This window comes from Staphylococcus sp. AtHG25 (genome assembly GCF_003217445.1).
GTDB classification, from domain to species: domain Bacteria; phylum Bacillota; class Bacilli; order Staphylococcales; family Staphylococcaceae; genus Staphylococcus; species Staphylococcus haemolyticus.
The window spans coordinates 57,672-115,342 of sequence record NZ_QJSN01000003.1; the positions used below are offsets into that span (position 1 = coordinate 57,672).

The 57,671-nt window shown below is 32.1% G+C and carries 62 protein-coding genes (1 of these 62 only partly in view); 24 read left to right on the top strand and 38 right to left on the bottom strand.

The features are described from left to right. On the bottom strand, window positions 1-327 hold the 5' end (the start) of the coding sequence (locus tag BDW31_RS03235) for a DNA topoisomerase III (protein WP_053025004.1). The gene continues 1,809 nt to the left of window position 1, outside the view; the window shows 327 of its 2,136 coding nt (coding positions 1-327); its start codon is at window positions 325-327; its stop codon lies off the left edge, out of view. A 148-nt stretch (window positions 328-475) separates the two neighbouring features. Between BDW31_RS03235 and BDW31_RS03240 the strand changes: the two genes are divergently transcribed. From BDW31_RS03240 to BDW31_RS03250, 3 genes are all read left to right on the top strand, one after another. Beyond that, on the top strand, window positions 476-1,348 hold the full coding sequence (locus BDW31_RS03240; protein ID WP_053025003.1) for a GNAT family N-acetyltransferase: 873 nt from the start codon (window positions 476-478) through the stop codon (window positions 1,346-1,348). Between the two features lie 173 nt (window positions 1,349-1,521). Continuing rightward, entirely contained in the window at window positions 1,522-2,385 is an 864-nt protein-coding gene (locus BDW31_RS03245) for a GRP family sugar transporter (protein ID WP_037549764.1), read from the top strand. A gap of 26 nt (window positions 2,386-2,411) precedes the next feature. Further along, on the top strand, window positions 2,412-3,203 hold the full coding sequence (locus BDW31_RS03250; protein WP_053025001.1) for a glucose 1-dehydrogenase: 792 nt from the start codon (window positions 2,412-2,414) through the stop codon (window positions 3,201-3,203). 68 nt (window positions 3,204-3,271) lie between these two features. Here BDW31_RS03250 and BDW31_RS03255 read toward each other — a convergent pair whose 3' ends face one another. Then, entirely contained in the window at window positions 3,272-4,180 is a 909-nt protein-coding gene (locus BDW31_RS03255) for an AEC family transporter (RefSeq protein ID WP_110709151.1), read from the bottom strand. A gap of 139 nt (window positions 4,181-4,319) precedes the next feature. On the opposite strand from BDW31_RS03255, the gene BDW31_RS03260 reads away from it, so the two are divergent. Together BDW31_RS03260 and mspA are read left to right on the top strand one after the other, a co-directional pair. Continuing rightward, window positions 4,320-4,487 (top strand): SE1832 family protein, encoded by a 168-nt coding sequence (locus BDW31_RS03260; RefSeq protein ID WP_110709153.1) that lies wholly within the window; start codon window positions 4,320-4,322, stop codon window positions 4,485-4,487. A gap of 145 nt (window positions 4,488-4,632) precedes the next feature. Then, window positions 4,633-4,950 (top strand): membrane stabilizing protein MspA, encoded by a 318-nt coding sequence (gene mspA, locus BDW31_RS03265; protein ID WP_053024999.1) that lies wholly within the window; start codon window positions 4,633-4,635, stop codon window positions 4,948-4,950. 78 nt (window positions 4,951-5,028) lie between these two features. Here the strand turns inward: mspA and BDW31_RS03270 are convergent, their stop codons facing one another. Both BDW31_RS03270 and BDW31_RS03275 read right to left on the bottom strand, forming a co-directional pair. Next, a complete protein-coding gene (locus BDW31_RS03270) occupies window positions 5,029-8,211 on the bottom strand; it encodes an efflux RND transporter permease subunit (protein WP_110709155.1) in 3,183 nt (1,060 codons plus the stop codon). A 138-nt stretch (window positions 8,212-8,349) separates the two neighbouring features. Continuing rightward, on the bottom strand, window positions 8,350-9,609 hold the full coding sequence (locus BDW31_RS03275; RefSeq protein WP_053024997.1) for a lipid II:glycine glycyltransferase FemX: 1,260 nt from the start codon (window positions 9,607-9,609) through the stop codon (window positions 8,350-8,352). A 163-nt stretch (window positions 9,610-9,772) separates the two neighbouring features. Between BDW31_RS03275 and BDW31_RS12865 the strand changes: the two genes are divergently transcribed. Then, complete coding sequence (locus BDW31_RS12865) at window positions 9,773-10,024, top strand: hypothetical protein (protein WP_080365854.1); 252 nt, start codon at window positions 9,773-9,775, stop codon at window positions 10,022-10,024. On the opposite strand, the gene BDW31_RS03285 is transcribed toward BDW31_RS12865, so the two are convergent. Further along, on the bottom strand, window positions 10,021-10,782 hold the full coding sequence (locus BDW31_RS03285) for a VOC family protein (RefSeq protein ID WP_110709157.1): 762 nt from the start codon (window positions 10,780-10,782) through the stop codon (window positions 10,021-10,023). The genes BDW31_RS12865 and BDW31_RS03285 overlap by 4 nt on opposite strands. Window positions 10,783-10,958: 176 nt before the next feature. Between BDW31_RS03285 and BDW31_RS03290 the strand changes: the two genes are divergently transcribed. Together BDW31_RS03290 and BDW31_RS03295 are read left to right on the top strand one after the other, a co-directional pair. Continuing rightward, window positions 10,959-11,396 (top strand): MarR family winged helix-turn-helix transcriptional regulator, encoded by a 438-nt coding sequence (locus tag BDW31_RS03290; RefSeq protein ID WP_053024995.1) that lies wholly within the window; start codon window positions 10,959-10,961, stop codon window positions 11,394-11,396. Continuing rightward, window positions 11,393-12,598 carry an MFS transporter gene (locus tag BDW31_RS03295; RefSeq protein WP_053024994.1) on the top strand — a complete coding sequence of 402 codons (1,206 nt, stop codon included), beginning with the start codon at window positions 11,393-11,395 and terminating at the stop codon, window positions 12,596-12,598. The genes BDW31_RS03290 and BDW31_RS03295 overlap by 4 nt, the downstream gene beginning before the upstream one ends. Window positions 12,599-12,653: 55 nt before the next feature. Here BDW31_RS03295 and BDW31_RS03300 read toward each other — a convergent pair whose 3' ends face one another. The 7 genes from BDW31_RS03300 to BDW31_RS03330 all read right to left on the bottom strand — a co-directional run bounded on the left by BDW31_RS03300 (window position 12,654) and on the right by BDW31_RS03330 (window position 17,374). After that, on the bottom strand, window positions 12,654-13,007 hold the full coding sequence (locus BDW31_RS03300; protein ID WP_011275108.1) for a SarA family transcriptional regulator: 354 nt from the start codon (window positions 13,005-13,007) through the stop codon (window positions 12,654-12,656). 301 nt (window positions 13,008-13,308) lie between these two features. Further along, complete coding sequence (gene moaA / locus BDW31_RS03305) at window positions 13,309-14,331, bottom strand: GTP 3',8-cyclase MoaA (protein ID WP_053024993.1); 1,023 nt, start codon at window positions 14,329-14,331, stop codon at window positions 13,309-13,311. A gap of 13 nt (window positions 14,332-14,344) precedes the next feature. Then, complete coding sequence (gene mobA / locus BDW31_RS03310) at window positions 14,345-14,950, bottom strand: molybdenum cofactor guanylyltransferase MobA (RefSeq protein ID WP_053024992.1); 606 nt, start codon at window positions 14,948-14,950, stop codon at window positions 14,345-14,347. Between the two features lie 6 nt (window positions 14,951-14,956). Beyond that, window positions 14,957-15,190 (bottom strand): molybdopterin converting factor subunit 1, encoded by a 234-nt coding sequence (gene moaD, locus BDW31_RS03315; RefSeq protein WP_053024991.1) that lies wholly within the window; start codon window positions 15,188-15,190, stop codon window positions 14,957-14,959. Window position 15,191: 1 nt separating this feature from the next. After that, window positions 15,192-15,641, bottom strand: coding sequence for a molybdenum cofactor biosynthesis protein MoaE (locus tag BDW31_RS03320; RefSeq protein WP_053024990.1), 450 nt, complete (start codon window positions 15,639-15,641; stop codon window positions 15,192-15,194). A 6-nt stretch (window positions 15,642-15,647) separates the two neighbouring features. Further along, window positions 15,648-16,118, bottom strand: a complete 471-nt coding sequence (gene mobB / locus BDW31_RS03325; RefSeq protein WP_053024989.1) for a molybdopterin-guanine dinucleotide biosynthesis protein B — start codon at window positions 16,116-16,118, stop codon at window positions 15,648-15,650. Next, window positions 16,115-17,374 carry a molybdopterin molybdotransferase MoeA gene (locus tag BDW31_RS03330; RefSeq protein ID WP_053024988.1) on the bottom strand — a complete coding sequence of 420 codons (1,260 nt, stop codon included), beginning with the start codon at window positions 17,372-17,374 and terminating at the stop codon, window positions 16,115-16,117. Before BDW31_RS03330 ends, mobB begins: the two co-directional genes overlap by 4 nt. A gap of 62 nt (window positions 17,375-17,436) precedes the next feature. Here BDW31_RS03330 and moaC point away from each other — a divergent pair, with 62 nt between their 5' ends. Then, window positions 17,437-17,919 (top strand): cyclic pyranopterin monophosphate synthase MoaC, encoded by a 483-nt coding sequence (moaC, locus tag BDW31_RS03335; protein ID WP_011275101.1) that lies wholly within the window; start codon window positions 17,437-17,439, stop codon window positions 17,917-17,919. Window positions 17,920-18,026: 107 nt separating this feature from the next. Here the strand turns inward: moaC and BDW31_RS03340 are convergent, their stop codons facing one another. From BDW31_RS03340 to modA, 5 genes are all read right to left on the bottom strand, one after another. Beyond that, window positions 18,027-18,533 (bottom strand): MogA/MoaB family molybdenum cofactor biosynthesis protein, encoded by a 507-nt coding sequence (locus BDW31_RS03340; RefSeq protein WP_053024987.1) that lies wholly within the window; start codon window positions 18,531-18,533, stop codon window positions 18,027-18,029. Window positions 18,534-18,544: 11 nt separating this feature from the next. Further along, on the bottom strand, window positions 18,545-19,549 hold the full coding sequence (locus BDW31_RS03345) for a ThiF family adenylyltransferase (RefSeq protein WP_110709159.1): 1,005 nt from the start codon (window positions 19,547-19,549) through the stop codon (window positions 18,545-18,547). 211 nt (window positions 19,550-19,760) lie between these two features. After that, window positions 19,761-20,366 (bottom strand): ATP-binding cassette domain-containing protein, encoded by a 606-nt coding sequence (locus tag BDW31_RS03350; RefSeq protein WP_053024985.1) that lies wholly within the window; start codon window positions 20,364-20,366, stop codon window positions 19,761-19,763. Further along, a complete protein-coding gene (gene modB, locus BDW31_RS03355) occupies window positions 20,367-21,038 on the bottom strand; it encodes a molybdate ABC transporter permease subunit (protein WP_037549822.1) in 672 nt (223 codons plus the stop codon). 12 nt (window positions 21,039-21,050) lie between these two features. Next, the gene (gene modA, locus BDW31_RS03360) at window positions 21,051-21,845 is read right to left on the bottom strand and encodes a molybdate ABC transporter substrate-binding protein (protein ID WP_053024984.1); all 795 of its coding nucleotides are present in this window, start codon (window positions 21,843-21,845) and stop codon (window positions 21,051-21,053) included. 201 nt (window positions 21,846-22,046) lie between these two features. On the opposite strand from modA, the gene fdhD reads away from it, so the two are divergent. Next, entirely contained in the window at window positions 22,047-22,841 is a 795-nt protein-coding gene (gene fdhD / locus BDW31_RS03365) for a formate dehydrogenase accessory sulfurtransferase FdhD (RefSeq protein WP_053024983.1), read from the top strand. A gap of 35 nt (window positions 22,842-22,876) precedes the next feature. Here fdhD and BDW31_RS03370 read toward each other — a convergent pair whose 3' ends face one another. The 9 genes from BDW31_RS03370 to BDW31_RS03410 all read right to left on the bottom strand — a co-directional run bounded on the left by BDW31_RS03370 (window position 22,877) and on the right by BDW31_RS03410 (window position 31,177). Beyond that, the gene (locus BDW31_RS03370) at window positions 22,877-23,641 is read right to left on the bottom strand and encodes a GNAT family N-acetyltransferase (protein WP_053024982.1); all 765 of its coding nucleotides are present in this window, start codon (window positions 23,639-23,641) and stop codon (window positions 22,877-22,879) included. Between the two features lie 34 nt (window positions 23,642-23,675). Further along, window positions 23,676-24,224, bottom strand: a complete 549-nt coding sequence (locus BDW31_RS03375) for a biotin transporter BioY (RefSeq protein WP_053024981.1) — start codon at window positions 24,222-24,224, stop codon at window positions 23,676-23,678. A gap of 68 nt (window positions 24,225-24,292) precedes the next feature. Continuing rightward, entirely contained in the window at window positions 24,293-25,240 is a 948-nt protein-coding gene (locus BDW31_RS03380; protein ID WP_053024980.1) for a nucleoside hydrolase, read from the bottom strand. Between the two features lie 107 nt (window positions 25,241-25,347). Beyond that, the gene (locus tag BDW31_RS03385) at window positions 25,348-26,265 is read right to left on the bottom strand and encodes an ABC transporter substrate-binding protein (RefSeq protein WP_053024979.1); all 918 of its coding nucleotides are present in this window, start codon (window positions 26,263-26,265) and stop codon (window positions 25,348-25,350) included. A gap of 696 nt (window positions 26,266-26,961) precedes the next feature. Further along, the gene (locus BDW31_RS03390) at window positions 26,962-28,104 is read right to left on the bottom strand and encodes an acyl-CoA dehydrogenase family protein (RefSeq protein ID WP_180529103.1); all 1,143 of its coding nucleotides are present in this window, start codon (window positions 28,102-28,104) and stop codon (window positions 26,962-26,964) included. Between the two features lie 160 nt (window positions 28,105-28,264). After that, on the bottom strand, window positions 28,265-28,609 hold the full coding sequence (locus BDW31_RS03395; RefSeq protein WP_037549844.1) for a transcriptional regulator, SarA/Rot family: 345 nt from the start codon (window positions 28,607-28,609) through the stop codon (window positions 28,265-28,267). A 487-nt stretch (window positions 28,610-29,096) separates the two neighbouring features. Beyond that, window positions 29,097-29,420: a PH domain-containing protein gene (locus BDW31_RS03400; RefSeq protein WP_037549846.1), complete on the bottom strand. Its 324-nt coding sequence runs from the start codon at window positions 29,418-29,420 to the stop codon at window positions 29,097-29,099. A 20-nt stretch (window positions 29,421-29,440) separates the two neighbouring features. Beyond that, window positions 29,441-30,187 (bottom strand): transcriptional regulator, SarA/Rot family, encoded by a 747-nt coding sequence (locus BDW31_RS03405; RefSeq protein WP_258365721.1) that lies wholly within the window; start codon window positions 30,185-30,187, stop codon window positions 29,441-29,443. Window positions 30,188-30,445: 258 nt separating this feature from the next. Beyond that, window positions 30,446-31,177, bottom strand: coding sequence for a helix-turn-helix transcriptional regulator (locus BDW31_RS03410; RefSeq protein WP_240570767.1), 732 nt, complete (start codon window positions 31,175-31,177; stop codon window positions 30,446-30,448). Between the two features lie 802 nt (window positions 31,178-31,979). Between BDW31_RS03410 and BDW31_RS03415 the strand changes: the two genes are divergently transcribed. After that, on the top strand, window positions 31,980-32,729 hold the full coding sequence (locus BDW31_RS03415) for a CHAP domain-containing protein (protein WP_053025486.1): 750 nt from the start codon (window positions 31,980-31,982) through the stop codon (window positions 32,727-32,729). Between the two features lie 368 nt (window positions 32,730-33,097). Here BDW31_RS03415 and nhaC read toward each other — a convergent pair whose 3' ends face one another. Further along, window positions 33,098-34,504, bottom strand: a complete 1,407-nt coding sequence (gene nhaC, locus BDW31_RS03420; protein ID WP_053025488.1) for a Na+/H+ antiporter NhaC — start codon at window positions 34,502-34,504, stop codon at window positions 33,098-33,100. Between the two features lie 112 nt (window positions 34,505-34,616). After that, the gene (locus BDW31_RS03425) at window positions 34,617-35,687 is read right to left on the bottom strand and encodes an NAD/NADP-dependent octopine/nopaline dehydrogenase family protein (protein WP_053025490.1); all 1,071 of its coding nucleotides are present in this window, start codon (window positions 35,685-35,687) and stop codon (window positions 34,617-34,619) included. Between the two features lie 410 nt (window positions 35,688-36,097). Here BDW31_RS03425 and BDW31_RS03430 point away from each other — a divergent pair, with 410 nt between their 5' ends. The 5 genes from BDW31_RS03430 to BDW31_RS03450 all read left to right on the top strand — a co-directional run bounded on the left by BDW31_RS03430 (window position 36,098) and on the right by BDW31_RS03450 (window position 39,628). After that, window positions 36,098-36,526, top strand: coding sequence for a DUF4870 domain-containing protein (locus tag BDW31_RS03430; protein ID WP_070860835.1), 429 nt, complete (start codon window positions 36,098-36,100; stop codon window positions 36,524-36,526). 318 nt (window positions 36,527-36,844) lie between these two features. Further along, window positions 36,845-37,492, top strand: coding sequence for a CHAP domain-containing protein (locus tag BDW31_RS03435; protein WP_070442455.1), 648 nt, complete (start codon window positions 36,845-36,847; stop codon window positions 37,490-37,492). Between the two features lie 455 nt (window positions 37,493-37,947). Further along, the gene (locus tag BDW31_RS03440) at window positions 37,948-38,277 is read left to right on the top strand and encodes a DMT family transporter (protein ID WP_110709162.1); all 330 of its coding nucleotides are present in this window, start codon (window positions 37,948-37,950) and stop codon (window positions 38,275-38,277) included. A gap of 1 nt (window position 38,278) precedes the next feature. Continuing rightward, window positions 38,279-38,590 (top strand): DMT family transporter, encoded by a 312-nt coding sequence (locus BDW31_RS03445; protein ID WP_037549867.1) that lies wholly within the window; start codon window positions 38,279-38,281, stop codon window positions 38,588-38,590. 81 nt (window positions 38,591-38,671) lie between these two features. Further along, complete coding sequence (locus BDW31_RS03450) at window positions 38,672-39,628, top strand: 2-hydroxyacid dehydrogenase family protein (protein WP_110709164.1); 957 nt, start codon at window positions 38,672-38,674, stop codon at window positions 39,626-39,628. A 94-nt stretch (window positions 39,629-39,722) separates the two neighbouring features. Here the strand turns inward: BDW31_RS03450 and BDW31_RS03455 are convergent, their stop codons facing one another. From BDW31_RS03455 to BDW31_RS03485, 7 genes are all read right to left on the bottom strand, one after another. Then, a complete protein-coding gene (locus BDW31_RS03455; protein ID WP_110709166.1) occupies window positions 39,723-40,847 on the bottom strand; it encodes an FAD-dependent monooxygenase in 1,125 nt (374 codons plus the stop codon). A gap of 75 nt (window positions 40,848-40,922) precedes the next feature. Then, window positions 40,923-41,723, bottom strand: a complete 801-nt coding sequence (locus BDW31_RS03460; RefSeq protein ID WP_110709168.1) for an N-acetylglucosaminidase — start codon at window positions 41,721-41,723, stop codon at window positions 40,923-40,925. A 25-nt stretch (window positions 41,724-41,748) separates the two neighbouring features. Further along, window positions 41,749-41,967, bottom strand: a complete 219-nt coding sequence (locus tag BDW31_RS03465; protein WP_037549895.1) for a hypothetical protein — start codon at window positions 41,965-41,967, stop codon at window positions 41,749-41,751. 280 nt (window positions 41,968-42,247) lie between these two features. Then, entirely contained in the window at window positions 42,248-42,721 is a 474-nt protein-coding gene (locus BDW31_RS03470; RefSeq protein WP_037535920.1) for a helical membrane plugin domain-containing protein, read from the bottom strand. Continuing rightward, on the bottom strand, window positions 42,721-45,675 hold the full coding sequence (gene fdhF, locus BDW31_RS03475; RefSeq protein WP_110709169.1) for a formate dehydrogenase subunit alpha: 2,955 nt from the start codon (window positions 45,673-45,675) through the stop codon (window positions 42,721-42,723). The genes BDW31_RS03470 and fdhF overlap by 1 nt, the downstream gene beginning before the upstream one ends. Window positions 45,676-46,004: 329 nt before the next feature. Next, on the bottom strand, window positions 46,005-46,952 hold the full coding sequence (locus BDW31_RS03480) for an LCP family glycopolymer transferase (RefSeq protein WP_053025502.1): 948 nt from the start codon (window positions 46,950-46,952) through the stop codon (window positions 46,005-46,007). A gap of 110 nt (window positions 46,953-47,062) precedes the next feature. Then, window positions 47,063-47,854 carry an inositol monophosphatase family protein gene (locus tag BDW31_RS03485; RefSeq protein ID WP_370591711.1) on the bottom strand — a complete coding sequence of 264 codons (792 nt, stop codon included), beginning with the start codon at window positions 47,852-47,854 and terminating at the stop codon, window positions 47,063-47,065. Window positions 47,855-48,241: 387 nt separating this feature from the next. Between BDW31_RS03485 and BDW31_RS03490 the strand changes: the two genes are divergently transcribed. From BDW31_RS03490 to BDW31_RS03515, 6 genes are all read left to right on the top strand, one after another. Continuing rightward, window positions 48,242-48,940: a helix-turn-helix transcriptional regulator gene (locus BDW31_RS03490; RefSeq protein WP_174165711.1), complete on the top strand. Its 699-nt coding sequence runs from the start codon at window positions 48,242-48,244 to the stop codon at window positions 48,938-48,940. 69 nt (window positions 48,941-49,009) lie between these two features. After that, on the top strand, window positions 49,010-49,360 hold the full coding sequence (locus tag BDW31_RS03495; protein ID WP_037558633.1) for a hypothetical protein: 351 nt from the start codon (window positions 49,010-49,012) through the stop codon (window positions 49,358-49,360). A 212-nt stretch (window positions 49,361-49,572) separates the two neighbouring features. Continuing rightward, window positions 49,573-50,625: a MupG family TIM beta-alpha barrel fold protein gene (locus tag BDW31_RS03500; protein WP_110709171.1), complete on the top strand. Its 1,053-nt coding sequence runs from the start codon at window positions 49,573-49,575 to the stop codon at window positions 50,623-50,625. Continuing rightward, entirely contained in the window at window positions 50,625-51,512 is an 888-nt protein-coding gene (murQ, locus tag BDW31_RS03505; protein WP_110709173.1) for an N-acetylmuramic acid 6-phosphate etherase, read from the top strand. The genes BDW31_RS03500 and murQ overlap by 1 nt, the downstream gene beginning before the upstream one ends. A 12-nt stretch (window positions 51,513-51,524) precedes the next feature. Beyond that, window positions 51,525-52,958 (top strand): PTS transporter subunit EIIC, encoded by a 1,434-nt coding sequence (locus BDW31_RS03510; protein WP_070442475.1) that lies wholly within the window; start codon window positions 51,525-51,527, stop codon window positions 52,956-52,958. Continuing rightward, a complete protein-coding gene (locus BDW31_RS03515) occupies window positions 52,959-53,831 on the top strand; it encodes a MurR/RpiR family transcriptional regulator (protein ID WP_037535899.1) in 873 nt (290 codons plus the stop codon). A 234-nt stretch (window positions 53,832-54,065) separates the two neighbouring features. Here the strand turns inward: BDW31_RS03515 and BDW31_RS03520 are convergent, their stop codons facing one another. After that, a complete protein-coding gene (locus tag BDW31_RS03520) occupies window positions 54,066-55,454 on the bottom strand; it encodes an amino acid permease (RefSeq protein ID WP_037549890.1) in 1,389 nt (462 codons plus the stop codon). Between the two features lie 422 nt (window positions 55,455-55,876). Between BDW31_RS03520 and BDW31_RS03525 the strand changes: the two genes are divergently transcribed. Together BDW31_RS03525 and BDW31_RS03530 are read left to right on the top strand one after the other, a co-directional pair. Further along, window positions 55,877-56,227, top strand: coding sequence for a hypothetical protein (locus tag BDW31_RS03525; protein ID WP_110709175.1), 351 nt, complete (start codon window positions 55,877-55,879; stop codon window positions 56,225-56,227). Further along, on the top strand, window positions 56,227-56,418 hold the full coding sequence (locus BDW31_RS03530; protein WP_011275061.1) for a hypothetical protein: 192 nt from the start codon (window positions 56,227-56,229) through the stop codon (window positions 56,416-56,418). Before BDW31_RS03525 ends, BDW31_RS03530 begins: the two co-directional genes overlap by 1 nt. Window positions 56,419-56,522: 104 nt before the next feature. Here the strand turns inward: BDW31_RS03530 and BDW31_RS03535 are convergent, their stop codons facing one another. Together BDW31_RS03535 and BDW31_RS03540 are read right to left on the bottom strand one after the other, a co-directional pair. Further along, window positions 56,523-56,714 (bottom strand): membrane protein, encoded by a 192-nt coding sequence (locus BDW31_RS03535; protein ID WP_037549892.1) that lies wholly within the window; start codon window positions 56,712-56,714, stop codon window positions 56,523-56,525. 4 nt (window positions 56,715-56,718) lie between these two features. Next, window positions 56,719-57,363: an HAD family hydrolase gene (locus BDW31_RS03540; RefSeq protein WP_053025228.1), complete on the bottom strand. Its 645-nt coding sequence runs from the start codon at window positions 57,361-57,363 to the stop codon at window positions 56,719-56,721. Between the last annotated feature and the right edge of the window lie 308 nt (window positions 57,364-57,671).

A 57,671-nucleotide genomic window follows, 5' to 3' on the forward strand; every position in this document is an offset into this window, starting at 1 on the left:
CCCTTCTCTTCCAGCATCAGTTGCTATAATAACTTCTTTCACTTTTTTATCTAAAATCAGTGACTTAACAGTTTTAAATTGTTTACTTGTTTTACTAATAACTACTGTTTGCATGTGCTTCGGTATGATAGGTAAATCTTCAAGTTTCCATTCCTTGTACGCTTTATCATAGTGTTCCGGCTGTGCATTAGTGACTAAATGACCCAATGCCCATGTGACAACATACTTTTCGTTTTCAATATATCCATTACGTCTTCCCTTTATGTTCATAGCTTCAGCTATATCTCTAGCTACGGATGGTTTCTCTGCCAAAATTAATGATTTCATAGAACTTTCCTTTCAATAAAAGATCTCTTAATACATGTATTTGATGTAAATACAATTGTAACACGATAGACAATAGTCTAAACTTTCAATTACTAATAAATAAACTTATAATTAATTTAACAAAATGATATTGAAATGGAGGTACGCTATGGACATAGTCAAAGTAAGCAACCTGAACCAAATCATATCTTTTATTAATACATCATCAGACATCCTTGCGTCTTATATATATAAACTTCATACGTCTAAAGGTGATGTAGAACAGTTACTAAATGAATCTATCCATACCACTGGTGTTTTCTGTTTAATAGAAGATGATTCAATTGTCGCATTAATCACTGGAATTTTATATGAAGAAGATAAATACAAAGTTATTGGACCATTTGTTAGTAAAGATTTCACTCTTACAGATAATTATTTTATCTCATTATTTTCTGCATTAATGGAATCACAATCTGAGCATGCTACTTTTAACTTCTCTTATAATGATTGTGCACAAGATTCAAAACCTTTAATGAAGCTAATTCATGCGAATTATAACTTCACAGATTACTATTTAAATGTTTATAAATCATTAAATGAACCCGAAACAGATTTCAATATCATTGAATATCAGCCAGGGTTCCAAAGAGCTTTCAGTAAGTTACATGAACAGACGTTTAAACACAACGCATTAACTCCTAAAGAAATAGTCAATACTTTAGATGAACATAACCGATTATTTTTATTTGTTAGTGAAGGCTTGTTAAAAGGATACCTTTATTTACAAATAGACACGCTATCATCACTAGCTGAAATACGATATTTTAGTTCACATACTGATTATCGTCTCAAAGGGATAGCATTTGACTTACTTTCATATGCAATTCATTATGCATTTGAGCATTTTTCTATTGATAAAGTTTATTTTAAAATACGTAGTAAAAATGTCACTTTAGTTGAACGATTTAATGAATTGGGATTCGAAATTGAAAGTGAATATACTAAATATAAAATTGATCCAAGTCAATTGAATTACTAGCATGCCATTAGAGCATATTAAGATAATTACACATTAAATCTTAATATGCTTTTTTTATTTACTTCAACGTATGAGCGTTTACATTTTAAAAGTTATTTTTTTCAGATAAAATGTTCACGAGTGTTATAGGAAGGAAACACTTGAAGTAAATAAATAAGGAGAGTGTTTACATAATGCAATTTATAGATATACTTATCGCATTATTACCTGCCCTATTTTGGGGGAGTGTCGTTTTAATTAATGTTTTTGTTGGGGGCGGACCTTATAACCAAATAAGAGGTACAACACTGGGTGCACTTATAGTTGGTATTGTATTGCTCTTAATTGGTAAAGCACAATTTGATAATTTAACAGTGATTATTGTTGGTTTAATATCAGGTGCTTTGTGGGCCTTTGGACAAGGTAACCAATTACGTTCAATTAGTTTAATTGGCGTTTCTAAAACAATGCCTATTTCTACAGGTATGCAATTAGTTGGTACTACATTATTTAGTGCTATTTTTCTTGGAGAATGGAGTACTGGTATTCAAGTAACAATGGGAATTATTGCCATGGTTCTATTAGTTACAGGTATCGCGTTAACCTCTTTACGCGGTAAAAATGAAGGAAAATCGAATGATCCAGAATTTAAGAAAGCAATGTTAATATTAGTGATTTCAACAGTTGGCTATGTCGGATATGTAGTAATAGCCGATATCTTTGGTGTCAGTGGTACTGATGCATTATTCTTTCAATCAATTGGTATGGCTATAGGTGGCTTCTTGTTATCAATGAAACATGAAACTAATATTAAATCTACAGCCCTTAACTTAATACCAGGTGTTGTATGGGCGATTGGTAACTTATTTATGTTCTATTCACAACCTAAAGTTGGTGTTGCAACAAGTTTCTCATTATCACAATTACTCGTAATCGTTTCTACACTAGGTGGTATTTTCTTACTAGGTGAGAAAAAAGACAAACGCCAAATGATTGGAATTTGGTCTGGTATAATCTTAATCGTTATTGCCGCATTTATACTCGGTAATCTTAAATAAATTAACATTACAAAGGAGGAACCAAAATGTTTTCAGATTTAGAAGGTAAAGTCGTAATTATAACTGGTGCTGGGAGTGGTATTGGTAAATCCTTTGCAGAGAACTTTGGTAAATCAAAAGCAAAAGTAGTTTTAAATTATCGCTCTGACCGTCATTTAGATGAAATTGAAGAAATTAAGCATATGATTAGTGATGCTGGTGGTGAAGCAATTGCTGTACAAGCTGATGTGGCTGTCGAGGAAGATGTAAAACGATTAGTTCAATCTGCTGTTAAAGAATTTGGCACGCTAGATATTATGATAAATAATGCAGGATTTGAAAAACCTATCCCAACCCATAAAATGTCAGTTGATGAATGGCAAAAAGTGATAGATATTAATTTAACTGGTGCATTCATAGGTTCTAGAGAAGCGGTTAATCAATTTTTAAAAGAAGATAAAAAAGGAATAATCATCAATACATCAAGTGTACATGATACGATTCCATGGCCTAATTATGTTAATTATGCTGCTAGTAAGGGTGGCTTAAAGTTAATGATGGAAACAATGTCTATGGAATACGCACAATATGGTATACGCATAAACAACATTTCTCCAGGTGCGATAGTCACTGAGCATACTAAGGAGAAATTCTCTGATCCAGAAACTCGTGCTGAGACATTGGAAATGATTCCAGCTAAAGAAATTGGTGAAGAACAAGATGTAGCTAATGTGGCATTATTCTTAGCTTCAGATTTAGCGAACTATATTCACGGTACTACCATTTACGTTGATGGTGGTATGACTAACTACCCTGCCTTTATGGGTGGTAAGGGTTGAATTTCAAACACTATGCAATAAAAAGCAAGCAATCCTTAAAGTAGAATTGCTTGCTTTTTTCTATTTAATCAAACAAATATCGCTTGATAAACATATAAAATGATTATACTCAAGATAATCGAAATGTTAGTAACCATACCTACTAAAGGCAATGTCTTGTATTTAAATTGAATAGAATACGGAATAATCGCTACTCCTACTGGTAATAACCAAGCAATGAGTAATGTCGTTTTTATCATATTATCTGAAACGGGTAAGAAGAAATGAACGAGTAAACCAGCTAATAAACCTAAACCATAATGAGCTAATAAATATTTAACTGCGATTGGTAGGAAATGACGTTCAATTTTAAAATTAAGCATAACACCTAAAAGAATCATTGATAGTGGCATATTCGCTTTAGATATTATAGTGAAAAAATCAATTGATACTTTAGGCAAATGAATATTTAACATATTTAAAGTAAACATGACGATATATGTGACAAGGGGCACAGAAGTAATTAATTTTTTGCCTAAAAATTTAAAATCAAACTGATCTCCACCTTGACTGAAATAGCTTCCTACAAAATAAGTTACTCCAAACATAATAATTGCCCCACCTATATCAGCCATTCCAAAATAAATCATTCCATTTTTGGGCCAAATCGTATCAACAAGTGGATATGCAAATAAACCTATATTAAGTGATGCAGTCATCATTCCAACTGTACCTTTTATATGACTGTTATGCTTATTAAACAGCCACAATACAGTGACTTTAGCAAGGACGCCATACACAATCATCATTATAGGTAATATCGAAAATGAAAAATCTAATTCTGCACTATTGAGATTGACAATGACTAAAGAAGGTAGTGTGACATTGAGTACTAATGTTGATAATACTTGACTATCTGCCGCTTTTAAAAAGTTTATCCGTTTCAATAAATAACCTAATGCTATTAAAAGAATAATCATCATAAACTGCTCTGTCACGATAGTTCCTTCCTTCTTTTTAACATTATTATTACAGTTAATTACTTTAACATAATTTACTTCATTTTTAGAAGTGGATTGTTTCATGATATAATTCATTGTGATTGTTAAATTTTGAAATTAAAGGGGTTTAAGATTAATGAATTTAGAATCACAATTAGATGAATTAAAGTATGATTATGTTCGTTTACAAAATGACCTCGAGAAACGGGAATCTTTAAATCAAAATATAGACCCTCTCGTTAAGCAACTTGAAAATATTGAATTACAAATCTCCGAGATACGTTCAAAGTTACGTCAGAAATAAATAATTTTTCTATCTTATGAGATGATTAAAGTTGTGTAAATCTAGTATGATTTCTATTCAATAATTCAATCAGCTACTTCGAATTTGTTATATAGAATCAAAATTATATTTTGTCTAAGGTTCATTATAGAAAGGAAGACAACAAGTGAAACTTTACTTATTATTATTGCCTATTTTATATCTCAACGTTAGTTACATAAGCATTTTTAAAATGCATTCGATTATTACTCGCATTTTACGCATTATTATGAGTGTATTATTACTGTTTGTACTAGCAGTTACAACTCTACAATTCCCTGCTGAAAACTGGTGGGTATTTATTGTTTTAGCATTACTGGTTGGTAATATTGAAATTACCGCATTCAAAGAATTGAAACATGATACTAAAGCTGTTTCAATTTTAAATATTTTATCAGTTATATTATTTATCATTTATGTTATTTTAACTTTTATCATGTATTAAATTAGTATAATTCAGTCAACTACTGTCAATATATAGTTATAGCCTGAGACATTGATTAATGTCCCAGGCTTTTGTTCTTTATTTTCTTGTTAACCTACCTTTAAGTGTAAAGAGAATTTCGTAAATTACGGGAACAACAATTAATGTAAGTAGTGTAGATGAAATCAATCCTCCGATTACAGTTGCTGCCATACCTTTTGAAATTAATATTGAACTATCTTGTCCAAATAATAAAGGCAATAATGCACCAATTGTTGCAATGGCAGTCATAAGAATTGGTCTAATACGAGTGCTTCCCGCTTCTAACAATGCCTCCTTCATTGGCATACCTTCATGTTCATTTGTTATCACACGATCAATTAACACTATGGCATTGGTTACTACGATACCAATTAACATTAACATTCCAATTAAACTTGGAACAGATATTGTTTCACCTGTAATCAATAATGCTAATACGACACCAATAATAGTAAATGGTAGTGAGAATAGTATTGTGAAAGGTGCTAAGCCACCTTTAAATGTGATGACTAATACTAAATATACGATAACAATAGCGACTAACATGGCGAATGCCAATTGAGTCATTGCTTGATTAATGTCATCAGTAGCACCACCCACATTAATTTTAACGTTGTCTGGTTTATCTATATTATTGATTTTATTCATTACCTTACTAGATACACCACCTACGTCTGAATCAGTAATTTTACCGGAAACAGTTGTTGCGTAGTCACCATCTTCTTGAACTAATTTACTTGGCGTAGTTGTACGTTCTAGTTCGGCTATATCTTTAAGTTTTACCGTTTCGCCTGTTGGGGATTTTAATTCCATATTATTTAATTTATTTCGAGACCAATCCGTCTGCTTGTTTTGTTTTACTTTAACATCGACTTTATTGTCATTTTCTTTAACTGTAGTAATCGTCTTTTCAGGCAAATTCTCATTTAAATTTAATGCTAATTGTCCTGCAGAAATACCTTTCTCTGTTGCTTTATTTTGATCTACTTTAATTTCATATTGATCATAGGTTTGCGATAAATCTGATTTTACATTGGTGATCCCGTTTACTGATTTCATCTTTTGCTCTACTTTAGCAACTGTATCTTTAATTGCATTCGTAGATGGCCCTTTGACTGTAACTTCAACTAAATCATTACCAGAACCATTTTCCATGTCTTGATTTTTCCATTCACCTGGTTGATTCATTTTTGATAAATGGGAGATAACTTTATCAGGCTCTTCTTCAAAGTTAGGTGTATCTTTGTCATATTCAACCATAATAGCCATACTATTCGTACTACCAGTTGGGTCTGCTGGTGAAGGACCTCCCACGGAATATTGAACTGTTTTTACTTTATCCTTGGATTGTAAATATTTTTGTGCTTGCTTTGCATGATCTAAAACAGCTTTTTCAGTTTCACCGGGTTTAGGTGTATAGGTTACAGCTAAGAATTTGTCATCACCTGTTGAAATATAGCTTGTACCTAATTTTGCACCACCTAACGCAATGCTTCCTACTAGAATAACGACACTAATAATTAAGACAATCCATTTATGATTTAATGACCAGTTTAAAATTTTACGATAACTCTTGCTTACAACACCTAGTCCTCTATCATTCTGATGTTGTGAATTACGTTTTAACTTAATACCTTTTTTGAAAAATGTAGAAGCCAATGCTGGCACCACAGTAATGGATACAAGTAAAGATGCTAATAAACTAAATGCAATTGCTAATGCGAAAGGTCTAAACATTTCACCAACTGAACCTGACACAAATGCTAGTGGTAAGAATACAATTATAGTAACAATTGTAGAAGATAAAATCGGTTTAAATACTTCTCTTGTTGCACTAATGACTAAATTGTTGCCAGATAATTCTTCTTTAGGATCTGATAATCTTCGATAAATATTCTCTACAACAACAATTGAGTCATCTATCACACGACCGATAGCAATTGTTAATGCACCTAATGTCAAAATGTTTAGCGATACATCACTTAATTTTAATGCGATAAGTGCTATTAAAATCGAAAGCGGAATGGAAACAATTGAGATAGCCGTTGTTCTAATATTTCTCAAGAATAATAAGATAACTATAATTGCGACAATCGTTCCTAAAGCTGCTTTTTCAACCATTGTATATAATGAATCTTCAATTGGTTTAGCAGTATCCATGGTTTTCGTAGCTTTTATGTCATCAGTATTTTTTACAAATTCATCAATTTTCTTTTGAGCTTCTTTAGCAACTTGAACTGTGTTGGCATCTTGTGCTTTCATAATTTGTACATTAACTGCATCTTTACCGTTCGTCTTAGAAATTGACTCACGTTCATCTCCTACAGTTATTGTTGCTAAATCACTTAATGGGACGCTAGGCATTTCTCCACTTGAAGCTTGAGATTGATTAGTCATTTGAGATTGAGAACTTGAAGATGATGTATTATCTCCAGTACTACTCATCTCACTACTTGATTGATCATCACTACTGCCTGATTGACTCTGGCCACTTATTGTTAATGGGATTTCTAAGTCTTTGAGTGCTTTAACAGATTTAAATTGACCATCAACTACTAAAGATTTTTCATTTTTTCCAAATTGAAATAATCCTAGAGGTGTTTCACGAGTTGCTGCTTTTATGTAATTTTCTACGTCATCAGCTGTTAGTCCCGCTTCATCTAATTTGTTTTGTTTAAATTTCAATGTAACTTGTCTCGTTGTTTGACCATTAAGTTGAGCATTCTGAACGCCATCAACGGTTTGTAATTTAGGAATAAGTTGGTCATTAATTTCTTTTGTTGTGGTTTTTAAGTCATCATTTTTATTAGTAAATGAATAAGCTACAATTGGGAATGCATCCATAGAATTTCGTGTTAATTCTGGCTCACTAACCCCATCTTTAAAGTCTAATTTATCTATTTCTTTCTTTAATACTTCTTCAGCTTTATCCATGTCTGTACCGTTATTATATTCAACAGTTACAATTGATGCATTTTGTATCGACTGTGTCTCTACACTTTTAACATATGCTAGAGATCGTACTTGGTTATCAATTTTAGAACTAATCTCATCTTGGGTTGTTTGAGGTGTAGCACCTGGCATTGTTGTTTGTACAGATATAACTGGATTTTCGACATCTGGAAGTAATTCTAATTTTAATTTAGCACTAGAATATACGCCTCCTAAAATTACTAAAACAACCATTAAGAAAATTGCGAATTTATTTCCCAATGAGAACGTTAACATCTTCTTTATCACTTATTTACTTCCCCCATTCTTTTTCTTTTAAAAAGCTATAATTTTTTTATTTTTTAATTATTCCTATTATCCTAAAAAAATCTGAACGTCACAATGATTATTGTGGAATCGTTCAGATTTAAATTTAATCGTTAATGACTATTTGCCTTTTAATTTACGAGAAATTTTAATTTTAGCTTTTGTTAATCGCGGTTTAACTTGTTCAATTAATTGATAAAGGGGTTGATTTAAGACATAGTCAAATTCGCCTATCTTTTCACTTAAATAAGTGCCCCAGACACGTTTGAATGCCCATAAACCGTAGTGTTCAGAGTCTTTATCTGGATTATTATCAGTTCCACCAAAATCATATGTTTTAGCGCCATGTTCACGCGCAAACTTCATCATCTCATATTGCATATGATGGTTAGGCAAGAAGTCACGGTAATCATTCGATGAAGCACCATATAAATAATATGATTTAGATCCTGCAAACATTAACAATGCACCAGATAAATAAATTCCATTAGGATGTTTTGCTAATAAGTCAGTCATGTCGTCTTTTCTTTCAATAGATTTTTGAATTTTAGCTTCGACATCGTTTAATTTATTTTTAGTCTTGTTACTTTGCTTTCTCTCATATTTATTTTGAAGTTGTGTTTTTTCGTTTTCAAGTTCCTCAAGTTCATTATCAATATCATCTAAGACAGGTTTTGGTTCTAATTTCACAAGGAATAATTCAGCATCGCCATCTTCATGAAGTGAATCATAAATATTTTGGAAATAGCTTAAATCACGTGTTAAAAAGCCGTCACGTTCTCCTGTTATTTTCATTAATTCAGCGAAATTTTTAAGCCCTTCTCGATTTGAACGTTCAACTTTAGTACCACGTTTCAATGAGAGTCTTACTTTAGAACGATTACGGCGCTCAAAACTTTGGAACATTTCCTCATCTGATTTATCTATTGGCGTAATCATTGTCATACGTGGTTGAATATAGTCTTTAGACAACCCTTCTTTGAAACTTTTATGTTTGAAACCTAGCGCATTTAAATTTTTAAGTGCATCTATGCCTTTATCAACTTCTACATCTGGATCAATTTTAATAGCATAGGCTTTTTCTGCTTTAGCTACTTTTTTAGTTTCTTCTAATAACTGTTCCAATGCAGCTTTATCACTATAATCCGTTACGAAACCACGAGAAACGTAACATAGCGTGAATGGTAGTTTAGGTATCTTTTTAAATAATAATTGACCTACACCTTTAATCTCACCATCTTCGCCCACTGCCACACGCTTTGAATACCATCCTGTTAGGCGTTTAGTTTCTGCCCATTTTGTTAACTGTAATAAATCACCATTAGGATGAGCTTTCACAAACGCATCATGCTCTTGGTTAGTGATATTCATCTTTTCCATGCTATAAAAACTCCTTTTTCTTTACATTAATTATAATTATACAATGTCATGTTTTGAGTGTCGACAAACTCGCCGTGCAATTAAAATATTATTTCTAGTTTTAAATTTTTGATATAATATATAAACTTAAAATTTTAAATTAGTCTTTAAAAAGAGGTTTAACATGCGATATTTATTATTAATACTATTTATTTTGTTTAACGCGATAGCTATTGTTGTCACTATGACTCAACCTTTAACAGTTTCATATTTTAGTTTAAGAGTAATGTTCGTTGGATTGTCATTCGTCTTAACTATCTTTTTCTTGCTTTTAAGGAAGTCTAAAGTAACTACATATCTCAGCATATTATCTCTAATACTTTCAATCGTTCATATGTCACTAATCGCCCATAGTACTTATATTTATCTATACTAATCTTCAGGCTCGAATCGATATTTTGCACCTTTCGTAATAATTGAGTATGGTGCAGTTGTTTCTGTATCTTTAAATATAATCGTGTTATAGCCTGACGTTTTACCATCTTGAATACGGTAAATAATATGGTCTACCGTTAATTGTACATCTGTATAATTATCTCCTTCTTCAAGGATAGTCACATCGAACCATTTTTTCCATTTAGATAGTGTTTTAGAGCGTTTTTCACTATCAATAATTATTTTATGGATTTTAAATTGTTTTTGGAAAAGAGTGTCTAATTTCTGATTATGCACTTCTTCCCTTTCCTCCCATTCTATGAAAAATGGAGGCTTTACCATGTAATCAGGGTCTGCAATGTAAAGTAATTTCCAATTTACTTTATCACCTTTTTTATTCTCTCTATGCATTTCGACTGGTCCAATCGTATCAATGTTGCGTTCTTCTAAAGATTGTTTTATTAATTCAATATTTGATGTTCTTAATGCAATTGTTTTAAACCCTTGTTTGTAGTGATCTTGAACGATTTTAGTCGCAAAAGCAACACGACCTTCTTCTGTTTTAGCCTCTTTATTTAATTTTTCTTTATCTTCTACATCTATCAATTCTATGTAATTTTCATTAATATATGATAAACGATTGAATGTTCCAAATTTGTGATGTTTGCCACCAGAACTAATTTTCAGAATTTCTCCTGGATATTTAAAATTTTTAAGATTGTCTACATAATGAATAATATGGTCAAATCTGAATTCCATTGATCGTATTCCCCTTTAATTGTTCGACTTGCATCTATCTTATCAAACTTCTTGTATTATTACTTCTTTTATTCACATAACTTATTGATTTAGTATTGCATTTTTTAGAAAAAGGTCATATAATATTTTTCGTCTCAAAATAGTTAGCAAAGCTAACTTATTGGAAGGAGTCTATTATGTTAACAAATGAATTTTTTAACAGTTTCATCGGTTTATACCGACCATATATGAAACGAACGCAATCGATACTCGACCAATTTGATTTACATCCTGGTCAATGGTTGATCTTAAGAGATATTGCCAGTACCTCTCCAACGACCTTAGTTCATATTTCTAAACGTCGTTTTATAGAAAAACCCACTACACGTAAAATTATTAAAGTGTTATATGATAAAGAGTTATTAATTGTAGAACCAAGTAAGGAAGATAAACGTGAGAAGTTACTAAGTCTCTCTGATAAAGGTCAAATATTATATGAAGACGTTTATCGTAAGATATTACCAGTTCAGCGTGAGCTTATTAAAAATGCTGGATTATCTGACGTAGAACTTGAAAATGTTATTTCAGTAATGAACAAACTTCATCATGCATTCTTAGAGGAGGAATCAGAATGACTCAGAATAAGAATGTAAAGCAGCCTATTTTCACGAAAAGTTTTACAGTCAATTTCTCAATCAATTTTTTCGTTTATTTATGTATGTATCTTTTATTAGTAATTATTGCTGATTATTGTAAGACTACTTATCACGCCTCAGATAGTTTAGCTGGATTAGTAGTAGGATTATTTATTATCGGTTCTTTAATAGGTAGATTTGGAACTGGTAAATATGTAAATAAATTTGGTCCAAAAAAAATATTAATTACTGGATTATTATTGCTTGTGATTACACAATTACTTTACTTTATCCCTGGATCAATCACATTCTTAATGTTCGTACGTCTAATTAACGGGATTGCGACTGCTATAGCTACTACTGCAACTGGTACTATTGCAGCACATGTCACACCTGTTGAGCGTAAGAGTGAAGGTATTAGTCTATTTTCACTTAGTTTAGTACTTGGTACAGCTATAGGCCCATTCTTCGGTATCTTATTATTAAAATCATTCTCTATCAATTTACTATTTGCTATATGTGTAGTTTTAGGTGTGATCAGTTTAATAATTTCACTATTTATTAAAATTGATTTTGATGCTGTTCTTAATAAAACAGATGCTAAAATTGCTAAAGCATCAGGCTTTAATATACACAACTTCATTGCAAAAGAAGCAGTACCAGTATCAATAGTTATGATGATTATTGCACTGAACTATGCTTCTATACTGACTTTCTTGAAATTTTTTGCTGAACAACGTCATTTATTAGAAGCATCTAGTTACTTCTTTATTTGTTACGCGATCGCTTCTTTAATTACACGTCCAATTGCAGGTCAAATGATTGATGCACGTACTGAAAATGTTGTCGTTTATCCTGCATTTATCGCACTTATCATTACTTTTGTAGTATTAGTATTCAGTTATAGTGGATGGATGTTATTACTAGCTGGTGTCTTCTTAGGTATTGGTTATGGTAATTTATCATCATCTATGCAGGCTATTGCCATTAAAGTGTCACCTACTAATAAATATGGGATTGCAACTTCAACTTACTTTATTGGTCTAGATATAGGTATAGGATTTGGTCCATCTTTATTAGGCTTATTCACAGGTTTCATTAGTTATACAGAAGTTTATATCATAATGGCTATCGTCGCTGCACTTAGCACCGTACTTTACTTTATTGTTCATGGAAGAAAAGTAAAAACACAATTAAATTAATATCTAGAAAGCGCTAGAAAATATGTCAATATTTCCCAGCGCTTTTTATAATCTATTAATTAGCAATACTAATTGCTTCAATTTCAGATTTCATTTTATCAAGTAATTTCTGTTGCGTTGCATTAAAGAAATAAAATACTTGTCGTTCATCAGTTTCAGATCGTAATTTAGAAATAAGTTCTTTCTTATAAATTTTACGTATTATTACATCTATTTTACTTGTATCCCACAACATCTCGAAATGTAATGTGTCACGTAACTCCTTACCACTAATTTTCTTACCTTCATAAACTTTAAATAACACTACAAATTCCTCTATTGAGATTTTGTACGATGATTTTAACCAATGTTTCAACTGGCTTAATTCTCTTTCTGCTGCAATAAAACGTTGTACTTTTTCTGTTGTCATAATTAAAGCCCTCCAATGTAGATTCTAAGATGTAGTTATAGCTTTATAAATTGAATTTCCTTAATAAAATTATATAACATATACACAATTTAATCTATTACAAATTTTATTTATTTTCCGATTAATATTTAATACAAATTCAGTTATTCATATACTCAATGCTATTATGATAATCATATTCTTTAATCATAGGTATTACATTCAATAATGATTTACTTTAAATTTAAACTATTAATTGAATATATTTTCCAAAAATAAAAAACTCTAGCAATAGTCGTAAACCATTGCTAGAGAAGTATATCTAACCACCTATGTAGTTCATATTAATTTTTTTGCGTTGTCTATTTTTAACCGTTTGCTCTGTACGTTCATCTGAATAACGATCATCTCGAACATTCCATAAGCTTATAAGTTGTTCTCTTAATTCGTCATCAGTTACGCCTGATCGTATAAATGATTTAATATTAAAGCCCTCAACAGTACTGAATAAACATCCGTAAAATTTACCATCAGATGATAATCGTGCTCTCGTGCAAGTAGAACAAAATGATGCTGACACACTTGTAATTAAACCAAATTGAGCGCCATTATCTTTGTGCTTATAGTACTTCGCTACTTCTCCGAAATATTTTGGGGGTACTGGTTCAATATCAAAATGAGACTCAATCATATCTAGCATCTCATTTTTAGTTACAACTTTACTAAAATCCCACCCATTATCATTACCTACATCCATGAACTCGATAAATCTGATTTCAATATTCTTATCTTTAAAGTAATCTACCATTGGAATAATTTGATCATCATTAATACCTTTTTGAATGACAACGTTTACTTTAACATGGAAACCAATAGAAACGGCGTAATCAATTTGATCTAAAATGGTAGTTGCTTTGATATTGCGATTATTTATCGCTTGGAACACTTCATTATCTATGGCATCTAAACTAACATTAATGCGACGCAAACCGGCATCGTATACTTTTTGTCCATGTTTTTTTAATAATAGACCATTAGTGGTCATACCGATATCTTCAATACCATCAATTTGATTTAACTCAGCTATAAGTTGATATAAATTTCGTCTAAGTAGTGGTTCGCCACCAGTTATACGTAACTTCTTCACACCAAGTTCTGCATACACTTTCGCGATTCTAACCATTTCTTCAAACGTTAATAACTCATCTTTAGGTAGGAATACATAGTCATCACCGAAGATTTCTTTAGGCATGCAATAGTCACATCTAAAATTGCAACGGTCTGTTACTGAGATACGCAAATCGCGAATGGGTCGACCTAATTTATCTTTGATTTGTGCAACCATAAATGGACCCTCCTTAATGATTTATCTGTTGTTTCAAGTCATCTAAATCTTCTTGATAGTTGATATTCTTATACCAATATTCAGGTGATTGTATGTTAGTAACATCTAAACATTCCGTCGTCACATTGTTATAAACATGTCGTAAACTATAATCATTCGAAGCTAAAGCTTCATCCATAACGTTTATACAATTTGGATGATAAAAGGCTATAGTTGGTATAACTCGATCATGTTCAGAATAAGCAGCTATATCAATTTGATCTTCTATGAGTCTTGATACTAAAAATTGGTATAAAGCACTAATAGCCTTACCTGTTACCATAGGGGTATCAACAGATATTACAAAAAACAGTTCTTCATCGTTGTATTGTTTCATTACAGTATGAATACCAGCAAGTGGACCTTTATCTTTATTGTTAGCGTCATCTATAATAACATTGTCATGTTTAAATTGATTAGCTAATTGATCATTGGTGCTTATAATAATATCATTAAACATATTAGTTTCTTGTAAGGTTTGAACAATTCGTTGGTAAAATAATTGTCCATCTATTTCGGCAAATGCCTTTGCCTTACCAAAACGTTCTGAATGACCACCTGCTAAAATAATTGCTTTCATTTCCCGTTAACCTCCACTTACTGGAGGAATCAATGCAACAATGTCTGTTGGTTGTATGATATCCTCATCCTGTACAAATTCTTCATTTACTGCAACCTGAAACTTTTTAGATTTAATTGAAGGATGTCTTTCAAACAGATATTGATTAAAAGCATCAACGTTAATTGCTTCATTAATATCAATTGTTTCACTATCAGTTTGCAAAATTTCTTTTATTTCAGCGAAGTATAATACCTTCACGTTAGTCCTCTCCTTTAGTAGCTAGATCGTGGCTACCTCTTTGATGTCCTTGCCACTCTGCACCGTCTTCCCAAATTTCCTTTTTCCAGATTGGAACGACTTCTTTAATACGTTCAATAGCATATTCGTTAGCTCTATATGCATCTTTACGATGGGGTGATGAAACTGCAATTAACACCGCTATATCTGAAATTTGAAGTGGCCCAATGCGATGAACAATTGTTGTAATCGTCCCTGGCCAACGCGTTTTTATCTCATCGCCTATTTGTGCTAATTTTTTCTCTGCCATAGGTACATATGCTTCGTATTCTAGATATTCTGTTTTAATACCTTTAGTCCATTCTCTTACATGTCCTGTAAATACAACTACAGCACCTTGGTGTTCATTTATAGTAAATTCTCGATACTGTTCTGTTTGGATGGGTTTAGTAACGATTTCAAATTGTTTCATTTAATGTCAATCCCTTTGCTCTATCCATTGTAATAACCAATAATCATATTGTGATAACGCGTGTTTATCATGAACATAATAACAATATTTAACACCAGTTAATTGCTTTAACTGTTCTAATTCTTCAGTAGTCTGATAGACGACCACTTTATCAAAATGTTCATCTTTAAACCCTTCAACCAAAATGATATTACAATCAATTGTAACAGATTGGTCAATCATTTGAGTAAGATTTTGTTTATATGCACGCGTGACAGTTTGTTGATAGTGTTCACCTTGCACAATACTTTGATCTGCTCCAGCATTAAAATGTTTCATATGATCTACATGGTCTTCTTGAAGCGTTATATCATCACCAATGTGGCCATGATGCTTGATTGTGACTATTGTGTAACCATAAGATTTTAAAAATTGTATCGTATGTTGCATCAAGGTTGTTTTTCCTGAATTTTTAAAACCAACTATTTGCAAAATCATAGTGTCATTTCCGTTTCATAGACATTCGATTCAGTTAAAATAACATTAACTGTATGACCTGCTTTAAATCCTCTAGTGCCCCCTGGCAACATAATCATTGAATTGCTATGTGCAATTGCTACTACTGCACCAGATTTATTAAATCCTGATGGCACTACTGTCGCACCACTCTGTGAAAATGTAGCAGATGCTCGAATAAAACGAGTAAAGGGATTCGTCTTAGTAAAATCTTCCATTAAAGTAGCTTTAACAACTTGAGGGTAATAGGCAGTTGCCCCCATCATATGTCGAATCGCAGGTTTGACAAATAATTCAAATCCAGTGAAACAAGCTGATGGATTACCTGATAAACCAAACAAATATTGCCCATTTGCAACAGCTACGGTTGTTACACTACCTGGTCTCATTGCAACTTTATTAAATAACACCTCTGCATTTACAGCTTTGTAAATTTCAGGTAGATAGTCAAAATCTCCAACAGAAACGCCACCCGTAGTAATTACGATGTCATGTTTTGACATGGCATCTTTGACAACTGAAATACTACTTTGCAAATCATCTTGTTGAATTTTATATGCTTCAACGTTTAATCCAGCTTTTGCAGATAGTGCTTTGATCATTGGACCATTTGAATTGCGTATTTTACCTGGTTGTAATTCATCATCCACATCTAATAGTTCACTACCAGTTGCAATGACTGCAATACTTGGGCGTTGTGTCACAGGAACTTTAGAGTAACCATATGTTGCTAGAACGGCTATTGCACCTGGATTAATGATTTGACCTTTTTTCAAGACAATATCACCTGTTGTTGTTTCTTCACCCTTAAGAGATACATTTTCATTTGCTTCAAATGACTTACGTATTGTAAACGTATCTCCATCCTCAACTGTTTGTTCAAACATGACTACTGCATCTGCACCTTCTGGAATTTGGGCTCCTGTCATAATACGTACTGCTTCATTTTGACCTAGTATTTTATCTGAAACTGAACCTGCGCCTATATGATCAATCACTTTAAATTGTTTACGATTTTCTGAGTATGCACCAGCAGAATCTTTACTTCGAATAGCAAACCCGTCATAAGGTGATTTATTAAAACGAGGAATATCATAAGTTGCAACAATATCCTCCGCAAGTACATATCCTAAGCTATCTTCTAACATCACTTCTGTAGTATTCAAATATATATCCTGTTGAACAACACGATTTATCGCTTCTTTAACTGGTATTGCGTTTCTTTTTTCAACTGACATACTTATCATCTCCAAATTATAATTTAAAATCATGATATACTAACCCTATCAGGAGGGTTATTATGTCAAAATTCACTCATATCAATGAACAAGGTAATGCTAAAATGGTAGATGTATCAAATAAAAATATTACTAAACGTACTGCTCAAGCTCATTCTAGCATTACTGTTAATGAAACAATTTATCAACAAATTATAGATAATACTAATAAAAAAGGCAATGTACTTAACACTGCACAAATTGCCGGTATTATGGCAGCTAAAAACACATCGACGATTATACCTATGTGTCATCCTCTACCTTTAACAGGTATAGATGTTCAATTTAACTGGCAAATTAATGATAATACTACATACACATTAAATATCACGGCTATTGTCTCCACTACAGGAAAAACAGGCGTTGAGATGGAGGCATTAACAGCCGCTTCTGCAACTGCTTTAACTGTTTACGATATGACCAAGGCAGTCGATAAAGGTATGATTATCGGTGAGACTTACCTTGAATCAAAATCAGGTGGCAAATCAGGTGACTATCGTCGTTAAGTTATTTCGAGCGCTCATATAATGTTTCAATTTAAATAATAAAGTCATGGATGCAAAACTTCAATTAGGGAAACCTATCATTTAAGTTTAAATCCATGACTATTTTTTTATTTATTCAATTCATGCAACATATGGTTTAATTCTGGCTTGATTAACTTTTCAATAGCCAATTTCACAGCTCCAGTAGATCCTGGTAGAGTATAAATTAATTTGTTCTTCACTGAACCAGCGACTGCTCTTGATAACAATGCTTTAGTTCCGACATCCTCTGTGTAACTTAAATATCTGAATAATTCTCCAAAACCTTCGATTTCTTTATCCAAAAGTGGCTTAACCGCTTCTATCGTAACATCTCTTTGTGCAATGCCAGTTCCACCAGTTATAATTATGACATCAATATCAGATGCCAACCATTGTTCAATTTGAGATTGAATAGCTACTTTATCATCTTTGACAATAGCATAGTTTGAATTTAATACTTCGACATTGATATCTTGTATTAAAGTTTGTACAAGTTGACCACCTTTATCCGTCTCTTTATCCCTAGTATCAGATACAGTTAAAACTGCACATTGAATCATTCTATCTACTTTCGCGTGATCATGTTGATGCATTAATTCCACTCCTATCCGAATAATTGATTGATTAAATGAATGGCATCTAACGTCTTCGTAGTACCATGTATAAGCATTCGTCCACCCTCAAAACTAACAATTCGATGTCCTTTATATTCAAACATTATCATATATTTATTTTCTCGATAATTAAGGTGATGTTGCTTAAGAAATTCACGTACCATTTCCTGGGAAATTTTATCATTATCATATTGTACTGTATCTCTACCACATAACGTTGCATATAATGTATGCTGTTTATTTAAATAAGGAAAGGAAGGATTTGAACCACATGTTGGACACTCTTTTCTAAACATACGGCTAAAACCAAATGTAAAATGTTGACCATCCCATATATCTCCATAAGTTAATTTAGTAGGCACTGATTGCTCAGTTAATAATTTAAAGGCATCTCGCAATTGAAAACTTGTAGTCATCGTAACAGCAGGTTGTATAACACCTACAGTGTCACAAGTTAAATTAATTGCTGGTAGTTGAGGCATTAAACAGTTAAAACAAGGTGTCTCTCCTGGAATAAATGCTGCTTCTATATAAGTACTCTGCACGACACCACCATATATCCAAGGTATATTCTCTTTAAAAGAAAAGTCATTAATTAATTGTCTTGTTTCAAAATTATCTGTCGCATCAATAATAAGATCTATATGTTTAGCATACTTATCTAAAAAATAATAATCGACATGTGTAATAAAAGTTTTTAGTTTCAAGTCATGGCGCAATGCTTTTAAATGGCATTCCGCTGCTACAACTTTAGGCAACATAGTATTAGCATCTTCTTCAGTAAATAATGTTTGTCGTTGTAAATTGCTAAATTCAATATAATCTCTATCTACAATTGAAAGTGTTTTGATTCCCGCACGAACGAGACCCTCAGCAACATGGGTTCCTAACGCTCCCATACCAACAATGAGTACATGTTTTTGACTAATTTTCTGTTGTCCTTCGTGTCCTATTCCTTTAAACAAAGTTTGTCTAGAATAACGTTCACTCGTCATTTTCATTGCCCTCTCTAGTTAATATCCATTTCTATCATTATATCGAACAAAGCGGGAGTGGTACAGAATTCAATATGAATTCATCGGCCACACCCGCAATGTTGACTAGATTTAATAATAGTCTATTATAAGCATCTTGTTAACTTAGATAATAATCATAATTCTACTATAACGCTAAAATTTTATAATTTTCATCCCAATCTATCTTTAATTAACCTATCTTAATAATTTTATCAGCCAATACTTCAGCTTCAAAATTAGAATGTGTGACAAAGATGATTGGTATTTTCCATTCTTTAAAAATACGTTTAATTAACTTTATTCCTTCATCTCTCGTTGCATCATCTAGACTTGAAAATGGCTCATCTAATAAAATCAAGTCTGGCTTTGTACTTAGTGTTCGAGCTAAAGCAACACGTTGAGATTCTCCACCAGAAAGTGTCGATGGATATTGCTCTTTTAGATAATGAATATTTAGACGATCCATTAAATCATCTATATGGACAGATGGTTTAGACATAAAAGTTATATTTTTGTAAACTGTCATATTAGGAAACAATTGGTAATCTTGGAATAAATAGCCAATTTTGCGATTTTGTATTTTCAGATTGACTTTATGCTCAGTATCAGTAATAAGTCTGTCATTGACTTTGATATAGGCTTTATCTGGTGTTCTTAAACCTGCTATCATATTTAGCACTGTGGTTTTACCTATTCCAGAAGGCCCTCGGATTGCGTAAATTTTAGGGACTGTATCGTTAATGTTAATATCAATACATGTCTTTTTTAATTGATATTGAAGCTTTAACTCTAACATCTACTCTACCTCCCTATATTTATCTTTATTCGCAAAATTCAATACACCAATTACCGTAATTGAAAATGCGACTAACACAAGCACCCATAACCAAGCTTGATTTTCTCTACCTTGTTCAACTAAGAAATAAATTTCAAGTGGTAACGTGTTAGTTTTATTGGGTATATAGCCTGCAACCATTAATGTTGCACCGAATTCACCTATAGCACGTGCAAAACTCATCATTATACCCGCTATAATTGAACGTTTAGATAGCGGTAAAATTAGACGATAGAATATTTTATTCTCACTTGCCCCCATGATGCGAGCAGTATTTAGCATTTTCGGGTTAATACTTCTAAATCCTTGAATAGTGTGTTGATACATTAACGGAAAACTAACAATGACAGATGCAATTACTGCACCTGTCATTGTGAATACTACTGGAAGATGTAGTATGTTTTCAAAAAATTGTCCTACAACACTTCTAGGAGAAAATATTATAAGTAAAATAAACCCTAGCACCGTAGGAGGTAGAACAATGGGTAATAATATAAAACTTTCAAGGAGTTTAGTAAGATGCCCTTTTCCTTTATAAAGCAAACGGCAAACAAAGATACCTAGTACTGATACAATAATGGTACTTATGACAGCCACTTGAATCGAAATCCAAAAAGGTGTAATGTCAGGCATACTTATTACCTCCTAAATTTCAAAATGATATTCTTTCAAGATATCTTTTGCTTTTTTAGATTTTAAGAAGTCCATCCACTCTTTTGCAAGTTTCTTATCTGAAGTAGCACCTGCTTCGTAAGTGATTGGTTTTTTAAGTTCAGCTTCTTTAATTTCGTTTACTTTATCTGTTTTCTTTTTATCAGTATATAAATCAGTTTCATAAACAAAGCCCATTTCAGCGTTGCCTTTTTCAACATAATTTAATACTTGTTTAACATCTTTAGCGTAAACTAAATTATCTTTAACTTCACCGTATAAACCTTGATCTTCTATGTACTGTTTCGCATATTTACCTGCTGGAACTGTTTTAACTTCACCAATCGCTAATTTTTCATTATCTTTTAAATCTTTAACTGATGATTTATCGCTATTTTTATCTCCGACTAAGACAAGTTTGTTATGAGCGTATTTATATATATCTTGTGCTTTGTCTTTGTCTTTTAACATATCAACATCTTTAGTATTTGCAGACATGAATACGTCAGCTGGAGCACCTTTTTCGATCTGTTGTCTTAATGCGCCTGAACCACCATAGTTAAAGCTTACATCAACATTTTTATGATCTTTTTTAAATTCTTTTTCTAATGCTTTACTAACATCACCTAAGCTCGCTGCTGCCGAAATTTGTAATTCTTGTTTTTTGTCATTATCTTTTTTACTAGAATCAGATGATTTATTGCCACTATCATTACTACCAGAATTTGAACATCCTGCTAAAATAATTACTAAAGTAGCAATCACTGCCATGAAATGTTTAATATTCATTTCTTAATCCCTTCCTTTTATACATTCAATTATACGCTATTCTTAATCTTTTGAAAGGTATAAATTATAAAAATTCACCTAATATCCATATTATTAAATACATTTAATATACTATTAATTATTTATATGTAATTTAAATCTTTTCAAATTGTGACTAAAAGTTTTAATATAGAATTACATATCCTTAAAGGAGAAATATAAATGAACAAAGATGTGTTACAGGGGCAATCTATTATCCGCTATGAAGATGGACAATTAATAAATACAACAGATAGTTATGTTACAGAATTTCCATTGACTATCAATGTAAACGGTACGGAATTCGCAACGGTTATTTGTAGCCCGACACATATGGAAGAACTTGTAATTGGATTTTTAGCCTCAGAGGGAGCTATTTATAAAAAAGAAGAAATAAAATCATTACAAATAGATGATAGCAAAGGCTTTGCACATGTAGAGTTAACTAAAGATTTAGGCGATCGCTTTGAATACTCTACTAAACGCATGATTGCATCTTGTTGCGGAAAAAGTAGAGAATTTTACTTTCACAATGATGCGGCAATAGCTAAAACCTCAATGTCAAAAATAACATTAACTCCTAAACAAGTACTCAATATGATGACTGGATTACAAACTGCAAGTACATTATTTAAACAAACTGGTGGGTTGCACAATGCCGCCATTAGCGATGGTAATGAATTTTTCGAACATAGACAAGATATTGGTCGCCATAATGCTCTAGATAAACTATATGGGTTTTGTCTTGAAAGACGTATTCCTGTAAGAAATAAGGTGCTTATTTTTAGTGGACGTATTTCATCTGAAATATTATTAAAGGCGGCTAAAATAGGTGTAGGCGTTATATTATCTAAATCCGCACCTACGACTTTAGCTATTACATTAGCCAATGATTTAAATATTACTGCTATTGGCTTTATTAGAGATGGAAGTTTTAATGTTTATAGTCACCCTGAACGTATTAAAGCCACAGAGTAGTTGGAATAATTAGTTTAAACTACTCTGTGGCTTATTTAATTAACTTCTTCTTTAACTATGTGGTAAACAAAACTTTGATACGTATAACCTTGTTTTAAATACATATCTTTTGCTGTATCTTCTCCATCAGCTACAAGTATAACTGGTCGTTCATTTGCTAAGTTACCTATGTATGCTTGTATTGTTGATCCAATACCTTGTCTTTGAAATTGCGCAATTACACCAAAACTATCAATTTCAATAGTTTCGTCAGTAATAATAACATCAACAGTCCCTACTGGTTCATTTTCAACATAAGCAACTAATCGTTTTTTATTGTCTTTTTTTTGTAGGATGGTTTGTCTTACATTATTAACACTTTCAATAGCAAATGGTTTACCATAAGGCAATGCAAATGAATAATAGATATTCAAATAATCTTCTATATTGCTTTCATCAACTTCTTTAATGTCTACATCATTTCTACTAGTTAACTGTGTTAATTCAGTTCCTTCTATAATATAGAATTCAAGTATGCCTAATTGAAAACCTCTATCTTTAATTGCATTTATCCACTCCTGGCTTAATCTTTCATTCTCTGGAAAAGTAAACGCTAAGTGATTTGAATCCTGTTTTTGATGCAGTTCATATTGAGAGGTCATATCCTTGAACCACTGATCTAATGTCGGCATTTCTTTATAAAACCACTTATTCGTATCATACTTAAGCGGTTCTAAAGGTGTTAAATAAATAATTTTCTGCTTATCTTCATGATATAAATGCCCATCTTGCGCAATATTATGTATTGATATATTTGACATAGCTATATTCACCCACTCTATTAGCTTGATAAATTTATTGTATCAAACTTTTAAACCGTGAATGATTTAAAAGAGTTACACCAATTAAACTTGCAATAATGGCTTTAATAATATCTCCAGGTATAAATGTAAATGACAATAAGAATGCTTTGCTTGCATGGATATTTATAATGAAGCCCATAATAATCGTACCCACGATATCTAAGAATAATACACCAATAACTAAAGTAGCGACTAATAATATCGCAAAGTTAATTTTATTAAAGTATCGGTCTCTCACTAATCCTATACCAAATGCAACTACTGGATATAAGAATAAGAATCCGGCTGATGGTCCCGCAAATACTCCGATTCCTCCACGTCCACCAGATAGAACTGGTAAACCTGCAGCAGCTAATAGTAAAAAGACGATGATACTCAGTGTCCCATATTTTTTACCTAGAATAATACCCGCTAAAAATATGCCTATATTTTGTAAAACAATAGGTACTGGCATAATTGGAAGCGGGATTCCTGGTACCAATCCTAAAACACAAATAATTGCTGTCATTAAAGCTGTGTAAACTAAATTTCTTGTATTCATGTTGTATCCTCCTTCTACGAAAATGATTATACCACTAATGTAAACTTTATAAAATATAAAGTTTACATTTAAGAAGGAGAATCTACTTTTTTAGCTAAATCAGTAATATAATTAAAGAAGTCATCATGCTTAACATCAGTGACAACTTTTATAGAACGCCCACTTTCTTTAATAAATGTACGTCCTTGACTAGGCCCTTTAAATTCTACATCTACATTCAATGATTTATATTGAACTAAATCAGGTTTCCCTATATAAGCAGTGGTTAAGACATCCCATAAGAAGTATGTAGAATTTGTAATAAAGTGTGTCAAAGGCGGTACTGCAGCATAGCTAACACCTAAAAAATCTACACCTGGATATTGACGTTCATCAGCCCACATTTGTCGAATGTCTAATGTTAACGGAACTTGATTGGTGCTTTCTAAAGCTACCATATCTATCGCTATTTCACTATCAAATACTGTCTTAACCGCATCCGGATCCCAAAACGCATTCCACTCAGCTGTACCATCATGTTCAGGCTCTTCTACGTTACCTTTTTCGAGAAACGTTCCGCCCATCCAAACTAATTTTTCAATATTATTTTGAATGCTAGGTTCAATTTTAAGCGCTTTAGCCAAATCTGTTAGTGGTCCAGTAAATAGTAAAGTTACAGGTTCACTTGATTGACTTAATACTCTCATAATGTCCTCATACGCTTCTATATCACTGATGGTAGACTGTTCATTGGTAGTTGATTCATTTAATATGGGTAACGCATCCATAAAGAATGCATGCATTCTCCATTCTTTTGGAAAAGGATTAACCCCACGTTCATAGGACGGCGCAACCTGTAAAGAATTATTAGAAAATCGATTTATAATTTTACATGAAGCGCTGACTGAAGGTTCTAAATAAGAATCTGCTCCTATAGTACTAACACCTACTAATTCGATATCATCCATTTGTAATAATAAAAACAAAGATATTAAATCATCTACTCCACCATCGTGATTAAAATATACTTTACGCAAAAAGATTCCTCCTTACATACATTTGTAAATTTAAAAAAGCTACGACTACATTATATGTAATCATAGCTTAAATATCATAAATAATTGATTATAGTTTTTATATTTTATTATTTACTAGCTTTAAGTAACTTGTCTTTTAAATTTTTTCTCATAAAGTCAAGCGTATAAGGGTCATTATACCAGTATGTTTCAGCTTTAACTTCAATAACGTTATTATTTTTCACTGCAGGTAAATTTTTCCATATATTAGTTGTTTCATAACTTGGTTTAGATTTACCTTCACCAGTTGATACGATATAATCACCAGCTACGTCTTCAATTTTTTCTTGGCTTACTTCAGCCCAACCTTCTTTCTTAACTAAATCTTGTTGGCCTTTAGGCATTTTTAAATCAAAGGCTTGATATAATACTTCGCCACCACGACCCCAGTTGTCGCCGTAAGTGTAAACTTTTTTATCAAATTCATCTAAGATAGAAACTGTTGAATCTTTACCAATTGCATCTTTGATTTCTTTTCCATCTTTTTCAGTTTGTTTCTTCCATTTGTCTTCCCATTTTTTAACTTCGTCTTCTTTACCCATAATCTTACCTAGCATTTCTTGTTGTTCTAAATATTTATGTTTTCCATAATCAACTACAATTGTTGGGGCAATTTTTTGATATTTTTTAATATTTTTATCAGTAGAGTAAGCAATAATTAAATCAGGTTTTTTCTTAGCAACTTTCTCAACGTCAGCTTCACCAATTTTAGTCGTGTCTTTAAATTTATTTTTTAAAATTGGACTTTGATCAACTTGATTATTTACTGCAACAATATTTGCGCCTAATTTATGTAAACCACCCGCAAAAGTAGGTGCTACTACCGCAATACGTTTAGGATCTTTAGGGATTTTTATAGTTTTACCACTATCTAATTTATATGATTTTGTTTCTTCTTTTGAATCGGATTTACCTGAACCACCATTATTACCACATGCAGCTAAAACGATGATTAGAACAAGTAAAGGTAAAATTAACTTTTTCATAACATCCTCCTATTGAAAACGATTATCAATTTCATCAAAAATTATATCCTACTACCTCTTTATTTAAAATAAAAATTTTAATAATTTGTGAAATTAAAAAGAGGCTGAGACAAAATAAAATGTCTCAGCCTACTTTATCATTTTGTCAGTAGCTGACTGATTTGAAAATGCGCTTGAATCAAGCTTTTTTCAAACCTAGTCATCCTTGCCTGGTAGGCGGGGCCCTAACAAAGAGAATCTCTTAAAGAAATTCTACAAGCTAAGCAAGTTGGAGTTCGGGGCCCCAGCAAAGAGAATTTCCTAAAGAAATTCTACAAGCTAAGCAAGCTGGGGTTCGGGGCCCCAGCAAAGAGAATTTCCTAAAGAAATTCTACAAGCTAAGCAAGCTGGGGTTCGGGGCCCCAGCAAAGAGAATTTCTTAAAGAAATTCTACAAGCTAAGCAAGTTGGGGTTCGGGGCCCCAGCAAAGAGAATTTCCTAAAGAAATTCTACAAGCTAAGCAAACTGGGGTTCGGGCCCCAGCAAAGAGAATTTCCTAAAGAAATTCTACAAGTTAAGCAAGCTGGGGTTCGGGCCCCAGCAAAGAGAATTTCCTAAAGAAATTCTACAAGTTAAGCAAGCTGGGAATACAACGAAATAAATTTTGAGAAAATATTATTTCTGTCCCACTCCCTAAAATCTATAGTTATTATACTCTTAAAATAAATTACATAAAGATTTCGCTATATTAGTGTATGCTGCATCTTCCATTGGTGGATTGTGTAATCCAGCTCTCATATCTCGATAATAGCGTTGTAACGGACGATCCATTTCCAGACTTTTTGCACCAACAATTCTCATCGCTAAATCAACAACTTCTAACCCTTGGTTCATCACTAGCACTTTACTAGCAGATGTTTCATTCCATAAGTGTGGTTGATTTTCTGAATAATTATATCCTTTTGCGGTACTCCATAAAAAGTGACGTGCTGATAATAGTAAAGACTCCAATTTCCCAATGTTTTGTTGTACAGTTGGTAAATGACTAATAGTTCCTTCTATACTATTTGGACCATAACTCGTCGCAAAGTCTATGGCATAATTTCTTGCCGCCTGTGCAATTCCTAAATATGTACTTGGAATATGTAATATCCAGCCATTCGGTTGTGGCTTTCTTTTTGACTCTACGAAAAAGTCTATAGGTATCCATACATCATTCAATACTAAATCGTGACTTTCTGTAGCTCTCATACCTACCATATTCCAATTATCTGCAATTTCTACACCATCAAATTCTCTTGGTACTAAGAAGAAACCTACTTCCTGTAAATCATCTACATATGCAGCTACAATATAATGGGTCAATGCTTTACTCATTGATGTATACGTTTTAACACCATTTAATAAGTAACCGTCACCTTGTTTTACTGCATGTGTCGCAGGTCTGCCTCCGCGAGTTGGGCTCCCTGTATCCGCTTCACTTACCGCTCGATTAACAAGAGCTCCATTTTCGATATCTTTTGCAAAGCGATTAAGCATGTCCTGCTTCCACATCGTTTGTTCATATATTTGACCTATAACACTTAAATGCCAACCAATAGATAATGCTGTTGCACCGTCAATAGCACCTAAATATGTTTGCAAAACAACCATATCTTCAATAGTGGCACCTTCTCCACCATATTCTACAGGTAGCGTTAGTAAGCTATAACCTTCTTTAACTAGCCATTCAATATTCTCATAAGGGAACCTAGATTGTTTATCATTCCCTGTTGCTCTTGCTTTAAACGTCTCTTCTATTGATTGAAATTTTTTTATCCATTTCTTTTGAATATCTGTATTAATCAGAACTGAATCGATCAATTATATCACCTGTTCATTGTCATTATTATTTAAACCTAGTTTATCACTCGACATTACAAATTGAAAGTTAACCACTTAAGGGATTATAAACACAAAAAGACTTAAGTCAATGAGATTAAATCTCTCAAAACTTAAGTCTTTTATGAATAAACGTTGATTACTTAATGTACTTCTCTAATTCAGCAATCAGTTTATTAATTTTGTCTCGTTGTTCATCTGTTACATAAACAATAACTATTCTTTCATCTTGTATGCTACGTTTTTTTGAAAGTAACTGTAAATCTTTTAACTTCTGTAATGCTTTAGTTAAGTAATAAGGTTTAAACTCTGAATACGTTGCAATTTCCTTTGAAGTTATTTCATTCGTTTTACTTCTTGCAATATAATTTAAAATATAAACCTCTTCATAATTTAAATTATATTTCTTTTTAGTATCTTTGAAGAACTTTTTAACTTGAAATGTTGCGTTAACTAAATCATTGATGTCTTTAATTTGTCCCATATTCTAAACCACTCCTCTGATGTACGTCTTGTTGCTACAAGGTTCATGTCTACTATTTATTACTTACCAAACATTTCTTATGCTATAAAAATTATTTTATAACATTTATGTATAATATTTCAATATTTTTATGAAATCCAAATGATATTAATTATCAATAACAAGTTGCATCAATTAAATTATATATAATCAATTAGTCACTATAGGTATTCATTTGGAGATAAAAAAGAGGACTGAGACAGAATTCTTTATAAAAATTCGTCGTCCCAACCCTACAAGAATGACCAGAATTGAGGAAAGTATGATTTAAGTGTCTTCTCATCTCAGTCAACTACTGCAAATTTGCAAAATAGCAACATTATATTATTTATGTTACAGACTCACATGTTTTTTAGCCTCAACTAATAGTAATAATAATATAACTATAACAAGCGTTGCTTCCTTTAGAATCATAGTAGCGTATTTTAGGTTTTATTCAACTTTTTGATTATTTAATTTTAGACTCCACATAATCAACGAATGCTTTAACGTCTTTAGTTTTGATTTGTTTCATTGGTACTTTTCCAATATTAAAAGTAAACAAAATACCTGTGCCATTAAAATGTATTTCTTCTATTTCATTATATGGGATATTTCTATAATAGAATTGACCATTCATATCTACATTCATAATTAATCTTTCAGAAGTGGCAATAAATGCTCCTTCAAATTCACTTTGGCCTTGAACATTATACTCAATGACACCTAATACTGAAGGGCCTTTTGACTCTGTTGGAAACAAATCGTTGGGATTCACATTATCTAGAATCATGAATTCATTCTCCTTACATATTATGATATTTTATTGTACTTCATTTCCTCTTGGAACTTATTGTAACATCTAATAAATAATTTATTTGTTTCATATGCTCGTGATTCAATAAATTTTACATTTACAATACGTTCATCTATTGAATTACGATACTTTTCTAAATATCCTTTTTGATAAAGATCATTAATAACCACGTTCATACATATTAAATATCGATATGATATTGCCTGAATTTCTTTTAATGAAATAACTTGTCGACTAGATAGTAACTTACCTAATAAAAACAATTCATCCAAACTCAAATTAGACTCCTTTGCTATATTTCGAACTTTGTAAAGTGCGTCAAAAATGGTTATAACCTGCCCTAATTTATTATAGTGGGCTGTTGTTTCTACTAAATAGTCAAAATTTTTCCCTTTTATCATTTCACTAACTTCCATAAACATAATGTTCAGTTTATCTTGACAGCTATTGGATGGGAGAAATAATATACGTCTTTGGTCATTATCATCACGCAATTTAGTGATCCATCCTAAATGATATAAATGCTCTAAATGATGTCGTAATTGTCTTTTTGAAATGGTTTGATAAGTGATTAACTCATCTATATAAACGCCTTGATGATGAACATGAAAATATTTAATGATTTCATACAATGTTTTTAATTGCTCAAATTTTAATTGGTAACTATACTTTAGCACCTCACCTACCGCTTTCATAAAAACAAGATAAAATAATAATGTTTCTAGCTTATTTTTATTCATCATAGCTATCACCTCATAACACTATTTCAGGATTGGACGGTTAAGAGTTTCCATGCTAATTTGATAACAAATTGTCTAATCATAGCCCCATATTTTAAAACTGCATTTGAAACTATTGAATATATAACTCTATATTTATCCAATCTATTAAAGATAGACATTGACTTGATTTCTTAAATAAACAACATTATCTTTATAATTTATCAATTGAAAGGTCGTGTTTACTTGTACTCAATCATCATGTTTGACTTATATCTATTATTATTCAGTTGAACTGTAATTATCTTTTACTTCAGCAATTAATAATTGTGTTTCTTCATCTAATGGTATTTCTGATTGATTAAATGATTGATATTGGTGCGATTGATTCTTAGTTCTGATTTGACCAGGTGTGGTGCCGTATTTTTTATTAAATAAAGCAATGAAATGTGGAAAATGGTTGAATCCATGCTTATATGCAATATCTTGTATTAAATGATTACTTTTTAAAATGTCTATCAAACATAATTTTAATCTAACATCATTAATATATTGTGTAATATTATGATAAGGCGTGTGATACTTGATGACTTTACTAAGTTCCTTGGCTGACATATTGAGTGCATTAGCCATATCTTGGCGACTTATCTTATTACTGTGATGTTTAATAATATACTTATGTACTTTGTCAACTAAGGCATTATCTAGTTTGTAATGAGTGCGTTGATTTCTCTGCAAGTATCCTAATTCTACACATAAGTGTTTTACCAGCTTATCTTTTATTTGTAATTTATCTGACTTACTACTTTCAAAATCAAGTAAATTTAAAATAAAGGGTTCTAATTGTTTTCTTTCAATAGAAGGAAATTTATATCCATTAGACTTAATATAATCATCAGCATATTTCAAATAATCTTTGAATGCTATTTCAATACTAGCGATAATTGCTCCATCCTCATTCTCAATCGAGTAAATATCATTTAACATTACAAATAATAAATCTCTCTCTTTCATTTGAAATTTCTTTAAATTTAAAATTACTCTCCCTGACCCCTTTAGCCAATAGATTAATTTAATATTTGATTCCTTTTGACTACTTATCTTTATATTTTTTAAAAGCTTTACCGAAAAGTTATCAATCATACGAACGTCCTTTCACTTTATAATATATAAAGATATGACATAAACAGAAATAATAAATTATCCCCCATAACGCTAATAACTATTGCTGCATTAATAACGATTTTCTAATTAAACGCTTTTTTGAATGCCTATCTTCATTTATAATTGTATGTTTTATTTCGGTATTAGCAGTAGCAAACTTTTAACCAATTATATCATTTTATTATCTTATATAAATGTTTTTGTATATTTTTTATAATGTTTTTATGAATAATCCCTAATAAGAGCTTCTTTTATAGCATTTCAGAGTAATAATACAATTTAATTAATAGATCTTTTGTATATATATAATTTTAAAACAATACAAAAGTAATGAATTCTATTAATTTTATATCAAATTAATTTTTGCTGTTACTTTACAAAAATGTTACAAGAAAATGAGTATCTTTTTCATATATTTTTTTAAACACTGTTATGACAACGTTTTTTAATATTACAAAAAATTACTTATTGTATTTAACTCAACACTATTTATTAGCAAAAAATTACAAAATGATAACAACGCACACAAAATGATTTTTTTCTGATAAAGTATGTCTTGTCGTTAAGAAACTTATTAAAAACTGGACTCAAGGGTCATCAAATGACTATTAAATATAAAATATTAATTTAATTCTCAGGAGGAAATTTTACAATGAAAAAAATCGCTACAGCTACAATCGCTACTGCAGGAGTTGCAACTATCGCTATCGCTGGACATGGTCATGAGGCACATGCAGCAGAACAAGGATATAACCCAAATGATCCAACTTCATACAGCTACTCTTACACTATCGACCAACAAGGTAACTATCATTACACTTGGAAAGGTAACTGGAGCCCAAATCAAGTAAATCACTCTAGTCAATCTAATTATTCATACAACAACTATTCATATAATTACAATAACTATAATAACTACAACAACTACAGCAATAACACTCAATCATATAGTGCAAATAATCAACAAACTGGTGGTTTAGGTGCTAGTTACTCAACTTCAGATCGTAACATTAAAGTAACTACAACTACTGCTCCATCATCACAATCAACTGGCGTTTCAATTTCAAGAACTTCAAGTTCAGGTAGTAACTTATATACTGCTGGTCAATGTACATATTATGTATTTGATAGAGTTGGCGGTAAAATCGGTTCAACTTGGGGAAATGCTAATAACTGGGCAAGCGCTGCAGCTGCTTCAAGTTACACAGTAAACAATTCACCATCAGCTGGTGCTATTTTACAAACTTCACAAGGTGCATATGGTCACGTAGCATTCGTTGAAAGTGTTGGTAGTGACGGTTCAGTTACAGTATCAGAAATGAACTATGGTCATGGTGCTGGTGTTGTTACTTCACGTACTATTTCAGCTAGCCAAGCTGCTTCATATAACTACATTCACTAATTTTATTAATAAGTATAAAAGCGATCCATTTTTGGATCGCTTTTTTGCGCTTACTTTCAGACTCAAAGATATATACATTAAACAACATGCATCTCCACTAGTTTAAAAATCTTATTATGAGATATAAATATCATCCTGCCGTATAATTAAAAACAAAAAAGATTGGAAAGTAATAATCAATACTTTCCAATCTTAATCTATTTCGAACAAATTCATTCTTTCTTGATTTGTTATATCTATTACTACATAATTGTTGATAATAAATTCGTTTGTCCATCGTTCATGGATCCAATTCTCGCTACAAAAATATCTATGTAACGTTTTAACATACTTAAATACATCCTTTTCACAAATGATTAAACATATTTTCACGAATTTTTTACATAACTTTTGTTATCTAATTTTCTAATACCAATTCCAGTAAAGCCGTAAATAATTGCTAATACTGCACACAAGTAGCATGGAACTGTCCAAATAAAGAATTGATCTACTGATACTCCCAGTTGTTGTGTGTAGTATATGCCTGAAGTTCCCCATGGTATTAACGGCAACACCATCGTACTTGAATCTTCTAAAGTTCTTGATAAATTTGATTTATCTAAATTCCTACTAACAAACATGTCTTTCATTAAGACACCCACCATAATAATTACTATAGATGCTACACCAGCTGCAAATACTAACATTAAACAGCAAATGACTGTTATTAAGATAAGCGTTCCTACTGAATGTATACCTTTAGAAACCGTTTTTAACATGACATCTAAACATCCCGATACTTCAACAATACCTGCAAATGCATACCCACAAAATATTGTCACTAGTATTTCTGTCATACTCATCATTCCACCTTGTTCTAATAGCGATGTTGCATTGGTAGAAAGATTGGAATGTCCAGTCATCGCAGGTGTAAATCCATTAAACATAGCTTTAAAACCATCAACTATATTAAAATGATTATTTAATGTTCCAATAATAACTGCACTTAAACTTGATGCTAACATAGATGGTACAGTAGATACGTTACAAACTAAACATATGATTATGACTAATAACGGCACCCACACCCAAATATTTATATTATAGATACCATCAAGTTCATTCAGTAACTTATTAATTTGTTTCGTATTCACTGACCCTTTTGAAGTTAACCCTGCAAAGAACCAAACTATTAGTCCAATAATTGAAGCAGGTATCGTTGTCCACATCATTGATCTGATATGAGAAAAGATATTTACCTTAGTTACTAAAGCAGCTAAGTTAGTTGTATCTGATAATGGTGACATTTTATCACCAAAGACCGCACCTGCAATAATAGCACCTGCTGCCATACCCATATCGATATTCAACTGATGCGCAATTGATATCAACGCAATACCAGCTGTTGAAGCTGATCCCCAGGCTGTCCCAGTAGCTAAACTACTAATAGCTGATATTAAAAAGGCAGAAACTAAAAAGTAATGTGGATTTAAAAACTTTAGACCGTAGTATATTAAAGCTGGAACAGTTCCAGAATACATCCAACTTCCAACTATTATACCTACAGCTAGTATAATAAATATTGCAGGCATAGCCGTCGTTAATCTTCGTGTAATTCCCTCTTCTAAATCTTTCCATTTTAAGCCTACTCGCCAAGCTATCAAAGCTGCATATGCAGATGATATGAGTAACAGTACCTGAATGGGAATATTAAATTTTATAAAGCCTATTGTCACGACAATAACCATAACGATAATTGTAGATATTGCTTCCAAAAATGATGGCTGTCTTTTCATACATATTCCTCTTTTCCTTTTAGTTAATTACCTCTTTTCATAGTTAGATGTGCATTTAATCATAAATAGAATGTTAATTAAAGATTCATTTTTAGTAATCTAAATTTGTTAATTATTCTAAACCAAGTTTTTCTAAACCAAGTTCTTCTACTTTTAGACCTTCATCGAAAAAGTCACGTTCTAAAATTGTTGATGCAATCATGATAACAGCATCTATATTAGGCGTTTCAACATCAATTGCACGCCCTAAACTTGACCATAGTACTAGTCCATATGCAATATCTTCAGTTAAATAACGATTTTGTACTGAATTAGGCCCTGGTATTTGAGAAAACACAGGACTTGTATTAAATAAACGATTTAATGGTTCATCTTCGTCTTTACGTTCTAAATAGCCTCTTTGAATACGTGCTTCTTTGGCTGTTAAAAGTTCAAATCCTAATTTACGCCCTAGTGTTAAACGTTCCAATTCAATTGCATGTAATAATCTTACTGTGTGCTTCGTAATACCTTCTTTATAGAGGGCAAATGAATCAGCATAATCAATTCTTCCTACATTTAATAACGTTGGACCAGGATGAACCTCTGGGTTTCCGTTTTCTAAATTTGTCTTCCATAGATTTTCTTCTTTAACAAGATACGGATATATTTGACTTACTTTTTCAAAGCTGTCACTAAGTTCCTTCTTATTATATGTAGAAAAGAATACTTTACGTACATTCAATGATAAGTCTACGCGTGCATTTTCAAAGTCAACGCGCGTACCGTAAGTAAGTGTATTAGCTTCAGCAAACTTCGGCTCTACCTCAATATGTTTATCTTCAAGTACGTTAATAAATCGAATTGACGCCATGGCAGCTGCAATATTGAAGAAAATAAGTTGATCACTTGTTACATGCTCAGCCATAATTTCCGCATAGTATTCAATATATGATGATGGAATGATAACTTGAATTATCTCAGCATCTTTCAATACATATTCAATGTCATCACTTATGTCTGTAAATGGTACAAATGATTCTGTACCTTCATTATTAAAATCAAATCCACCCTTTTCTAATGCGTTATTAAATTTTTTAATGGATGAATTTCGACAATATAATTTCACATCATGTCCTTGATTTACCATATCTACTGCCGCTGTAACTGCACCGTTACCTGATCCTACTACCGCTATTTTCATAGTTATAACTTCCTTTCTTAATCAAATCAGCGTCTCTGCTTTTCATTTAAAAAATTAAGGGAGCAGGTCAGAAATCTAATAAATGTAAATAGATTTCTTCATATCCTCAAATACAACCATTTATTAAAATGATCATATTTAAGTCCCGCTCCCGGGCAAAGTTGGCTAGAATAAAAATATATCTTAAATCAACATTATTTCTATTCAGTCAGCTAATGCCAAATCCTAATAATGAGTTTTACTAATATCATTAGTAATCAATTTTTATACAACGCTAAACTATATCCTATTTTTCAAAAATTAAACACAACTCAATTATTTATATTAATTTTAAAATTAACTAATCTTTTTTAAGTAACTTTGTTATATTAATTATGAAACATAACTTTTTAATTGAGAGGAGTATTATTATGTCGGATTATTATGATCAATCACAAGACTCTATGGTAAAGAGAGATAATGAAGATGATGCCCGATTAATGTCTATGTTAATTTTCCTATTGGGGTTCTTCACTTCTGTAATAGGTCCAATTATTATTTGGGCTATCAAGCGTAATGAATCACGATTAGTTGATAAAGCTGGAAAGAATTACTTCAACATGCTTATTTCTTATTTAATTTGGAACTTTGTTGTTGGTATATGTATGGTACCTGTATTTTTCATATATATAGTTAATAATGAAGCAGCGATCATTATCGCTACAATATTATTATTTGTTCTTTCATTACTATTAATTGTACTTACTATCCTATATGTAGTTTTTCATATCGTTGCATGCGTTAAATATTTTGGTGGAAAAGAGTATGTAGTGCCTTTATCAATTCGTTTCTTCAAATAAGTTGTACAGCATCTAATATTACAAAGGGTTGTAACAATAATCATTTGTTAACACTAACTAAATATAAGATTGATGTAGTATACATGCATAATTCAAGCTATATTACAGTACGTAACCTTGAACTACTCTTTATTACGGAGTTGTTCAAGGTTTTTGTATTTCATTTACGAAATCGTAACATTGCACACAGTGCTAATAGAATCTGATAAAGTATGACATGTCGTTGGGAGCGACAAAAAAATACAAATTCAAAGTCTATTCAACATATCGCTATTTTCAACCTATTGTTGAATACAAATTTTGGGAGGACTTTTTACTATGAAAAAAATTATTACAATTTCAACTTTAACAGCAGGCATTGGTGTATCAGCATTAGGATTAAATGCTAACCATGCAGATGCTGCAGAATATATTCACAATTCAACACCACAACATAATCAATTCGGACAACAAAGTCCACATGGTCAAAATATGCAATTTAGTCATCAACAAGGACAAGGTTATCAACAGCCTCAATTTAAACAACAATCTTTCAACTATAATCAAAGCACTACAACTTCAACAACATCAGATGGAAGTTCGTCATCTAGTAGTTCTTCTACAACTACGTCTTCTTCAACTCAAACTACATCTTCTACATCAGGTAATTTATACACAGCCGGCCAATGTACTTGGTATGTATATGACAGAGTTGGTGGTAAAATCGGTAGTACTTGGGGAAATGCTAATAACTGGGCGAGTGTAGCATCAGCAGCAGGGTACACTGTAAATAATACTCCAGAAAAAGGTTCAATTCTTCAAACATCTGAAGGTTCTTATGGACATGTTGCGTATGTAGAAAGTGTTGGTAGCGATGGTTCAGTAACTGTTTCTGAAATGAATTATTCTGGTGGACCATATGTCAAAGATACACGTACAATTTCAGCTAGCCAAGCTAGTTCTTATAACTACATCCATTTATCATAATTTTAAATAAAGCTTAAATGATGCTAATCATAAATATAGGATAACATTATACTATAGAGCTGCATTGTAAATTCACAGTAGCTAAATGGTTGAAAAGTCGCTTTAAATCAAGCTTTCTCAATTCTAATCATTCATGTAGGACTAGAGGCTGGGACAATATAAAATGTCTCAGCCTACTTTATCATTTTGTCAGTAGCTAACTGATTTGAAAATGCGCTTGAATCAAGCTTTTTTCAAACCTAGTCATCCTTGCCTGGTAGGCGGGGCCCCAGCAAAGAGAATTTCCTAAAGAAATTCTACAAGCTAAGCAAGCTGGGGATACAACGAAATAAATTTTGAGAAAATATTATTTCTGTCCCAATCCGAAGTCCTTTTTAAGTTTTACAAATTGAATAAAAAGTAACGCTATGAGAGAATAAGCATATTAGTCTTTATTTTATAAGGAGTGTGAAGGTATGCAATGGCTTAAAGTCATCTTAGCTGGCATTATTGAAGTTATTTGGGTAATTGGATTAAATAATGCCCATAATTTTGCAACTTGGTTATTTACATTAGTTTTTATTGCACTAAGCTTCTACTTGATGATTTCCGCCTCTAAACAACTTCCAGTCAGTACAGTTTATGCAGTATTTGTGGGAATAGGAGCTGCTGGTACAGTTATTGCAGATATGCTTTTCTTTGGAGAACCTTTTACAAAAATGAAAGTTGTATTACTGCTTCTGTTATTAGTTGGCATTATTGGACTTAAACTGTCAACGTATGACTCACCTAAGGGAGGAATGTAATATGTCATGGCTATATTTACTCATTGCAGGATTATTAGAGGTACTTGGTGTCATATGGTTAAACCAATATGCACGCTCAAAACAAAAATTTTATATTGTTTTAATGGCAATTACGTTTATTTTTAGTTTTAGTGTATTAAAATTAGCTATGACAACAATTCCAATGGGAACAGCATATGCTATATGGACTGGTATTGGCACAGCTGGAGGAGCTATTGTAGGAATGTTATTTTACAAAGAATCAACACATTTTAGCCGTATCATTTTTATTTTCTTGATACTCTTCTCTGTAATCGGCCTTAAAATGATTTAATAAAATTGTATGAATTACATTTGTATACGTTTTCTCCTTTTATTATACTTAAAGAGAGATTATTGATAAGGAGTGAGTTTAATGGTAAAAGTTTATATAGCAGGTGCAATTCCAGAAGTAGGATTAAATTTACTTAAAGAACACTTTGAAGTAGAAATGTATGAATGTGAAGGCATTATTGATAAAGAAACACTAATGGAAGGTGTCAAAGATGCTTCTGCGCTTATAAGCATTCTATCTACGAATGTTGATCAGGAAGTGATTGATAGTGCAAGTAACCTTAAAATCATTGCAAACTATGGTGCTGGCTTTAATAATGTGGATGTTAAATATGCACGTGAAAAAGATATTGATGTAACAAATACACCTAAAGCATCAACAGCCTCAACTGCTGAATTAACTTTCGGACTCGTTTTAGCAGTTGCGCGTCGCATAGTTGAAGGAGATAAATTATCTCGAACACAAGGTTTTGATGGATGGGCACCTTTATTCTTTAGAGGTCGTGAAGTGTCTGGCAAAACGATTGGCATAATCGGTTTAGGTGAAATTGGTAGTGCAGTAGCTAAGCGTGCTAAAGCTTTTGATATGGATATCTTATATACTGGTCCTCACCAAAAGAAAGAAAAAGAACGTGAAATTGGTGCAAAATATGTAGATCTAAATACCTTACTTGAAAATGCTGACTTCATCACAATCAATGCTGCTTATAATCCTGATTTACATCACATGATTGATACCGAACAATTTAAACTGATGAAATCCACAGCCTATTTAATTAATGCAGGTCGCGGTCCAATAGTTAATGAAGAAGCTTTAGTAAAAGCTTTAGAAGACAAAGAAATTGAAGGTGCTGCATTAGATGTATATGAATTTGAACCTGAAATTACAGAAGGTTTGAAATCACTAGATAATGTAGTTATCACACCTCATATTGGTAACGCAACATATGAAGCAAGAGATATGATGTCTAAAATCGTCGCAAATGATACGATTAAAAAGTTAAATGGTGAAACTCCACAGTTTATAGTTAATAAATAATTTATAATGTAAAAAAGACGGAAACTGAAAGAGACTACGAAGCATATTAATCATTAACTTATATGCTTAATTAGTCTTCAGTATCCGTCTTATTTTATTTATGCTTCGCTTTATACAGGAATTTAGTTTGTCCACTTAACAAACGTTTAGGTGTTCGTTTCATAACACTATTACGTAATGAAATAGCAAACGTTTTATCTTTTTGCGCTATTTTACCAATTTTTCTTGAGCGTTTGATAACTTTTGCAGTATGTTTAACTCTTAATTTATCATAACGTTTTAATGCTTTTTCTAAATCATATTCTTCTAAACAATTAACTAGTACAATCGCATCTTCCATAGCTTGTCCAGCACCTTGACCCATATTAGGCGTCGTTGCATGCGCTGCATCCCCTAACAATAGAATATGTTGATTTACAAATGATTTGAGTGGTTTCATATCATATAAATCATGCTTCAGAATACCTGTTTCACTTTGCTTATCTAAAATTTGTCGTACTGGTTCAGGATAATTATTAAAATATGCTTGTAGATGTGGTTTTTCAAACGATTGATATTTGGGATCCCTTTCAGACGCATTCATTGTGATAAACCAATAAGCTCGGTTGTTAATAAGTGGCACTATCCCTACTCGACCTCGTTTACCCCAATATTCACTAGCAATATCAATGTTATGTAGATCAGCATCATCCACTAAGCCACGAAAACACGTATACCCTTGATAAAGTATCTTCGCATTCGGATGAATAGCTTGTCTGACAACAGAATGAAGCCCGTCCGCACCTATACATAAATCAAAACTTTGACTTGCATGATTTGAAAAGTGAACCATCGTATGTTGTTCAACGTTTTCAACCTTAATAACATCATGGTCTGTATAAATGCATTGAGGATTAACATAAGATTGTATCAATTCAATCAAAGTTTGTCGCGCTAATGTTACATTCAACGTAGCCTCTTTTAATTTTACTGCAGACAAAGTATTTCCTTTATCATCTAGTACATTCATTGCAGATAAGTTCTGGCCAGCATTTTTAATTCCTTTAGATAGGTCATGTTTACCTAATTTCTTGATAACATTATCACCAATTCCTATACCTGCACCAACTTCACTTATATTTGATTGTCTTTCAAATATAGAAACGTCATGTCCTTTTTCTGAAAGAAGTGCGCCAGCGGTTAAACCACCTATACCTGCACCTATTATTGCAATTTTCATTTATTTACACCTCAATATTAAATTCACCTAAATTTTATCTTAACAGTATGTTGCAGTTGCAACTTATATTGTATATCACTCTATTAGCCAATCAGTTTTGGAGGCATAGAAGTTCTTACGTACCTCATCTTTTTTTATACCAAATTGGTCATAATATGCTTGCATATACTTTGCTATTTTATCTGCCCATAAAATATCGCTTGCATACTGATGTTGGCCTGGACTTTTAGGATTCCACCTCATTTGATACAGCGTAATTTGATCATTATCAAAATAATTCGTTCTAATAAATTTAGCTCCACCAAGTATCGCTTTTCGTGGTGAAGTCCATGATGCTTCCTTAGCGTAACTCTTACCTGTATGAATAGCATTTTCATCGAAAGCACCGACTCCAAAAAAGTTGTAATAACGATTGTTACCTTCTTTAATACCACTGGCAAGTTTAGAGTTACCATTAGCAGTCTCCACACGTGCATGGCTTATTAAATAAATAATATTGACTTGATATTTGTCTTGAGCCTCTTTAAAAGCATCAGCTTGATTTTCAAGAATACCATTCCCTTGTAACATCTTTTTGACTTCTTGTTTTGACATAGGAACTTGTTGTGAAATATCCATGTATTTTAACTTATTATCGTCTCGAGTAATGCGCATTGCCCTCTCTATTTCTCGGCTATTTGCATTTACAAACTCACCATCTCTGTCTACTGTATTCAATACACTCGAATCTGTTTGTTTCTGAATTGCTTCTTGAAAGCTATAGTTGCGATCATTGTCCAACAGTTCTGAGTGATTAATTATTAATAATACTATGAAGACAATGATAATAATAAGCAACAGTAAGAATGGTAAACGTAAATGATTTAATTGCTTCATGTAGATGACAATCCTTTATAGCTATTTAAGATAAATAAAAATAAGTACTTATAATAACAATTAAGACTATAGCAAATGATATGTTGATGACTATCTTCATGCCAGTTCGATCTCGAAAAAGCACGTTAAATATAACTAAACTAATTGCTAATGACACAGCGAACATTGAAATCGCTAACACCATTTGCATCATAATTAAAAAAATAATTCCTAAAACAATAAAGACATTAGAAATAACTGTCATAATTTTAATCGCGTTTGGATGAATTGTTCTCACCCCTTCTTTAGTAATAATATATACTACACCTTACCATAATTTATGTAGAAAGTACTTATAAATCTTATTAAATAATGAAAGAAAGGAGCGAGACAGAATTCGATTTGAATTCATTATCCCACCCCTAAGGATGACTTGAACTAAGTAAGTTTAGTATAAGTGCCTTCTCAATTCAGTCATCTACTGCATATTTACTTTGTAGCCTTTGATTATTTAATTTGTACCAATCTTTTTATACATTAATGTATTATTTATCTTCTCTAGACATCCCTTTAAGCAAATTGAGCATATAAGTTAAGCTACGATTCATATCATCGTCTTTGAGTACGCCCATTAGACTACGAATACTTGTTTTAGCATTAGGATTTGCTTGATTTGCAACGTGCAATCCTTTATTTAATTTATTTAAGAATTGGCTTAACTCTTGAACATTAAGCTCACCTAACATAAAGACCATTGGTGCTAAATTTGTAATTAGACCCGCATATAAATCTTTGTTAAGTTCTGTCATAAATTTATTGATTATGACTTGACGTCCTCTAATGCCACCGTTCATTAAATCAAGAATTTTAGCTTCATCTAATGCTTTTACTAAACGTATTGCTTTTAAAATACTATCTTTATTTTCTGCAATAGCATCTGTTACTTCATTGATACTCTCGATTTTAATTTGTTCTTCTGATTTCTCTAAACGTTTAATTTTAGTTATTCTTTCAGCCATTATTTATCCACCACATTTCCTGGGAAAACATAGTCAGGACGTTCCCATTTTTTCTGTACTTGGACACTATATTGCGGGTTACGTTTTTTATCGACACGGAAGTTTGTTGGGTTTAATGGTGATTTACCTTTACGAGTCAATACTTCCATGCGACAACTAGTTCGTTTATAAGATGGCGTATCTGTATATTTATCTACATCACTATTAGTTAATTTATTGATAGCACCTAAATCACCATTTGACATTGCATCATTATTTAAAGGAATATAAATTTCTCTGTCTTTAACTCGATCAGTTACAGTTGCAATTAATGTTGCTTCACCTGTTTCTGAAATCAATCGTAATTCTGCACCTTCATGAATATCACGATCTTTAGCTAGCTCTGGAGAAATTTCTACAAATGCATTTGGCACTTTATACTTAATCATTTCAGTTTGATAAGTCATATTACCTTCATGGAAATGCTCTAGTAAACGACCGTTATTTACATGCAGGTCATAAACTTCATCTTCTTTAAAGAAATTGTCAAATGTTAATGGGAATAACTTAGCACGACTATTTTCAAAGTTAAAGCCATCCATATATAATGTTGGCTGGTCTGTACCATCTGGTGCTACAGGCCATTGAAGACTATTGAAACCTTGTAATCGTTCATAATTTACACCTGAATATGATGGTGTTAATCGTGCAATTTCATCCATGATTTCACTTGGATGTTTGTAATTCCAATCTGCGCCCATGCGTTGTGCTATTAATTGGAAGATTTCCCAGTCTGGTTTAGAATCGCCTAGCGGTTGTAATGCTTTATTAATACGTTGAATTCGGCGTTCTGTATTCGTGAATGTACCATCTTTTTCTAATGATGGACTAGCTGGTAAGACGACATCTGCATATGTTGCTGTGAAAGTTAGGAACTCATCTTGAACAACTAAGAAGTCTACTTTTTCCAATGCAGATTGAACAAAATTAATATTAGAATCAACAATACCTGTATCTTCACCGTATAAGTATAATGACTGAATATCTCCATTATGGATACCTTCCATCATTTGGTGATTATCGCGTCCAGGTGTTGGATTTAATTCTACACCATATTCTTTTTCAAATTTTGCTCTCACTTCATCATCAGCTACTTTTTGATAACCTGGGAATTGATCTGGCATACTTCCCATATCACTTGCGCCTTGTACATTATTGTGACCACGTAATGGATAAGCACCTGAACCTGGTTTTCTATAGTTACCTGTCACGAGCAATAAGTTTGAGATAGCTGTACTTGTATCACTACCGATGTCTTGTTGTGTAACACCCATTGCCCAACAAATTGACATTGATTCAGCTTTTGCAGCTTCTTCTGCAAAGCTAATGATTTGTTCTTTAGGAATACCTGTTGTTTCTTCTGCAAAATCCATAGTGAACAATTCTAATGATTTATAGTAATCTTCATAATTATCGACCCAATCATTCAAGAAAGCTTTATCGTGTAAATCGTTGTCAATGATATATTTAGTAGCTGCACCTAACCAAACTAAATCAGTTCCTGGCTTAGGTTGATAGAATGCATCTGCACGCTCAGCCATTTCATGTTTTCTAATATCGAATACATGCATCTTTTGTCCGAATAACTTTTGTGCACGTTTCATTCTAGATGCAATAACTGGATGCGCTTCAGCTGTATTTGTACCGATTAGAACAGTCATAGCAGCTCTCTCAAGGTCTTCAATTGAACCAGAGTCACCACCGTGACCAACAGTTCTAAATAGACCTTTCGTTGCTGGTGCTTGGCAATATCTTGAACAGTTATCAACGTTGTTAGATCCAAAGACTTGTCGTGAAAGTTTTTGCATTAAATATGATTCTTCATTAGTACCTTTAGAAGATGCGATAAATGCTAAATGATCGCCACCATATTCATTTTTGATTCGCTTAAAGTTAGTTTCAATAACATCTAAAGCTTCATCCCATTCAACTTCATGGAATTCTCCATCTTTTCTAACTAGAGGTTTCGTTAAACGTTGGTCTGAGTTAATGTGACCCCAAGAGAATTTACCTTTAACACATGTAGCAATTTTGTTTGCTGGAGAATCATGTGATGGTTGAACTTTTAGCACTTCTCTGTCTTTAGTCCATACATCAAATGAACAACCTACACCACAATATGTACAAACTGTTTTCGTTTTCTTAATGCGTTCTTTACGCATTTCCGCTTCTGAATCAGAAACTGCAAATAGTAATCCATCACCTGGTTCAGCCTTTTTAGTTAAATCTATCATTGCAGCAAGTGAACCTGGTTCAGTATCTGTCATGTAACCAGCATTACCTTCCATATTCACTTCCATCATGGCATTACAAGGACATACAGTTGCACATTGTCCACACGATACACATGATGATTCATTAATAGGAACATCATTATCCCAGATAACTCTAGGATGCTCACGATTCCAATCAATTGAAATTGTTTCATTTACTTCGATATCCTGACACGCTTCTACACAACGACCACAAAGAATACATTGGTCTGGGTCATATCGATAGAATGGACCATAGTCTTTTTCATATGGTTTCGTTTTGTATTCGTATGATTGTTCTTCTAATCCCCATGCGTCCATAGCGTTATGTATTTCACAATCACCGTTATTGTAATCACATACTGTACAATACAGCATATGTTTTTCTAAAATGCGATCTAAAGCTTCCTTTTGGCTAGCTTTAACATCATTATTCTGAGTATTAACTGTCATGGGTCGATCTACAACAGTACTACACGCACGTTCAATTTTGTCATCAATTTCAACCATACATGTATCACATGTTTGAATTGGTCCCATTGATTCGTTATAACAAATTGAAGGTACGAAAGTATCACGAGATTTTATAAACTCGAGTAAACTTGTTCCAGGTTCTACAAGATAATCTGTGCCATCAAGCGTGACGATTAAATGTTCTTGCATACTTTCCACCCCACCTATATAAATTTTCCGTAAAATGGCTTTGGCTACTTAACTATTCCATTTCAATACCCCACATATATTGAACATAGAATTACATTAATTGTATTACTTATTTCATTAAATGTTAAGCGTTTCATAAATTTTTGCAATTTTAAAAGAATTAAATATACATGTGTTTCAAATGTAAAAAAAAAACTAACTTTAATGCAGATACAATTTAAAAAAATAAAAATAGAGATAGGACTGAAATGATTTCTCTCTCATTGTCCTATCTCTATAAAAATCCTAGTAATAACAGCTAAAGTAAAAACGTCTATTGCATTAAAAATTTAATTTTGTAAATTATTATTCAATATTTCTGTGGCACTTTGCTTTGAATCGTCATTAGGTATGAAATACCACAATCCATCGTCTTGAATACCACCCTGACCTTCTAATTGATGTCGGTTTACAGTTGTATTAGCATTTTTATAATTCTTTCTAATATCATTCATGTCACTCAATGTTAAATCGGTTTTAACATTTTTCTGGATCTGATTAATTAATGATGGAAAATGCGTGAGCGCCGAAGTACTTGTCATCTTATTAGCCATTGCTTGAAGGATAAGTTGTTGTCGTTCTTGACGACCAAAATCTCCTCCAGCACCTTCCTCTTTACGACTACGCATGAAGGCCATTGCAGTATCTCCATCCACATGAGTTAATTGACCTTTTACAAATTTAGTTCCTTTAGTGGTGAAAGTATCATTACTAGTAACATTCACACCGCCTAAAGCATCAATCATATCATGTAACCCATCCATATCAACTGTCGCATAATGATCAATAGGAACATTCATTAATTTTTCTAATGATTTAACAGCCATCGTTGGTCCACCATAAGCATATGCATGATTAATCTTCTCAGTCGTGCCTTTACCTACAATTTCAGCTTGTGTATCACGAGGTACACTTACAATTTCTGTATTTTGTTTCTTAGGGTTAATAGAAAGAAGCATAATTGTGTCACTTCTTTCACCGTCATTCTCACTTTTACGTTGAGCATTTGAGTCTACACCAAATAATGCAATAGTAAATGGATCACCATTTGACAAACTTACATTTTTCGATCTCAATTCTGAATATTGTCTGTTTAAAGGATTATGAATCTTACCACTTGTAATAAAAATACTAGCTACTACAAAAATTGACGCAACTATTGCTAAAACAACTAATATTCCTATAAACCATGTAATTATTTTAACGGGCAGGCTCATTCGTCTATGCGTTCTACGCATCCTACCACTCCTATTCTGTTTTATGAATTAATATAATTATTATATATTAAAATGATTAACTTTCTATACGACTTAAGAAGTAACTTTTCATAAAACAGCTATCAATATTATTAAATATGATACCCGCCATTTCGATTAATAATAGCTAGTATATCTTTGTAACATCCGTGATTACTAATAATGAATGGGCCACTCTTAGCAAAGTCTAACGGTTCGCCATTTAATTGAGTCATTTTCAAATTTAATTCTTTCGCAAATAAAAATTGCGCTGCAATGTCCCATGGCTTTGGGTTTGTATTAATGTGAGCACCAAATTGTCCTTTAATCACTCTTACTGAATCTAAACCACATGAACCAATATTTCTCACACTGAACGAAGCATCGTATAATGCTTTGCTTGTATCATCATTTATATATTGAGTCCCAAAAGAGATAATAGCGTCTTGCAATTTTAAGTCATTAGGTGCCACCAATTGTTGCCCATTAACAAATGCACCTTCACCCGCTATTGCTTTATATAATTTATCGTGAGGATAATCATATATATAAGAAAGTTTAGGTTCGCCATCAACAAAATATGCGATGATAATACAATAGTCTTCTTGCTGTTTTACTAAATTAGCTGTACCGTCAATTGGATCCATAATCCATAAATGCCCTTCATATGGCCGAATCATGCTATTATCTTTTTCTTCACCTAATAATTGGTGACTTGGAAAGTGTTCAGCTAAATACGCTTCAAATTTATTTTGAAGTTGTTTATCTACATTTGTAACTAAATCAAATCGATTTATTTTAGTGTCAGTAATCATATCTGTTATCAAATTGGGAATAACATCATCGAGATGTTTTAACCAATCCATGATATGCGCATCTATATTATGAAGTTTGTTTTGCATGATTTCACCTCAACTATCTATTTCACTTTATTGTATCTTACTGCTCATATTTGTCATAGGAATTTTTAAATGAAGACACAAAAAATCGGCTAGTCATCTGCTAGCCGACAAATAGAAAGGAAAGTAAGTAATAAATATTGAAGATGTTTCGATGTAACTTGAACGATTCACAACAAGCTATCTGTTATATAGCTTCTACCCCTTTGTTTGAATTCGTTCTCCCCTGTTACAAATATTATAATAGCATAAAACATTTAATTTTGTAAGCGTTTTCCCAATAAAAAATGTTTACTTTTACACGCATAATCTACTAAAGTACTGAAAATGTCTTCATACGCAGTGTTATGTTATAATTAATGTAATATGTAATGGTTATAGGTGGTGTTTATGTTGAAGAAATTAGATCGCCAGAATCAAATTATTTCATTAATACAACAAGGTCATACAATGAATGCATCTGAATTGGCGCAACACTTAAATGTTTCTGTTCGTACAATTAGTCGTGACATTGTCGATTTAGAAAATCAAGGTGTCCAAATATATGCTCATAAAGGCAAAAATGGTGGATATCAGATTCAAAAATCTGAAGATAAAATTAAATTAAATTTTACTGAACAGCAGCTATTATCTCTATATCTTACCTTAATAGAAAGCCAATCCTATTCAACATTACCATACACCAATGAGATTCAATCTATCATTAATCAGATTATCAATATTCCTAATACTCGTGTTCGTAAATCACTAAACCAAATGACTAACTTAATTAAGTTTGAAGATACAGAACAAATAACATTACCCCATCTATTTGCAGACATTTTAATTTATAGTTCTGAACGAAATGTTATGTTGATTGATTTTATTGATAATCAAGACACTATTGCCGAGAATGTCATATTCATTGGTTTACTATGTCGTAATGGCGAGTGGCTATCAATTATTTATGAAATCGGTTTAGGAAGAACAAGAGAATTACCAGTACTTGATATTTATGACATTTCTTATTCCTTTGAAAAGACCATTAAAACTTATGACATATCTATCGATAATTATACCCAATTTTTAAATCCAATCGAGACGACTGAATAATTTTCTCGATTGGTTCTCCTCATTCATACCTCTTCTACAATTTAATATCTTCAAGGAGTTGCATTGAATATGCTTCAATCCACAATAATGCGTCAACAACTCATAATTTTACTCACTCACGTTGAAAAAATAAGGTATTACTATTTAATGGACAATCGATTTTTAAATAGAGAAATAGAAGCGTATAACACATCCATTAAAAATTTTACTGACAGTTTACCGTTAACCCTTCAAAACAGTACTAATGACTCCAAGTCTAAATTCTCGATGCAATCAGATCAATTCTATTATAAATTATTAAATGATCTATCATTAAAACCACTACACGAATTCCATCAAGGGACGATATTAGTTGATTTACAACAACGTCAAGACCAATTGCATCAAACATTAGTTTATTTGTTAAATGAATATAAGTAAGTGAACCTCGTATATCACATTTGCAATTTCAATATCTAATCCTTAATTTTTTTAATAGCATAATAAACGCTTCAACTATCTCCTTCAATTCAACTAATTACCCAAGTCGCTTAAGCAATTAATTATAAAAATTATATAATATATATGTAAATTGTAATAGAAAACGTGAAACGCTATAATTGTAAGTGATTACAGTAATTAGGAGGATTCATATGCTAGGTTTCTCAGTCTATTTAGGTCAACCATTAAACAAATCATACATATTAAATATGGTTGTTCTCGGTTACGACGTTATTTTCACATCACTACAAATACCTGAGGAAAACGATCAAACTAAATTGACATATTTGGGAGAATTATGCCAATTGCTAAAAGATGAATCGGTAACCTACATTATTGATATAAATCCATCATTACTGAATCAGAATGTTTATCGTTTTTTCGATCAATTTTCTAATGGAAACTTTGTTATTAGAATTGATGATCATTTTAATTATGATTTAATTGCAGATTTGTTTCATCATAATTTACAGTGTTGTCTAAATGCCAGTACTATCACTACTGAAATTTTGGATACACTTTATAATCAAAAATCATTACCTAAAGTCTATTTTTGTCATAACTATTATCCCAGACCTGATACAGGTTTAGCTTTAAACCTTTTTGAAGAACGAAATAACCTCATTAGAAAATATGATGAGCATGCCTCAATTATGGCTTTTATTCCTGGAACTACATTGAGAGGTCCATTGTATAAAGGACTTCCTACCATTGAACAACATAGACACATGACATTACTTCAATCTTCACATTCACTATCAAAATATAACTTGGATTATATTCTTATTGGTGATACTGCAATCAACTATGCAGAAGCAGTTGCATTACAGCAGATGATTTATCACCGTCATTTCAAACTTCGTCTATCTTATTTTGACAAATCATATGAACAACTCATTTTCAAACAACATACATCTCGTTTGGATGCACCTGAGAATGTAATACGCTCCAAGTATTCTAGATTAACTAAAGTAAATATTCCTCCAACCAATAACTTCAATCATTATCGCTATAAGGGAGACGTCACGGTTGATAATTCACTTAATCAACGTTACGAAGGTGAGCTACAAGTGATTAAAACAGAATTGTCTAATCATAAGGCGATTAATCATGTAGCAACGATATGTGATGAAGATAAAGTCGTTATTGATTTAATACAACCTGGTGACACATTTGAATTTATTACTGAAAAGGAGAAACGCTAATGGAACATTTAACTACTGAAAGCAGAAACACACAAACAATGCATTTAGATGAAATGTCGATTTTAGATGCTTTAAAAACAATGAATAAAGAAGATCAACTAGTAGCTAAAGCAATTGAACCTATTTTACCCCAGTTAAACAGAGTAATCGAACAAACAATTACGCGTTTTCGAGATGGTGGACGTCTAATATATATAGGAGCTGGTACAAGTGGTCGTTTAGGTGTATTAGATGCAGCTGAATGTGTTCCAACTTTCAATACGCATCCTAATGAAGTAATTGGCTTAATTGCTGGAGGGCAGCAAGCTATGACTGAAGCGATTGAAGGTGCTGAAGATAACTACGAAATGGGAATAACTGATTTGAAAACAATCCATTTAAATGAAAAAGATGTCGTTATTGGTATTTCGGCAAGTGGTCGCACACCTTATGTTAAAGGAGCATTAACATATGCGAATGAAATAAGTGCACTGACTGTTGCCCTCTCTTGCAATACGAATAGTGACATTAGTACTGTCGCTTCCCATGCACTTGAAGTCAATGTTGGTCCAGAAGTATTAGCAGGGTCTACACGCTTAAAGTCAGGTACCGCTCAAAAGCTTGTGCTTAATATGATATCAACAATGACTATGATTGGTGTTGGTAAAGTTTATGATAACTTGATGGTCGATTTAAAAGCGACAAATTACAAACTTGAACAACGTTCCATACATATTATCGAAGAGATTTGTGGCTTAACTTTTAAAGAAGCTCAAGAACTCTATATAAAAGCCAACAATGATATTAAAATTGCAATCGTTATGAATTTATGTAACACAACTAAAAGCGATGCTCAATCAAGACTCGTAAATAATAATGGCATTGTAAAAAAAGCAATTCAATCTTAAGGAGGCAATGATATGAATAAGGAACAACAATTGGCCCATCACATCTTAGATGCGGTTGGTGGCATTGATAATGTGGACAACATTATCCATTGTATGACACGTGTGCGCCTCAAAATTAACGATGAGACACAAGTTGATTATCCTAAACTTAAAAACATAGAAGGCGTGCTCGGAGTCGTACAAGATGAGCGACTTCAAATTGTAGTCGGACCTGGAACGGTAAATAAAGTATCCGCAGAAATGGTAAAGCTAAGTGGTGTTCAATTAGGTGAAGATATCCCCCATCGTAGCAACACGTCAAATATTAAAAATCAAGCAAAACAATATAAACGTGAATTCCAACAAAAACGTAAACAAAGTAAAATGAATACAATTTTAAAGTCAATTGCTAATATTTTCATACCTCTCATACCCGCATTTATAGGAGCAGGACTTATTGGTGGTATTGCAGCTGTATTGAATAACTTTATAACTGCTGGTACCATTTCAGCTGATTGGGTAAAACAACTTGTGGCCGTATTAAATGTCATCAAAGATGGCATGTTAGCCTATTTAGCTATTTTCACTGGTTTTAATGCAGCAAAAGTATTCGGTGCAACACCAGGTTTAGGTGGTGTTATTGGGGGTACGACTTTATTAACAGGTATTACTGAAGATAATCCAATTAAAAATGTATTTACTGGTGAACCCTTAATAGCTGGACAAGGTGGCATTATAGGAGTGATTTTAGCGGTATGGTTATTAAGTATAATTGAGAAAAAAATACATAAAATAGTTCCCAATGCTATAGATATTATAGTGACACCAACAATTTCATTACTTATCATAGGATTACTAACCATATTCTTCTTTATGCCTATAGCTGGATTTATTTCTGATGGATTAGTAGGCGTAGTGAATTGGGTTATTGGTGTAGGTGGCATATTTAGCGGATTTATTATAGGTGCATTTTTCTTACCACTGGTTATGTTAGGATTGCATCATATTTTTACCCCAATACACATTGAATTAATAAATCAGTCAGGTGCAACATATTTGTTACCTATTGCTGCTATGGCTGGTGCTGGCCAAGTTGGGGCTGCATTAGCACTTTGGGTAAGATGTAAAAACAATACTACTTTAAGAAATGCAATTAAAGGTGCGTTACCAGTCGGATTCTTAGGAATTGGAGAACCGCTTATTTACGGTGTTACCTTACCGTTAGGTCGTCCATTCATCACAGCATGTATTGGTGGTGGCATCGGTGGTGCAGTTATAGGTGGCATTGGTCATATAGGTGCCACTGCTATCGGACCTAGTGGCATTTCATTATTACCGTTAATTGCCCATCAAAAATATTTAGGTTACATCATAGGATTATTATCTGCGTACCTAGCTGGCTTTATTTTCACATACTTCTTCGGTACGACTAAAGAAATGAGAAACTTAAACAAACTAGGTGATTAGATGACAAACATTTTATATTTAATCGACGAAAATTATGCTTCATTTTCTAAAAATGAAAAGAAATTATCACGATTTATATTAAACTCACCACATAAAGTTATTAGCATGTCGAATCAAGAGATTGCTAAAGAACTTGAAATGAGTGTTTCAACGTTAAATCGATATAGCCAAAAATTGATCAATCAAAGTTTTCATGAAGTTAGATCACAACTTGCGATGTTATTTCCAAAACAACAAACACCTTATAAGATAGAATTGCTTAACAATGAATCGGTAGATACTTTAAAAAAGAAACTTTATCATCGTGCAGAAGAAGCACTTCAAAAAAGTTCTACGTTTGCAGATAACACAACGATTGATAACATATGCCAACATTTTAAACGTGCAAATAACATCTTTATCTTTGGTTATGGTGCGTCATATGTCTGTGCGACAGATTTATATCAAAAATTATCTCGAATTGGGCTCAATGTCCAACTCGTTCAAGAAACTCATTTATTCACAACCATGTTGTCTACGCATGATAAAGAAGATTGCGTTGTATTTATAACTAATAATGGCGATCAAAGTGAACTTCGTGCAATGGTGAAAGTTGTGTCGGATTATAATATCCCAATTATTACAATTTCAAGTTCAGAGCATAATCACGTAGCTCAGCATTCTGACATTGTTCTGACATATGGACATTCAGACGAAAATGAATTACGTATGGGTGCGACAACTTCTTTATTTGCTCAAATGTTTACCATTGATGTTCTTTTCTATCGTTATATCGCACTGAACTATGAATCGTCATTAGACTTCATCACACAATCTAAAATGGCTCTTGATAATTATCGAAAATACCTATCTAATGTAGAATTTAAACATTAAGATTCCTATTAAAAATCAAGACATATAGAAGGTAATGAATATGAACAAGGTTTATTATTCTTCTTTTAACCTAAGTTATTCACAGTTAATCTGTTATTAAGTAATAACTATCACAAAAAGAGGTTGAGACAACGTTATTGTCTCAACCTCTTTTAAACATGAATCAAAGTACTTTGTGCCTTAGTTTAGTTTGAATAATGTGTTGATGATTTATAATATGATTTATTTAGTATTCTATTTAACTTTTCGGAATCCATCATTTTTATGATGTCCGCGAACGAAGTAGTATACAGTTACCGCAGCTAAGAAGATAATACCAATCACTACAGAAATAACTGTTTCTTTGTTAAATAACATTCCTACTAATACGACTAATAAGAATAAAATCGTAATTGCACTTGCAAATGTACCGCCAGGCATCTTAAATGGATGTCCTTCAACTTTTTCAGGATGTAATTTTCTGAATCGAATATGACTAATTAAAATCATAAACCAAGGAATCATACCCGGTAAAATAGATGCACTATAAACATATACGAAAATACTATCTGCACCCTTAATGAATAAAGGAAGAATAACGTTTAATAATGCACCAACTAAGATACCTAAAGCAATGGCTAATACTGGGTAGAATGGTACACCATTTTTCATTACTCTTGTAAAGATTTTAGGCATTTGACCTTTTTGTGCTAATGTAAAAATCATACGACTTGCACTAAAGATACCTGAGTTACATCCAGATAATGCTGCTGTTAATACAACGAAGTTAATTAATCCTGCTGCAAATGTGATACCAATTTTTGCAAATGTAGCTACGAATGGGCTTCCTATTTCACCTAATTGGTTCCAAGGATAGATAGAAACAATTACGAAAATCGCTCCAATGTAGAAAATCAAAATACGCCAGATAACACCATTTACCGCACTTTTGATATTTTTCTGTGGATCTTTAGTTTCACCAGCAGTAATACCAATTAATTCTACACCTTGGTAAGAACCAATAACAATTGATAATGCAAAGAAGAAACCTACAAATCCATTTGGCATAAATCCACCATGAGACCATAAATTAGAGATACCAATCGCATGGCCACCATTACCAATACCGAAGAATATTAAACCAAAACCTGCAATGATCATTAATACAATCGTTACAACCTTAATCATTGCAAACCAGAATTCAAATTCACCGAATGCTTTTACTGAAGTCAAGTTAGCTGCTAGTAATAATAGTACTGCAACCACACCAGGAATCCATTGAGGTAAGTTCGGGAACCAATAGTTCATATATTCACCGACTGCAATAACTTCACTCATACCTACTACAATCCATTGGAATATATTACTCCATGCTGTCATATAACCTGCAGCAGGGTGAATGTAATCACTTGCAAATGTTGCGAAAGATCCAGTAGTTGGATTTAAATAAATCATTTCTCCCATTGCTCTCATGATTAAGAATAAAAAGATACCTGCAATTAAGTACGCAAAAATAACTGATGGACCAGTCCATTTAATTGTACTAGTTGCTCCCATAAATAAACCAACACCGATAGTACCGCCAAGTGCGATCATTCTAATCTGACGTGCACTTAGCCCCCTATGTAATTCATTGTTATCCATTAAAATAACCCCATCTCTATTAAATCTAAGGTTCGAATACTTTTGTCTTTCAGAAAACCCTCTTTTGCTTTCCTTCTTTTCCCTTAAAAGTTTCTTTACCTTAATGAAGTCATTATACTATAATTTGACAAAATTAAAACATAAATCTTACATTTTTTTGAAATCGCTTCCATTACTGTTATAATTACTCTTTTCAAATTTTAAAAAACATTGATTTTACAACGTTTTCATTAATAAAAACGAGTTACTTTTTACAATGTTTTTTATTGAAACATTTCACTTTTGCAAATAGAAATCATTTTATACTATTGCATATAATCAGTTCGATAGAAATGTATTGCTTAATATTTCGTAAAAAATCGATTTAGAGTGTGATATACTTTTGATAGATTTTTACTGTTAGGTAAAAGGAGAATTAATGAATGCAGTCATTATTAAAAAAGAACGTTAAAATTTCTATAATATTTGGCATTGTCTTCTTCCTATTAAATTATTTCAGTGCCAAGCATGATACAGTTAATCCACTAATAATAAGAACGATTATCGCAACTCTAACATTTTTCTTATTATATTTAGCTATATTTACAATTTTCAATTCAGATGAACGCAAACTTAAATTTGGCATTACGTTACCCATCTCTTTAATTGTTTGCTTAATTATAGGTGGAATCTTTTTTACACTTGAAATTGGAATTATTGCAGGGCTTATCATTGGCCTAGCAGCCGGTTTTATTTGGGAATGGATTGACAAACGAAATGGAGGTACAAATTAATGTCTGTCACAATAGGAATTATATTAATAATTGTCTTACTTATTCTTAGTTTAGTGCCAAATTACAAAGCGATGCAACAAGCTAAATCGCAAGGACAGAAATCAACCCGTTTTACAATTATGGTAGGTATTGATTTAATCCTCATCGTATTATTAGTTGTTACAATCATACTAAAATTATTTATTAACTAAACTCATATGATTTTCAGGCATTAAAAAAAGAGATGGAAATGGGTAGGAACTTTAAATGATGTTTCTACCCATTTCTATCTCTTTTTTTAACTATATTGCGTAATCTATATTCTTCCTTGTAATAATAAGTAGTAACCGATTGTAGCTAAAAGTAAATAAATCATTGTTCCAACTAAGAAAGAACGCATTTGAACTTTAAATGGTATATTTTTACTAAATATTGGACCTAATACTAAATTTCCTATGCCGATTATAATAGGACCTGCTAAAAAGAATAGGATAACTTGCCACGACATATGTTTACTCCTTCTTTAGCTCAAAGAAATGATTTTTAATTTCCTCAAAGCTTAAATCTTTACCTACAAAATTTATAGTCGAAAAATCTTGTTCTTCTGTCATCTCGTTAGTATTAATTATTACATCCAATCCAGCATTCATAGCACCTGTTGCTCCATTAGCTGAATCCTCTATGGCTAAGCAATGGGCTGGTGAATAATTTAAACGTTGAACAGCTGTTAGATAAAGTTCTGGATCAGGTTTAACCGCTCCAACATCTTCTCTACCAACAATAACATCGACATACTCATTGATACCCAACGCATTTATTGTAGGCATAATTTCTTCTCTATAACTACTTGTTGCAATCGCCATAGGTATGTGTCGTTGTTTCAAATATTTCATTAATGAAGAAACTGTATCAATAATGTCGAGTTCATGGCTCGTATCATAATGCTCATCATATATTTTTTGTTTCTTTTCTAAACCAATCTGTTGCTCAATATAGTCATGTAACCCTTGAGCGTGTCCTCCTATATGGCTTCGATAAAACTCCAGGGAAACAGGCTTCACACCATGAAAGGCAAGATGTTTGTTAATAATGTCGTATAGGTGTTTTTCTGTATCTATAATTGTACCGTCGAAATCAAATACTACAGCTTTATACATAAGTTTGCTCCTTTAATAACTACAATCACTGCTAATTTTATCATATGAATATTTGATTTTCACACTTCACTAATGAAATTACCAAACACATTTTAACTAATAAACAATCAACATTTTCATATTTATTTCATGTTAATTATCGTTACGTTTATATTACAAAAATAATTAAACCGAAGTTCATTCAAAAGTCCTAGTGATAATATCAAAAAAGAGTGATACAATCAGTGTGTATAAAAGAACGGTGTGCTTTATTAGAGAACTTTAAAGCTAAATGCTTTTTACATACGTTAAATAAATATAGGAGGTCA

Excerpts from the sequence above, each read along its gene's own strand:
- BDW31_RS03240 (WP_053025003.1), top strand. The coding sequence starts at position 476 with ATGGACATAGTCAAAGTAAGCAACCTGAACCAAATCATATCTTTTATT.
- BDW31_RS03245 (WP_037549764.1), top strand. The coding sequence starts at position 1,522 with ATGCAATTTATAGATATACTTATCGCATTATTACCTGCCCTATTTTGG.
- BDW31_RS03250 (WP_053025001.1), top strand. The coding sequence starts at position 2,412 with ATGTTTTCAGATTTAGAAGGTAAAGTCGTAATTATAACTGGTGCTGGG.
- BDW31_RS03260 (WP_110709153.1), top strand. The coding sequence starts at position 4,320 with ATGAATTTAGAATCACAATTAGATGAATTAAAGTATGATTATGTTCGT.
- BDW31_RS03275 (WP_053024997.1), bottom strand. The coding sequence starts at position 9,609 with ATGGAAAAGATGAATATCACTAACCAAGAGCATGATGCGTTTGTGAAA.
- BDW31_RS12865 (WP_080365854.1), top strand. The coding sequence starts at position 9,773 with ATGCGATATTTATTATTAATACTATTTATTTTGTTTAACGCGATAGCT.
- BDW31_RS03285 (WP_110709157.1), bottom strand. The coding sequence starts at position 10,782 with ATGGAATTCAGATTTGACCATATTATTCATTATGTAGACAATCTTAAA.
- BDW31_RS03290 (WP_053024995.1), top strand. The coding sequence starts at position 10,959 with ATGTTAACAAATGAATTTTTTAACAGTTTCATCGGTTTATACCGACCA.
- BDW31_RS03295 (WP_053024994.1), top strand. The coding sequence starts at position 11,393 with ATGACTCAGAATAAGAATGTAAAGCAGCCTATTTTCACGAAAAGTTTT.
- BDW31_RS03300 (WP_011275108.1), bottom strand. The coding sequence starts at position 13,007 with ATGACAACAGAAAAAGTACAACGTTTTATTGCAGCAGAAAGAGAATTA.
- moaA (WP_053024993.1), bottom strand. The coding sequence starts at position 14,331 with ATGGTTGCACAAATCAAAGATAAATTAGGTCGACCCATTCGCGATTTG.
- mobA (WP_053024992.1), bottom strand. The coding sequence starts at position 14,950 with ATGAAAGCAATTATTTTAGCAGGTGGTCATTCAGAACGTTTTGGTAAG.
- BDW31_RS03320 (WP_053024990.1), bottom strand. The coding sequence starts at position 15,641 with ATGAAACAATTTGAAATCGTTACTAAACCCATCCAAACAGAACAGTAT.
- mobB (WP_053024989.1), bottom strand. The coding sequence starts at position 16,118 with ATGATTTTGCAAATAGTTGGTTTTAAAAATTCAGGAAAAACAACCTTG.
- BDW31_RS03330 (WP_053024988.1), bottom strand. The coding sequence starts at position 17,374 with ATGTCAGTTGAAAAAAGAAACGCAATACCAGTTAAAGAAGCGATAAAT.
- moaC (WP_011275101.1), top strand. The coding sequence starts at position 17,437 with ATGTCAAAATTCACTCATATCAATGAACAAGGTAATGCTAAAATGGTA.
- BDW31_RS03340 (WP_053024987.1), bottom strand. The coding sequence starts at position 18,533 with ATGCATCAACATGATCACGCGAAAGTAGATAGAATGATTCAATGTGCA.
- BDW31_RS03345 (WP_110709159.1), bottom strand. The coding sequence starts at position 19,549 with ATGACGAGTGAACGTTATTCTAGACAAACTTTGTTTAAAGGAATAGGA.
- BDW31_RS03350 (WP_053024985.1), bottom strand. The coding sequence starts at position 20,366 with ATGTTAGAGTTAAAGCTTCAATATCAATTAAAAAAGACATGTATTGAT.
- modB (WP_037549822.1), bottom strand. The coding sequence starts at position 21,038 with ATGCCTGACATTACACCTTTTTGGATTTCGATTCAAGTGGCTGTCATA.
- modA (WP_053024984.1), bottom strand. The coding sequence starts at position 21,845 with ATGAATATTAAACATTTCATGGCAGTGATTGCTACTTTAGTAATTATT.
- fdhD (WP_053024983.1), top strand. The coding sequence starts at position 22,047 with ATGAACAAAGATGTGTTACAGGGGCAATCTATTATCCGCTATGAAGAT.
- BDW31_RS03370 (WP_053024982.1), bottom strand. The coding sequence starts at position 23,641 with ATGTCAAATATATCAATACATAATATTGCGCAAGATGGGCATTTATAT.
- BDW31_RS03375 (WP_053024981.1), bottom strand. The coding sequence starts at position 24,224 with ATGAATACAAGAAATTTAGTTTACACAGCTTTAATGACAGCAATTATT.
- BDW31_RS03385 (WP_053024979.1), bottom strand. The coding sequence starts at position 26,265 with ATGAAAAAGTTAATTTTACCTTTACTTGTTCTAATCATCGTTTTAGCT.
- BDW31_RS03395 (WP_037549844.1), bottom strand. The coding sequence starts at position 28,609 with ATGGGACAAATTAAAGACATCAATGATTTAGTTAACGCAACATTTCAA.
- BDW31_RS03400 (WP_037549846.1), bottom strand. The coding sequence starts at position 29,420 with ATGATTCTAGATAATGTGAATCCCAACGATTTGTTTCCAACAGAGTCA.
- BDW31_RS03405 (WP_258365721.1), bottom strand. The coding sequence starts at position 30,187 with ATGATGAATAAAAATAAGCTAGAAACATTATTATTTTATCTTGTTTTT.
- BDW31_RS03410 (WP_240570767.1), bottom strand. The coding sequence starts at position 31,177 with ATGAAAGAGAGAGATTTATTATTTGTAATGTTAAATGATATTTACTCG.
- BDW31_RS03415 (WP_053025486.1), top strand. The coding sequence starts at position 31,980 with ATGAAAAAAATCGCTACAGCTACAATCGCTACTGCAGGAGTTGCAACT.
- nhaC (WP_053025488.1), bottom strand. The coding sequence starts at position 34,504 with ATGAAAAGACAGCCATCATTTTTGGAAGCAATATCTACAATTATCGTT.
- BDW31_RS03425 (WP_053025490.1), bottom strand. The coding sequence starts at position 35,687 with ATGAAAATAGCGGTAGTAGGATCAGGTAACGGTGCAGTTACAGCGGCA.
- BDW31_RS03430 (WP_070860835.1), top strand. The coding sequence starts at position 36,098 with ATGTCGGATTATTATGATCAATCACAAGACTCTATGGTAAAGAGAGAT.
- BDW31_RS03435 (WP_070442455.1), top strand. The coding sequence starts at position 36,845 with ATGAAAAAAATTATTACAATTTCAACTTTAACAGCAGGCATTGGTGTA.
- BDW31_RS03440 (WP_110709162.1), top strand. The coding sequence starts at position 37,948 with ATGCAATGGCTTAAAGTCATCTTAGCTGGCATTATTGAAGTTATTTGG.
- BDW31_RS03445 (WP_037549867.1), top strand. The coding sequence starts at position 38,279 with ATGTCATGGCTATATTTACTCATTGCAGGATTATTAGAGGTACTTGGT.
- BDW31_RS03450 (WP_110709164.1), top strand. The coding sequence starts at position 38,672 with ATGGTAAAAGTTTATATAGCAGGTGCAATTCCAGAAGTAGGATTAAAT.
- BDW31_RS03455 (WP_110709166.1), bottom strand. The coding sequence starts at position 40,847 with ATGAAAATTGCAATAATAGGTGCAGGTATAGGTGGTTTAACCGCTGGC.
- BDW31_RS03460 (WP_110709168.1), bottom strand. The coding sequence starts at position 41,723 with ATGAAGCAATTAAATCATTTACGTTTACCATTCTTACTGTTGCTTATT.
- BDW31_RS03465 (WP_037549895.1), bottom strand. The coding sequence starts at position 41,967 with ATGACAGTTATTTCTAATGTCTTTATTGTTTTAGGAATTATTTTTTTA.
- BDW31_RS03470 (WP_037535920.1), bottom strand. The coding sequence starts at position 42,721 with ATGGCTGAAAGAATAACTAAAATTAAACGTTTAGAGAAATCAGAAGAA.
- fdhF (WP_110709169.1), bottom strand. The coding sequence starts at position 45,675 with ATGCAAGAACATTTAATCGTCACGCTTGATGGCACAGATTATCTTGTA.
- BDW31_RS03480 (WP_053025502.1), bottom strand. The coding sequence starts at position 46,952 with ATGCGTAGAACGCATAGACGAATGAGCCTGCCCGTTAAAATAATTACA.
- BDW31_RS03495 (WP_037558633.1), top strand. The coding sequence starts at position 49,010 with ATGCTTCAATCCACAATAATGCGTCAACAACTCATAATTTTACTCACT.
- BDW31_RS03500 (WP_110709171.1), top strand. The coding sequence starts at position 49,573 with ATGCTAGGTTTCTCAGTCTATTTAGGTCAACCATTAAACAAATCATAC.
- murQ (WP_110709173.1), top strand. The coding sequence starts at position 50,625 with ATGGAACATTTAACTACTGAAAGCAGAAACACACAAACAATGCATTTA.
- BDW31_RS03510 (WP_070442475.1), top strand. The coding sequence starts at position 51,525 with ATGAATAAGGAACAACAATTGGCCCATCACATCTTAGATGCGGTTGGT.
- BDW31_RS03515 (WP_037535899.1), top strand. The coding sequence starts at position 52,959 with ATGACAAACATTTTATATTTAATCGACGAAAATTATGCTTCATTTTCT.
- BDW31_RS03520 (WP_037549890.1), bottom strand. The coding sequence starts at position 55,454 with ATGGATAACAATGAATTACATAGGGGGCTAAGTGCACGTCAGATTAGA.
- BDW31_RS03525 (WP_110709175.1), top strand. The coding sequence starts at position 55,877 with ATGCAGTCATTATTAAAAAAGAACGTTAAAATTTCTATAATATTTGGC.
- BDW31_RS03530 (WP_011275061.1), top strand. The coding sequence starts at position 56,227 with ATGTCTGTCACAATAGGAATTATATTAATAATTGTCTTACTTATTCTT.
- BDW31_RS03535 (WP_037549892.1), bottom strand. The coding sequence starts at position 56,714 with ATGTCGTGGCAAGTTATCCTATTCTTTTTAGCAGGTCCTATTATAATC.
- BDW31_RS03540 (WP_053025228.1), bottom strand. The coding sequence starts at position 57,363 with ATGTATAAAGCTGTAGTATTTGATTTCGACGGTACAATTATAGATACA.